General features: G+C 72.9%; 46 protein-coding genes and 2 tRNA genes (1 of these 48 running past the window's edge). 18 read left to right on the top strand and 30 right to left on the bottom strand.

The window, feature by feature from the left end:
* On the top strand, positions 1 to 1597 hold the 3' portion of the coding sequence (locus tag ACFZDL_RS25520) for a ribonucleoside-diphosphate reductase subunit alpha (RefSeq protein WP_353592471.1). 797 nt of this gene lie to the left of the window's left edge; the window shows 1597 of its 2394 coding nt (coding positions 798-2394); its start codon lies beyond the left edge, outside the window; it ends in the stop codon at positions 1595 to 1597.
* Complete coding sequence (locus ACFZDL_RS25515) at positions 1597 to 2619, top strand: ribonucleotide-diphosphate reductase subunit beta (RefSeq protein ID WP_353592470.1); 1023 nt, start codon at positions 1597 to 1599, stop codon at positions 2617 to 2619. Before ACFZDL_RS25520 ends, ACFZDL_RS25515 begins: the two co-directional genes overlap by 1 nt.
* 87 nt (positions 2620 to 2706) lie before the next feature.
* Here ACFZDL_RS25515 and def read toward each other — a convergent pair whose 3' ends face one another.
* From def to ACFZDL_RS25475, 8 genes are all read right to left on the bottom strand, one after another.
* Entirely contained in the window at positions 2707 to 3336 is a 630-nt protein-coding gene (def, locus tag ACFZDL_RS25510) for a peptide deformylase (RefSeq protein ID WP_353592469.1), read from the bottom strand.
* 140 nt (positions 3337 to 3476) lie between these two features.
* Entirely contained in the window at positions 3477 to 4463 is a 987-nt protein-coding gene (locus ACFZDL_RS25505; protein WP_043486837.1) for a tetratricopeptide repeat domain-containing protein, read from the bottom strand.
* Positions 4464 to 4696: 233 nt separating this feature from the next.
* Positions 4697 to 6082, bottom strand: a complete 1386-nt coding sequence (locus ACFZDL_RS25500; RefSeq protein ID WP_353592468.1) for an HD domain-containing protein — start codon at positions 6080 to 6082, stop codon at positions 4697 to 4699.
* A gap of 218 nt (positions 6083 to 6300) precedes the next feature.
* Entirely contained in the window at positions 6301 to 7947 is a 1647-nt protein-coding gene (locus ACFZDL_RS25495; protein WP_353592467.1) for an HD-GYP domain-containing protein, read from the bottom strand.
* 233 nt (positions 7948 to 8180) lie between these two features.
* Positions 8181 to 8498 (bottom strand): mycothiol system anti-sigma-R factor, encoded by a 318-nt coding sequence (gene rsrA, locus ACFZDL_RS25490; protein ID WP_353592466.1) that lies wholly within the window; start codon positions 8496 to 8498, stop codon positions 8181 to 8183.
* Complete coding sequence (locus ACFZDL_RS25485; RefSeq protein ID WP_014176604.1) at positions 8495 to 9184, bottom strand: sigma-70 family RNA polymerase sigma factor; 690 nt, start codon at positions 9182 to 9184, stop codon at positions 8495 to 8497. The genes rsrA and ACFZDL_RS25485 overlap by 4 nt, the downstream gene beginning before the upstream one ends.
* A gap of 306 nt (positions 9185 to 9490) precedes the next feature.
* The gene (locus ACFZDL_RS25480; RefSeq protein WP_353592465.1) at positions 9491 to 10171 is read right to left on the bottom strand and encodes an alpha/beta family hydrolase; all 681 of its coding nucleotides are present in this window, start codon (positions 10169 to 10171) and stop codon (positions 9491 to 9493) included.
* A 44-nt stretch (positions 10172 to 10215) separates the two neighbouring features.
* A complete protein-coding gene (locus ACFZDL_RS25475) occupies positions 10216 to 11055 on the bottom strand; it encodes an SOS response-associated peptidase (protein ID WP_353592464.1) in 840 nt (279 codons plus the stop codon).
* Positions 11056 to 11175: 120 nt separating this feature from the next.
* Between ACFZDL_RS25475 and ACFZDL_RS25470 the strand changes: the two genes are divergently transcribed.
* The 4 genes from ACFZDL_RS25470 to ACFZDL_RS25455 all read left to right on the top strand — a co-directional run bounded on the left by ACFZDL_RS25470 (position 11176) and on the right by ACFZDL_RS25455 (position 15065).
* Positions 11176 to 11889 carry a M50 family metallopeptidase gene (locus ACFZDL_RS25470; protein WP_353592463.1) on the top strand — a complete coding sequence of 238 codons (714 nt, stop codon included), beginning with the start codon at positions 11176 to 11178 and terminating at the stop codon, positions 11887 to 11889.
* A gap of 179 nt (positions 11890 to 12068) precedes the next feature.
* A complete protein-coding gene (gene aroA / locus ACFZDL_RS25465; protein ID WP_353592462.1) occupies positions 12069 to 13445 on the top strand; it encodes a 3-phosphoshikimate 1-carboxyvinyltransferase in 1377 nt (458 codons plus the stop codon).
* A 12-nt stretch (positions 13446 to 13457) separates the two neighbouring features.
* Positions 13458 to 14465 (top strand): ribosome small subunit-dependent GTPase A, encoded by a 1008-nt coding sequence (rsgA, locus tag ACFZDL_RS25460; RefSeq protein ID WP_353592461.1) that lies wholly within the window; start codon positions 13458 to 13460, stop codon positions 14463 to 14465.
* A 276-nt stretch (positions 14466 to 14741) separates the two neighbouring features.
* Positions 14742 to 15065: a multidrug efflux SMR transporter gene (locus ACFZDL_RS25455; protein ID WP_138913911.1), complete on the top strand. Its 324-nt coding sequence runs from the start codon at positions 14742 to 14744 to the stop codon at positions 15063 to 15065.
* Between the two features lie 18 nt (positions 15066 to 15083).
* On the opposite strand, the gene ACFZDL_RS25450 is transcribed toward ACFZDL_RS25455, so the two are convergent.
* Entirely contained in the window at positions 15084 to 15671 is a 588-nt protein-coding gene (locus ACFZDL_RS25450; RefSeq protein WP_353592460.1) for a TetR family transcriptional regulator, read from the bottom strand.
* A gap of 155 nt (positions 15672 to 15826) precedes the next feature.
* Between ACFZDL_RS25450 and hisN the strand changes: the two genes are divergently transcribed.
* From hisN to ACFZDL_RS25435, 3 genes are all read left to right on the top strand, one after another.
* The gene (gene hisN, locus ACFZDL_RS25445) at positions 15827 to 16621 is read left to right on the top strand and encodes a histidinol-phosphatase (RefSeq protein WP_353592459.1); all 795 of its coding nucleotides are present in this window, start codon (positions 15827 to 15829) and stop codon (positions 16619 to 16621) included.
* Between the two features lie 288 nt (positions 16622 to 16909).
* On the top strand, positions 16910 to 17311 hold the full coding sequence (locus tag ACFZDL_RS25440) for a CBS domain-containing protein (protein WP_353592665.1): 402 nt from the start codon (positions 16910 to 16912) through the stop codon (positions 17309 to 17311).
* Between the two features lie 118 nt (positions 17312 to 17429).
* Positions 17430 to 17846: a Fur family transcriptional regulator gene (locus ACFZDL_RS25435; RefSeq protein WP_353592458.1), complete on the top strand. Its 417-nt coding sequence runs from the start codon at positions 17430 to 17432 to the stop codon at positions 17844 to 17846.
* An 80-nt stretch (positions 17847 to 17926) separates the two neighbouring features.
* Here ACFZDL_RS25435 and ACFZDL_RS25430 read toward each other — a convergent pair.
* From ACFZDL_RS25430 to ACFZDL_RS25415, 4 genes are all read right to left on the bottom strand, one after another.
* Positions 17927 to 18003, bottom strand: a tRNA-Met gene (locus ACFZDL_RS25430).
* Between the two features lie 68 nt (positions 18004 to 18071).
* Positions 18072 to 19877, bottom strand: a complete 1806-nt coding sequence (locus tag ACFZDL_RS25425) for a tetratricopeptide repeat protein (RefSeq protein ID WP_353592457.1) — start codon at positions 19875 to 19877, stop codon at positions 18072 to 18074.
* Positions 19878 to 20060: 183 nt separating this feature from the next.
* Positions 20061 to 20134: transfer RNA gene (locus ACFZDL_RS25420), tRNA-Met, on the bottom strand.
* 75 nt (positions 20135 to 20209) lie between these two features.
* Positions 20210 to 23206: a UPF0182 family protein gene (locus tag ACFZDL_RS25415; RefSeq protein ID WP_353592664.1), complete on the bottom strand. Its 2997-nt coding sequence runs from the start codon at positions 23204 to 23206 to the stop codon at positions 20210 to 20212.
* A 133-nt stretch (positions 23207 to 23339) separates the two neighbouring features.
* Between ACFZDL_RS25415 and ACFZDL_RS25410 the strand changes: the two genes are divergently transcribed.
* Positions 23340 to 23906 carry a PPA1309 family protein gene (locus ACFZDL_RS25410; protein ID WP_353592456.1) on the top strand — a complete coding sequence of 189 codons (567 nt, stop codon included), beginning with the start codon at positions 23340 to 23342 and terminating at the stop codon, positions 23904 to 23906.
* 222 nt (positions 23907 to 24128) lie between these two features.
* On the opposite strand, the gene ACFZDL_RS25405 is transcribed toward ACFZDL_RS25410, so the two are convergent.
* The 4 genes from ACFZDL_RS25405 to ACFZDL_RS25390 all read right to left on the bottom strand — a co-directional run bounded on the left by ACFZDL_RS25405 (position 24129) and on the right by ACFZDL_RS25390 (position 27356).
* Positions 24129 to 25217, bottom strand: coding sequence for a PDZ domain-containing protein (locus ACFZDL_RS25405; RefSeq protein WP_353592455.1), 1089 nt, complete (start codon positions 25215 to 25217; stop codon positions 24129 to 24131).
* 65 nt (positions 25218 to 25282) lie between these two features.
* The gene (locus ACFZDL_RS25400; RefSeq protein ID WP_179284916.1) at positions 25283 to 25453 is read right to left on the bottom strand and encodes a hypothetical protein; all 171 of its coding nucleotides are present in this window, start codon (positions 25451 to 25453) and stop codon (positions 25283 to 25285) included.
* 271 nt (positions 25454 to 25724) lie between these two features.
* Positions 25725 to 26183, bottom strand: a complete 459-nt coding sequence (locus tag ACFZDL_RS25395) for a molybdenum cofactor biosynthesis protein MoaE (protein ID WP_353592454.1) — start codon at positions 26181 to 26183, stop codon at positions 25725 to 25727.
* Between the two features lie 63 nt (positions 26184 to 26246).
* Positions 26247 to 27356 (bottom strand): SDR family oxidoreductase, encoded by a 1110-nt coding sequence (locus tag ACFZDL_RS25390; RefSeq protein WP_353592453.1) that lies wholly within the window; start codon positions 27354 to 27356, stop codon positions 26247 to 26249.
* A gap of 190 nt (positions 27357 to 27546) precedes the next feature.
* Here ACFZDL_RS25390 and ACFZDL_RS25385 point away from each other — a divergent pair, with 190 nt between their 5' ends.
* A complete protein-coding gene (locus ACFZDL_RS25385) occupies positions 27547 to 29007 on the top strand; it encodes a zinc-dependent metalloprotease (RefSeq protein WP_353592452.1) in 1461 nt (486 codons plus the stop codon).
* Entirely contained in the window at positions 29004 to 29531 is a 528-nt protein-coding gene (locus tag ACFZDL_RS25380; protein ID WP_353592451.1) for an NUDIX hydrolase, read from the top strand. The genes ACFZDL_RS25385 and ACFZDL_RS25380 overlap by 4 nt, the downstream gene beginning before the upstream one ends.
* A gap of 118 nt (positions 29532 to 29649) precedes the next feature.
* Here ACFZDL_RS25380 and ACFZDL_RS25375 read toward each other — a convergent pair whose 3' ends face one another.
* The 4 genes from ACFZDL_RS25375 to ACFZDL_RS25360 all read right to left on the bottom strand — a co-directional run bounded on the left by ACFZDL_RS25375 (position 29650) and on the right by ACFZDL_RS25360 (position 33473).
* Positions 29650 to 30408, bottom strand: a complete 759-nt coding sequence (locus ACFZDL_RS25375; RefSeq protein ID WP_353592450.1) for an AIM24 family protein — start codon at positions 30406 to 30408, stop codon at positions 29650 to 29652.
* 17 nt (positions 30409 to 30425) lie between these two features.
* On the bottom strand, positions 30426 to 31109 hold the full coding sequence (locus ACFZDL_RS25370) for an AIM24 family protein (protein WP_353592449.1): 684 nt from the start codon (positions 31107 to 31109) through the stop codon (positions 30426 to 30428).
* A 10-nt stretch (positions 31110 to 31119) separates the two neighbouring features.
* Positions 31120 to 32748, bottom strand: coding sequence for a TerD family protein (locus ACFZDL_RS25365; protein ID WP_353592448.1), 1629 nt, complete (start codon positions 32746 to 32748; stop codon positions 31120 to 31122).
* Between the two features lie 107 nt (positions 32749 to 32855).
* Positions 32856 to 33473 (bottom strand): M48 family metallopeptidase, encoded by a 618-nt coding sequence (locus tag ACFZDL_RS25360; RefSeq protein ID WP_353592447.1) that lies wholly within the window; start codon positions 33471 to 33473, stop codon positions 32856 to 32858.
* Positions 33474 to 33774: 301 nt separating this feature from the next.
* On the opposite strand from ACFZDL_RS25360, the gene ACFZDL_RS25355 reads away from it, so the two are divergent.
* Together ACFZDL_RS25355 and ACFZDL_RS25350 are read left to right on the top strand one after the other, a co-directional pair.
* Positions 33775 to 34926, top strand: a complete 1152-nt coding sequence (locus ACFZDL_RS25355; RefSeq protein WP_353592663.1) for a ThiF family adenylyltransferase — start codon at positions 33775 to 33777, stop codon at positions 34924 to 34926.
* A 75-nt stretch (positions 34927 to 35001) separates the two neighbouring features.
* A complete protein-coding gene (locus tag ACFZDL_RS25350; protein WP_353592446.1) occupies positions 35002 to 36528 on the top strand; it encodes an AarF/ABC1/UbiB kinase family protein in 1527 nt (508 codons plus the stop codon).
* 117 nt (positions 36529 to 36645) lie between these two features.
* On the opposite strand, the gene ACFZDL_RS25345 is transcribed toward ACFZDL_RS25350, so the two are convergent.
* From ACFZDL_RS25345 to ACFZDL_RS25330, 4 genes are all read right to left on the bottom strand, one after another.
* Positions 36646 to 36957 carry a hypothetical protein gene (locus ACFZDL_RS25345; protein ID WP_353592445.1) on the bottom strand — a complete coding sequence of 104 codons (312 nt, stop codon included), beginning with the start codon at positions 36955 to 36957 and terminating at the stop codon, positions 36646 to 36648.
* Positions 36954 to 37316 carry a WhiB family transcriptional regulator gene (locus ACFZDL_RS25340; RefSeq protein ID WP_043486847.1) on the bottom strand — a complete coding sequence of 121 codons (363 nt, stop codon included), beginning with the start codon at positions 37314 to 37316 and terminating at the stop codon, positions 36954 to 36956. Before ACFZDL_RS25340 ends, ACFZDL_RS25345 begins: the two co-directional genes overlap by 4 nt.
* Positions 37317 to 37432: 116 nt before the next feature.
* Positions 37433 to 37702, bottom strand: coding sequence for a hypothetical protein (locus tag ACFZDL_RS25335; RefSeq protein WP_353592444.1), 270 nt, complete (start codon positions 37700 to 37702; stop codon positions 37433 to 37435).
* 141 nt (positions 37703 to 37843) lie between these two features.
* Positions 37844 to 40132 carry an ATP-dependent DNA helicase UvrD2 gene (locus ACFZDL_RS25330; RefSeq protein ID WP_353592443.1) on the bottom strand — a complete coding sequence of 763 codons (2289 nt, stop codon included), beginning with the start codon at positions 40130 to 40132 and terminating at the stop codon, positions 37844 to 37846.
* Between the two features lie 164 nt (positions 40133 to 40296).
* Between ACFZDL_RS25330 and ACFZDL_RS25325 the strand changes: the two genes are divergently transcribed.
* On the top strand, positions 40297 to 40539 hold the full coding sequence (locus tag ACFZDL_RS25325; RefSeq protein ID WP_311729737.1) for a mycoredoxin: 243 nt from the start codon (positions 40297 to 40299) through the stop codon (positions 40537 to 40539).
* 15 nt (positions 40540 to 40554) lie between these two features.
* Here the strand turns inward: ACFZDL_RS25325 and nudC are convergent, their stop codons facing one another.
* From nudC to ACFZDL_RS25300, 5 genes are all read right to left on the bottom strand, one after another.
* Positions 40555 to 41490 (bottom strand): NAD(+) diphosphatase, encoded by a 936-nt coding sequence (gene nudC, locus ACFZDL_RS25320; RefSeq protein WP_353592442.1) that lies wholly within the window; start codon positions 41488 to 41490, stop codon positions 40555 to 40557.
* 49 nt (positions 41491 to 41539) lie between these two features.
* Entirely contained in the window at positions 41540 to 42943 is a 1404-nt protein-coding gene (locus ACFZDL_RS25315; RefSeq protein WP_353592441.1) for a dipeptidase, read from the bottom strand.
* Positions 42944 to 43005: 62 nt separating this feature from the next.
* A complete protein-coding gene (locus ACFZDL_RS25310) occupies positions 43006 to 46737 on the bottom strand; it encodes an ATP-dependent DNA helicase (protein ID WP_353592440.1) in 3732 nt (1243 codons plus the stop codon).
* 142 nt (positions 46738 to 46879) lie between these two features.
* Entirely contained in the window at positions 46880 to 50329 is a 3450-nt protein-coding gene (locus tag ACFZDL_RS25305; protein WP_353592439.1) for an ATP-dependent DNA helicase, read from the bottom strand.
* Positions 50330 to 50485: 156 nt separating this feature from the next.
* Positions 50486 to 50923, bottom strand: coding sequence for an MGMT family protein (locus ACFZDL_RS25300; protein WP_353592438.1), 438 nt, complete (start codon positions 50921 to 50923; stop codon positions 50486 to 50488).
* A gap of 185 nt (positions 50924 to 51108) precedes the next feature.
* Between ACFZDL_RS25300 and ACFZDL_RS25295 the strand changes: the two genes are divergently transcribed.
* From ACFZDL_RS25295 to ACFZDL_RS25285, 3 genes are all read left to right on the top strand, one after another.
* A complete protein-coding gene (locus ACFZDL_RS25295; protein ID WP_353592437.1) occupies positions 51109 to 53982 on the top strand; it encodes a lysylphosphatidylglycerol synthase transmembrane domain-containing protein in 2874 nt (957 codons plus the stop codon).
* Between the two features lie 119 nt (positions 53983 to 54101).
* Positions 54102 to 55646 carry an alpha/beta fold hydrolase gene (locus tag ACFZDL_RS25290; protein ID WP_391192395.1) on the top strand — a complete coding sequence of 515 codons (1545 nt, stop codon included), beginning with the start codon at positions 54102 to 54104 and terminating at the stop codon, positions 55644 to 55646.
* 114 nt (positions 55647 to 55760) lie between these two features.
* Positions 55761 to 57356: an alpha/beta hydrolase gene (locus ACFZDL_RS25285; RefSeq protein WP_353592435.1), complete on the top strand. Its 1596-nt coding sequence runs from the start codon at positions 55761 to 55763 to the stop codon at positions 57354 to 57356.
* Positions 57357 to 57503 lie beyond the last annotated feature (147 nt).

The raw sequence follows: 57503 nt of genomic DNA, 5'->3' as shown, positions 1-57503 counted from the left end.
CCGCGCCCGCGGTTCGCTGATCCGCGGCACCAACGGGCACTCCAACGGCATCGTGCCGTTCCTGCGCACGCTCGACGCCTCCGTCGCCGCCGTCAACCAGGGCGGCCGGCGCAAGGGCGCGGCGTGTGTGTACCTGGAGACCTGGCACGCGGACATCGAGGAGTTCCTGGAGCTGCGGGACAACACGGGCGAAGAGGCCCGCCGCACCCACAACCTCAACATCGCGCACTGGATCCCGGACGAGTTCATGCGCCGGGTCGAGGCCGACGCCGACTGGTCGCTGTTCTCGCCGGTCGACGCGCCCGCGCTGGTCGACCTGTGGGGCGAGGAGTTCGACGCCGCGTACAAGAAGGCCGAGGCGGAGGGTCTCGCCGTCAAGACCGTCCCGGCGCGCCAGCTGTACGCCCGGATGATGCGGACCCTCGCGCAGACCGGCAACGGCTGGATGACCTTCAAGGACGCCGCCAACCGCACCGCCAACCAGACCGCCGAGCCCGGCCGGGTCGTGCACTCCTCCAACCTGTGCACCGAGATCCTGGAGGTCACGGACGACGGCGAGACGGCCGTGTGCAACCTGGGGTCGGTCAACCTGGCCGCGCACCTGGGTGAGGACGGACAGATGGACTGGGAGCGGCTGGACGCGACCGTCCGTACCGCCGTCACCTTCCTCGACCGTGTGGTGGACATCAACTTCTACCCCACCCAGGAGGCCGGGGCGTCCAACTCCCGCTGGCGGCCCGTGGGGCTCGGCCTGATGGGCCTGCAGGACGTCTTCTTCCGGCTGCGGCTGCCCTTCGACTCGCCCGAGGCGCAGAAGCTGTCCACCCAGATCTCCGAGCGCATCATGCTCGCGGCGTACGAGGCGTCCTGCGCGCTCGCCGAGCGCCACGGCCCGCACCCGGCCTGGTCCGCCACCCGCACCGCGCGCGGCGTGCTGCACCCGGACCACTACACGGACGCGGTGGCGACCTGGCCCGAGCGGTGGCAGGCGCTGCGCGAGCGGATGGCCAAGTCCGGCATGCGCAACTCGCTGCTCCTGGCCATCGCCCCGACCGCGACGATCGCCTCGATCGCGGGCGTGTACGAGTGCATCGAGCCGCAGGTCTCCAACCTCTTCAAGCGCGAGACGCTCAGCGGTGAATTCCTCCAGGTCAACTCGTACCTGGTGAACGACCTGAAGAAGCTCGGCGTATGGGACGCCCAGAGCCGTGAGGCGCTGCGCGAGTCCAACGGCTCGGTCCAGGACTTCTCCTGGGTGCCCGAGGACGTGCGGCAGCTGTACCGGACCGCGTGGGAGGTCCCGCAGCGCGCCCTGATCGACATGGCCGCCGCCCGCACCCCGTACCTCGACCAGAGCCAGTCGCTGAACCTCTTCATGGCCTCGCCGACCATCGGCAAGCTCAGCTCGATGTACGCGTACGCCTGGAAGCGCGGCATCAAGACCACGTACTACCTGCGCTCGCGCCCGGCGACCCGGATCGCTCAGTCGGCGCGCGCGGCCGCCCCCGCCACCATCCCCGTGCAGCAGGCGCCCACCGACCCCGAGGTCATCGCCTGCTCCCTGGAAAACCCCGAGTCCTGCGAGGCCTGCCAGTAATGACCACCGCACCCGAACGCGCCAAGAACCTCCTGGATCCCGGGTTCGAGCTCACCCTGCGGCCGATGCGGTACCCGGACTTCTACGACCGCTACCGCGACGCGATCAAGAACACCTGGACCGTGGAGGAGGTCGACCTCCACTCGGACGTCGCCGACCTCGCCAAGCTCTCCCCCGGCGAGCAGCACCTGATCGGCCGTCTGGTCGCCTTCTTCGCGACCGGCGACTCGATCGTCGCGAACAACCTGGTGCTGACCCTCTACAAGCACATCAACTCGCCCGAGGCGCGGCTGTACCTGTCCCGGCAGCTCTTCGAGGAGGCCGTGCACGTCCAGTTCTATCTGACGCTGCTGGACACCTACCTCCCCGACCCGGACGACCGGGCCGCCGCGTTCGCCGCGGTGGAGAACATCCCGTCCATCAGGGAGAAGGCGGAATTCTGCTTCCGCTGGATCGACTCGGTCGACAAGATCGACCGGCTGGAGACCAAGGACGACCGCCGCCGGTTCCTCCTCAACCTGATCTGCTTCGCGGCGTGCATCGAGGGCCTGTTCTTCTACGGCGCCTTCGCCTACGTCTACTGGTTCCGCTCCCGCGGCCTGCTGCACGGCCTGGCGACGGGCACCAACTGGGTCTTCCGCGACGAGACCATGCACATGAACTTCGCGTTCCAGGTGGTGGACACGGTCCGCGAGGAGGAGCCCGACCTCTTCGACGACAAACTCCAGGAGCAGGTCACCGACATGCTGCGGGAGGCCGTCGAGGCCGAGCTGCAGTTCGCCCGCGACCTGTGCGGCGACGGGCTGCCCGGCATGAACACCGAGTCGATGCGCCAGTACCTGGAGTGCGTCGCCGACCAGCGGCTCGCCCGCCTGGGCTTCGCCCCGGTCTACGGCTCGGAGAACCCGTTCTCCTTCATGGAGCTGCAGAACGTCCAGGAGCTGACCAACTTCTTCGAGCGCCGCGCCTCCGCGTACCAGGTGGCGGTCGAGGGCTCGGTCTCCTTCGACGACGACTTCTGAGCCGCTTCTGATTCAAACCCCGCATACGGCGCGGCGCCCCTGGGATCTCCCGGGGGCGCCGCGCCGCGCTTCGTTACGTGGCAGGCGTCAGTCGTTGGGCACCGTCTCGTAGCGCGGCGTGCCCTCCGCCATCTGCCGCAGCACGTCCTTGCGGTCGCGCTTGGAGAGGCGGTCGATGTAGAGACGGCCGTAGAGGTGGTCGGTCTCGTGCTGCAGACAGCGGGCGAAGTAGCCGGTGCCGCGGACCGCGATCGGCTTGCCCTCGGCGTCCTGGCCGCGCACCACCGCGTAGTCGGGGCGGGCCAGCGAGGCGTAGGCGGTGGGCACCGACAGACAGCCCTCATTCGAGTCGTCCAGCACCCGGCGGTCGGCCGGCAGCTCGTCCAGCACCGGGTTGCACACCACGCCGACGTGGCGGACGCCGTCGTCGTCCGGGCAGTCGTAGACGAAGACCTTCAGGTCGACGCCGATCTGGTTGGCGGCCAGGCCCACGCCCTCGGCCGCCTTCTGGCTGGCGAACATGTCGTCGATCAGCGCGGCGAGCTTGTCGTCGAACTCCGTGACGGCCTGGCACTCCTTGTGCAGCACCGGATTGCCGACGACCGTGATCGGACGGGCCGTGCCGCGCTCGCGGTACGCCCGCTCGCGCGCCTCGCAGTCCTCCGTGTCCACGATGAACTCGTCGTCCACCTGCTGCTCAGTTCCTTGCTGCGCCATCGTCCGCCGCACGCCTTCCTCAAAACCCGACTCGTCGCCCTACAGAGTAAGGCCCACGCCGGGTGTGCGGGCATGTCAGCCGGGATCGGGGGATGCCGACCGGAATCGGCAGCGCCGCCGGACGGGCGGCGGCGCGCCCGTCAGCAGACCTCTTCCAGGTCCCGCCACTCGCGGGTGTCCGGGCTGTCGGCGACCCAGCCGTCCAGCAGCCCGCGCACCAGCCCGCTCGGCGCGGCGATCCCGCACTCCCGCTCCGCCACCCACAGCGAGCCCGAGCCCGCCATGCGGTGCCCCAGCGGGCCGGGCTGGCCGGGCTCACTGTGGTCGTGCGGGTCCAGGTGCTCGCCCTCGCCCTCGTCGCTCGGCATCCGGGACTCGGAACAGGAGCGGCACAGCAGCCGCACCGAGGACGACCAGTCCTCGGCGGCGAAGCCCGCGTCCGCCGCGAGCCGCTCCAGCGCGTCCCGGTCGGCCTCCGTCGCGGCCTCCAGCAGCACCACCCAGGTCGGCACCGGGGACGGCGCCCACAGCTCGATCTCGTCGAAGACCGGGTAGGCGGGGCCGGCGGAGGTGACGCGCTCGCCGTGCGGAACGCCGTCGTGCAGCACCACCTCGCCCCAGCGCCGCCCGGAGGACGGCAGCGGAATGGACAGCACCTCGATCCGGGCCGGGTCCAGGCGGCGGCCCCAGACGACCTCGGACTCGCCCTCCGGCGACAGCCGCACCGCCGCGCTGCCCAGCTCCATGCCGAGCGGCTCCCCGGACGCGGACGCCTCGCCTGGCACCTTCAGGCCGTACGCCTGCCAGGCGCGGCGCGCCAGCGGCCAGTCCTGCAGGGCGGTCGCGGCGATCCCCACGTTCCACCAGTCAGGGGCGCCGGTCTCGCGGTCCAGCAGCGCGACCGCGCGCAGCCCGGCCGCGCGCGCCTGCTCCCAGTCGTGCCGGAACTTGTGCAGCAGCGCCAGGTTGAACCAGGACTCCGACAGCCACGGCTCCAGGTCGGCGGCGCGGGTCAGCAGTGCGCCCGCGTCCTCGTACCGGCCGTCTCCGATGAGCGTGAACGCGCGGTCCGTGGCCTGCCGCCATGAGGCGGACGGCCGGTGCCGCACCTTGCCGAAGATCTTCACGATTCCCGCCTGCCGGTATCGAAGTAGTACCGCACCAGATGCCGTCGCGGACGGCCTGGCCCTCCCTCGACGACAACCTGCCACACATTCGCGGACATCTCAGCCCGGCCCCTCATGGTTCGGCCCGGGGACGATGCCCACCACTCCTCCTTGCCGCCGGCCATAGGCCCGACACCCCCTCTCTTCGCATCCAACCATGCCCCTCGGGGCAGCCGCTCATTACCCGCGAGTTCTCACTTCGGGTGACCACGGGCCTCGACATCGCCCCGGCCGTGGACCCGGTCGTGGGCCGGGTCGTGGGCCCGGTCGTGTAACCGGGTCACGGGGTCGTGCGCCGGCCGCGACACGACCCTGGCCAGGGCCTCCACCACCGCCGGGTCGAAGTCGCGGGCCGTGCCCCGCCGCAGTCGCTCCAGCGCCCCGGGCCCGGCCGCGCCCCGGCCCTTCTGAGGGTTTCCCGGTGAACCGCCCGAGGAACCTCCCACCAATTCGGTGTAGGCGTTCACCGCCCGCACGATACGGGCCTCCAGCGGCTGCTCCCGGTACGGGTCCGCCTGCCGCTCCACGATCCTCGCCACCTCTTCCGGCACCCCTGCCTGCCGTACGACGCCGCCGCCCAGCAGCGCGATCCGCCGCCGCTCGGCTTCCGGCAGCGGCTCGGTGGCCCCGTCCGGCACCGGGTCGAGCAGCGACAGCTGCCCGATGTCGTGCATCAGCGCCGCGTACTCCAGCACGGTCAGCGACGGAGCCGGCAGCCGCAGCTCACGGCCGACGGCACGGCTGAGACCGGCGACCCGGCGGGCATGGCCCGCGGGGGTGTACCCCGCCGTCTCCGTCGTCCTGGCCAGCGAGGCGACCGTCTGGCGGCAGGTGGCCCGTATCGCGGCACAGCGGCGGAAGGAGTGCTGTACCAGCAGCAGCGGCACACAGAGCACCGGCAGCGCCCACAGCCCGGCCACGGCGACCGCCGGTGCCGTCACCGCCGCCGTCGCGCAGATCGCGGTCCCCACGCCGGGCAGCGCGCGCAGCTCATCGCGCAGCAGGGGCGTGAAGGGGCGGTCCGTACGGGCCCGGGCCAGGGCCGCGGCCAGCGCGGCGTCGCCGAGCGCGGCCAGCGCCAGGACGAGCAGCGAGGCGGCGACGAGCCAAGCGGGCGAGGCGGACAACCGGCCGGTGGGGTGAAGCGGTTGGCAGCAGATGGCGACGAAAGCGACGGTGAGCACCCGGCGCGCGGCGCGGTCGAGCTCGGCCGGGTACCCGAGGGCCGCGCGCGTCCCCAGGGCCAGGAGGGAGGCGGCCCCGACGACGGCCACGGTCTGGAGGACGCCGTACGTGACCGGCCTGCCGTCCAGCCGCCCCAGCACGGCATAGCCGAGGGCGGCCGCGGCGGCGACGGGCGCGGGCTCGCGCTCCCCGCCCTCCGGCTCGCCCGGCCGCTCGTGCGCCCCGCCCGCACCCCCGCCCGCGCCCGCGCGCGCGACCGGGCGCCCGTCCCACCGCACGGCCTCCCCCAGAGCGACGACCACCCCAAACGCAAGCGCCGCCCCCGGCTCCCGCACGCCCAGCCACCGCGTCCCCCAGAAGGCGGCCACGACCAGCACTCCCGCCGCCCCGTACACCGCGCCGAACGTGAGCCGCCCCCGCCCACCCAGCCCCCCTGAGCGTGCCCGGCGCCGTACCCCCACCCAGCGCGCAGCCCCGGGGCCACGCATTGCCCCCGGCCAGCGCATCGCCTTCACCCAACGCTTTGCCCGTGCCCAGCGCGCGTCCGCTGGCGGGCGCCCCGCTTCCGCCGGGCGCCCGGTCCCCGGCCCCGGCACGGCGCACCGCCACGGGCTCATGTCCCACCACCCCGGCGGGCGGGCCGCGGGGCGCTCAGCCCCTGGGACCGGGGGCCGTCCGGGCCCGGCTGCGGCACCGCCGCGCCAGGCACCGCGTCCGGCGCCGACGCGGCCTCGGGCAGTGGCGCGGGGGCGGGCGCAGGCGGGACGTTTCCGCGCCGGTCCGGTAGACGGGCCGGGCCACGGTCCGGTGCATGGGCAGGTGCGCGGCCCAGTGCATGGCCCCGCCCGCCCGGTCCGGGCAGCGGGCCCGCCGCGCCCGGCACACCCGACGCGCCCCGCACCACGTGGCGGGCGTCCTCCGGGAACGCGACGGACCAGCCGTGCCGGGTCAGGGCACGGGTCAGGGCGTTCACGATCCGGGGGTCGAACTGGGACCCCGCGCACCGCTTGAGCTCCTCCAGCGCCGCGGGCACCGGCCGTGCCCGCCGGTAGCTCCGGGTCGAGGTCATCGCGTCGAAGGCGTCCGCGACCGCCACCACCCTCGCCGCCTCCGGGATGTCCGCTCCGGCGAGCCCATAGGGGTAGCCGCTTCCGTCCAGGCGCTCATGGTGGTGGAGAACGGCTTCCCGCGCCTCTCCGAGGAAGCGGATGCCGCGCACCATCTCGTGCCCGTACTCGGGGTGGAGCTCGATCACGCGGCGCTCCTCGGGGGTCAGCGGACCGTTTTTGCGCAGCAGCCGGGTGGGGACGCCGAGCTTGCCCACGTCGTGCAGGACGCCCGCGACGCGCAGCGCCTCAATCCGGTCCCCGCTCATCCCCAGCTCGCGGGCGATCATGACGGAGGCTCGGCCGACCCGTTCGCTGTGGCCGCGGGTGTACCGGTCCTTGATGTCGACGGCCTGGACGAGGGCGCGGACGGTGGCCTGGTGGGCGGCGCGCTCCTGGTGGTGCAGCGCGAAGACGCGGGCGCAGACGTACATCGGCGGCAGCACGAGTAGTGCGGCGGGCGGCCCGTACGGGCTGCGCCAGAGGACCGCCATGGTCAGCCCGGCCAGGCCGTGCACCAGGTGGGGCAGGAGGGAGCACAGCACCCGGCCGCGCCAGGCGGCGCGCGGCGAGCGGCCCTCGGCCGTCACCAGCACGCCGCCTTCGAGGGCGGCGGCGGTCAGGGCCAGGGCGCACGCGGCTGCCGCCGCGGGCGCGAGGGCGCACGGAAAAACACCCTGCGCGAAGACACCCTGCGCACCGGCGTACGCGGCGAGGGGGGCGGCCAGGGCCTCCCTGCCGCCGCAGAGCCCGAAGACGAGCGAGGCGGCGTACGCGGCGAGGGCCAGCCGCGCGGCGCGCCACAGCCGCCGCACCCCGGCGGGGCGCCGCTCCACGGCGCCGAGCAGCGCGCCGGGCACCGCCACGAGCGCCGCGGCGGGCGCGGGCAGCAGAAAAGCCCCGGCCAGAAGCGCGGGGCCGCACCAGTCCGGCGACGCCGTCACGGCAGGCGTGACGACGGTCGGCGGGGGTGACAGAGGTGGGCGGGGGCGCGAAGGCGGTCGGCGGGCCCCCGCCGCGTAGAGCGCGGCGAGCAGCGCGGCCGTGGCCCACGGGACGTCCGCCGCGGGCCTCAGGGCCGGGGCGGCGCAGACCGCCGCCAGGAGCGCAGCGCTCACGACGTAGACGCGCGCCGCCAGAGGAACCGCCCGCATGCCCCCTCCTCCCCGTCCGTCGAACGGCTCCGGTCGGGGCCGTCAGATTGGGGAGGATAGAGCCGGACGCGCGGGGTTGGTCCGTATGGTCCGCCCGATTGCACACCTTCGGGTGACGATCGGGCGGGTTCAGCTGCTTCGGCGGGTTCAGCGGTCTCGGCGGATGCAGCCGCCTCGCTGACGCCCGCGCCAGAGCGAGCGGCCGGGCCGCGTGAGCGACGCGAGCGAGGCGACTAGTCCTGCGCGGGCGTCGGCGCGTTCGCCTCCGCGGTGACCTCCCGCTCCGGCACTCCCTCGCCGGAGCGGATCAGCTCGATGCGGCTCATGACCTTCGAGCGCAGGTCGCTGGGCACGTCGTCATGGCCGCAGCACCGCTTGACCAGCTTCTTCACGGCCTGCTCCAGGCCGTACTTCTCCAGGCAGGGGGAGCACTCGTGGAAGTGCACCTCGAGCTTGGCGCGGTCGACGTCGGGCATCTCGCGATCGAGGAACTCGTAGAGGTGGTCGAGGACCTCGGAGCAATCCGTCTCGTGCGGGTCTCCGCAGCTCATGAGTCCGCGCCTTTCCGATCGTTCGACTCGTCCGCCGCGGCGGGCGCGCCGGCCGGGACCAGCCCGCGCCCCCGGGCGTAGTCCTCGAGCAGACCGCGCAGCTGGCGGCGCCCACGGTGCAGCCGCGACATCACGGTACCGATGGGTGTCCCCATGATGTCGGCGATCTCCTTGTAGGCAAACCCCTCGACATCCGCGAGATAGACCGCGATGCGGAACTCCTCGGGGATGGCCTGGAGCGCTTCCTTGACGTCCGAGTCGGGGAGGTGGTCGAGCGCCTGCGACTCCGCGGAGCGCAGTCCGGTCGACATATGCGACTCGGCGCGGGCGAGCTGCCAGTCCTCAATCTCCTCGGCCGCGCTGCGCTGGGGTTCCCGCTGCTTCTTGCGGTACGAGTTGATGAAGGTGTTGGTCAGGATGCGGTACAGCCACGCCTTGAGGTTGGTGCCCTCACGGAACTGGTGGAAGGACCCGTACGCCTTCGCGTACGTCTCCTGCACCAGGTCCTCCGCGTCGGCCGGATTGCGCGTCATACGCAATGCGGCGGAGTACATCTGGTCGAGGAAGGTAAGGGCATCCCGTTCGAAGCGCGCGTTGCGCTCGACGTCCGTCTCCTGCGGCTGCCCGACCGGCCGGCCCTCGGTCACGCCGTCGGTCCCCGCGTCGGTGCCAGTGACCTGACCCACCTCCTCCGCCTTCGTGGCGAGGCCGCCGACTGCGGACCCGCTCGAATCGGAGAATAGACGACGATCCGGTCCGCCCGCCGCTTCGTTCCGGGCGGTCCACCCCGACTGCGGCTGCGACCAGTCCAGGTCGGCGGCGCGAGGGCGGGCCGGGCAAACGAGCGAACCCATACCGGGGACTCCTTCTGCTGGTGCGTGTACCTGAGCCTGCGTCTTGTCCTGATTCATATCGACGCCCCGTACAACACATGACCCCCCGGGCGCATTCCCAGGCCGCCCCCGCCGCCCCATTCGGCGCGTCCGCGCAGCTCAGAGCGGTACGCGGGCCAGCCATTCGGCCACGGCGCCGGTGATCCGGGCCAGCGCCTCCTCCTGGCCGATGTCCGCCTTCTTGGGCACGGCGAAGCCGTGGTCGCCGTGGGGGATCCCGACCAGCTCCGTCCCGGCGGGCAGCTCGGGGAACTCCTCGGGGCGGCCGAACGGATCGCGGTCGCCCTGGACCACCAGCGTCGGCAGCCCGGCGCCCAGCAGCTCCGCGGCCCGGGACCGCTCCGGCTTGCCCGGCGGGTGCAGCGGGAAGGACAGCGCCAGCACGGCGCTCGCGCCCAGCTCGCGCGCCGTACGGCAGGCCACCCGCGCCCCGGCGCTGCGACCGCCCGCGACGACCGGGAGCCCGGGCTTCTCCAGCGCGGGCCACAGCGCGCGCCACCCGGTGTCCAGGGTCTTCGGCGCGGGCGCGACCTTCTTGCCCGCCACCCGCCACGGCTGCTCGACCAGCGCGACGCTGACGCCCAGCGGCGGCAGCGCGGCGGCCAGGGCCCGCAGGTCACGCGCCTCGATCCCGCCCCCGGCGCCGTGGCTCACGGCCAGTACGGCGCGGGCTTGGGGGGCGTGGTGCCAGGTGACGCGGGCGTCCCCGGCGGGGGTCGGCACGGTCTCGGCCGTGGTCGTTTCGCTCTGGGCTGATTGCTCGGTCTGTTCGGCGCTCACATGCCCATCCTGCCGCGTCCGGGCGGCCGCGCCCGGAAGGCCGGTCAGAAGAGCGTGCCCGCCTCGGGGGCCTCCAGCTCGGCCACCAGCTCCGGGCCGTTGTTGCGTACGTCACTGACGGCCGTGGCGACCGGGTAGGCGCGCAGCAGCCCCGCGGGCGGCGGGGCGAGCAGCGGGCGCAGCTCCTCGGGGTCGGTGCGGGAGGGGTCCAGCCACTGTGCCCAGCGGTCCTCGGTGAGCACCAGCGGCATCCGCGGATGGATGTCGGCCAGCGACCGCGGCCCCCCGCCGGTGTCGTCCCTGCCCTCGCCCACCAGGGGGAACGGCTCCTTCTCCGCCTCGGTCGTGATGACCGCGCAGGTCACCCACCAGGCCCGCGGGTGGTCGTCCGGCAGGGTCCGGTCCCGCCAGAACTCGTACAGCCCCGCCATGGCCATCACCGAGCCGTCCACCGGGGTCACGAAGTAGGGCTGCTTGCGCGGCCGCTTCCGCTTCCCCTGCTCCTCCAGCTGCCGCTCCCCCGAGCCGGTGACCCACTCGTAGTAGCCGTCGGCGGGCAGCAGACAGCGGCGCGAGGCGAAGGGGCGGCGGTAGGAGGGCTTCTCGTGCACCGTCTCGGCCCGCGCGTTGATCATCTTCACGCCGGTGTCCGGCGATTTGGCCCAGGACGGCACCAGCCCCCACTTGAGCGCCCTCAGCTGGCGGACCGGGCTCGGATCGTCGGCGGCGGAGTCTTTGAGGGGGCGTTCCAGCACCGCGTACACGCCCTTGGTGGGCGCGACGTTCCAGTCAGGGGCCAGCGTCTCCTCCGGCTCCCACTTCTGCACCCCGAAGATACCGACGAGGTCCTCGGGCTTCCGGCTCGCTGCGTATCGACCGCACATAGGTGCCACACTGCCACGACGCCCACGGCCGGTGACGCCGGGCCGCCGAAACCGAGCGGCCACGAAAGCACGTACTGAAGAGCAGAAGCAGCGAAGACGGACGCGAGGAGTCTCCCGCACATGGACAGCACGAACGCCGCCGATCTGTGGGACCGCGTCGTCGGCACCCAGCCGGACCCCACCACCTGGCTGGTCGCCGCCACCGGGATCGTCGCGCTCTCGGTGGTCGTCTCCCAGGTCGCCTGGCGGATCGCCCGCAACGCCATCACCATCGCCCACGAGGGCGGCCACGGTCTGGTCGCGCTGCTCAGCGGGCGGCGGCTGGACGGCATACGTCTGCATTCGGACACCTCGGGGCTGACCGTCTCGCGCGGCAAGCCCACCGGTCTCGGCATGATCCTCACCGCCGCCGCCGGCTACACCGCGCCCTCCCTGCTCGGCCTGGCGGGCGCGTGGCTGCTGGCCGCGGGCCACATCACCGCGCTGCTGTGGGGGACGACGGCGCTGCTGGCGCTGATGCTCGTCATGATCCGCAACGCGTACGGCGTGCTCACCGTGGTCGTCTCCGGGGCCGCCTTCTTCCTCGTCTCCTGGCTGACCGGGCCGGACGTGCAGGCGGCCTTCGCCTACGTCGTGGTGTGGTTCCTGCTGCTGGGCGGCGTCCGCCCGCCGTTCGAGCTGCAGCGCAAGCGCCGCTACTCGGGGGCGTACGACTCGGACCCCGACCAGCTGGCGCGGCTGACCAACGTCCCGGCCGCGGTCTGGCTGCTGCTCTTCCACGTGGTCTCGCTGAGCTCGCTGATCGGCGGCGGCCGCTGGCTGCTGGGGGTGTGACCCGCGGCGCCGCTGCGCCGTGAGCCGCCTCCTGGGCTGTCGGTGAGCCGCCTCCTCGGCTGTCCGTAAGCCGCCTCCTCGGCTGTCCGTAAGCTGTCCCTACCAGCGGCGTGTTTCGACTGGGTTTCGCCGTTTTTGATCAGGAATCCCACTCTCGGCGAGCCACTAAAGTGAGAGCCATGACCGGCATTGAGACCCCCTCGGGCGCGTACGCCGCCCACTGGCCCGCTCCGCTCGCCGACGGAGCGGTCGACGCGACCGTCACCGTGCCCGGATCCAAGTCGGTCACCAACCGCGGCCTGATCCTGGCCGCGCTCGCCGCCGAGCCTGGCTGGCTGCGCCGCCCGCTGCGCTCCCGCGACACCCTTTTGATGGCCGAGGCGCTGCGCGCCCTGGGCGTGGGCATCGAGGAGACCGTGTCCGACGGCTCTCAGGGCGCGCCGGGCTCCGAGGGCGGCGGAGAGGCCTGGCGGGTCATCCCGGCGGGCCTGCACGGCCCGGCCACGGTCGACGTCGGCAACGCCGGCACGGTGATGCGCTTCCTGCCGCCGGTCGCGGCGCTGGCCGACGGCCCGGTGCGGTTCGACGGCGACCCGCGCTCGCACGAGCGCCCGCTGCACGGTGTGATCGACGCCCTGCGCGCGCTCGGCGCCCGGATCGACGACGACGGCCGCGGCGCGCTGCCGATGACCGTGCACGGCGGCGGGGCGCTGGACGGCGGCCCGGTGCGCATCGACGCCTCCTCCTCGTCGCAGTTCGTCAGCGCGCTGCTGCTGTCCGCGCCGCGCTTCAACCAGGGCGTCGAGGTGCGCCACGTGGGCGCCGCGCTGCCCTCGCTGCCGCACATCCGGATGACGGTCGACATGCTGCGGGCCGCGGGCGCGGCCGTGGACGCCCCGGAGGCGGGCGGCGAGCCGAACGTGTGGCGGGTGTCGCCCAGCGCCCTGCTGGGCCGCGACCTGGTGGTCGAGCCCGACCTGTCCAACGCGGCGCCGTTCCTGGCGGCGGCCCTGGTCACCGGCGGCCGGGTGACGATCCCTGACTGGCCGGAGCGCACCACCCAGCCCGGCGACTCGCTGCGCCGGATCTTCACCGACATGGGCGGCTCCTGCGAGCTCACCGACGCCGGACTGACCTTCACCGGCAGCGGCCGGATCACCGGCATCGACGCCGATCTGCACGAGGTGGGCGAGCTCACCCCGGTGATCGCGGCGGTGGCGGCGCTGGCCGACTCCGAGTCCTCGCTGCACGGCATCGCGCATCTGCGGCTGCACGAGACCGACCGGCTCGCGGCCCTGGCCAAGGAGATCAACGAGCTCGGCGGCGATGTCACCGAGACCGCCGACGGGCTGCGCATCCGCCCACGCCCGCTGCACGGCGGGGTCTTCCACACCTACGAGGACCACCGGCTGGCCACCGCGGGCGCGGTCATCGGCCTGGTCGTTACGGGCGTACAGATCGAGAACGTGGGCACCACGGCCAAGACCCTGCCCGACTTCCCCGGGCTGTGGACCGGCATGCTCGACGCGGCGACGGCCCCCGCGCGGAGAGCCTGAGGCGCCCCCGCCATGCGCCGCTACGGCAAGCACACCGACGAGGACGACGTCCGGGTCCGCCCCAACCGCAGGGGCAACCGCCCCCGCACCAGCATCCGCCCCAAGCACGAGGACGCCGCCGAGGGCTTTGTGCTGACCGTCGACCGCGGCCGGCTGACGGTCCTGGTCGAGGACCGCACGATCATCGCCATGAAGGCCCGCGAGCTGGGCCGCAAGGGCGTGGTGGTCGGGGACCGGGTCGCGGTGGTCGGGGACCTGTCGGGCGCCAAGGACACCCTCGCGCGGATCGTACGGGTCGAGGAGCGCTCGTCGGTGCTGCGCCGTACCGCGGATGACGACGACCCGTTCGAGCGGGTGGTCGTCGCCAACGCCGACCAACTGGCCATCGTCACCGCGCTCGCCGACCCCGAGCCGCGCCCGCGGCTGATCGACCGCTGTCTGGTCGCCGCCTTCGACGCCGGGCTGTCCCCGCTGCTGGTCCTGACCAAGTCCGACCTCGCCCCGGCGGCCCCCCTCCTGGAGGCCTACGGGCCGCTCGGCGTCCCCTACGTCGTCACCAACCGCGAGGAACTCGCCGACGGAGACGCGGCCGACCGGGTGCGCGAGCTGCTCACGGACAAGGTCACGGTCTTCTTCGGGCATTCGGGCGTCGGCAAGACGACCCTGGTCAACGCCCTGGTGCCGGAGCACAAACGGGCCACCGGCCGGGTCAACGCGGTCACCGGCCGCGGCCGTCACACCACCACCTCCGCGCTCGCGCTGCCGCTGCCCGGCGGCGACGGCTGGGTGATCGACACTCCGGGCGTACGGTCCTTCGGGCTGCACCATGTGGACCCCGCGCGGGTCATCCACGCCTTCCCGGACCTGGAGCCGGGCACCGAGGGCTGTCCGCGCGCCTGCAGCCACGACGAGCCGGACTGCGCGCTGGACCAGTGGGTCGCCGACGGCCACGCCGATCCGGCCCGGCTCTACTCCCTGCGGCGGCTGCTGGCCACGCGGGAGCGGCGGGAAGGGGACTGACCCCGCCCGCCGATCCGACGTTTACCGCCCGCCACGGAAGGTAAATGGATATTCACACCGGGGCTACCCGGGGCAACTCCAGGCGAGCGGAACAACAGTCCTCGACAACAGCACGGGAGGACTCAGTGTGACTCCTCCCCCTCCCGCAGGAGGGGGCTTCTCACTCGGCCGCCACGGCAGCCTCATGACGGCCAAGCCCTGACCGGCACCTTTTGACGGTGCGATACACAGTGTAGCCAAGTGGTGGCGCTCCGCGCCAAGCGTAGAGGAGATTCGATGGCGTGGCTGCTGGTCGTGGTCGCCGGGCTTCTCGAAACGGGCTTCGCCGTCTGTCTCAAGCTCTCGCACGGCTTCACCAGACTCTGGCCCACCATCGCCTTCTGCGCCTTCGCGCTGGGCAGCTTCGGCCTGCTGACGCTCTCTTTGAAGAAGCTGGACGTGGGCCCGGCGTACGCGGTGTGGACGGGCATCGGCGCGGCCGGGACCGCGATCTACGGCATGGTCTTCCTCGGCGACCTGGTCTCCACGCTCAAGATCATCTCCATCACGCTGGTGATCGTCGGCGTGATCGGGCTCCAGCTCTCCGGTTCGGCGCACTAGGCCCGCTCCGGGCCTCGTTCAGGCCAACGCCCCGCGCACCAGGCTCTCCACCTCCTCCTCCGACACGGGCGCGACCACGTACGACAGCGCCAGGCGCACGGCCGTCTCGCAGGCCCGGGTCAGTTCCGCGGCCCCGCCCTGCGGCCAGACGCCCGCCAGCAGGCGCACCGCGCGGTCCCTGATCTGCCCCAGGAGCTCGACGGGCGAGGGCGGCGGGTCCAGGGTGCCCGGGCGCCGCGCCGAGAGGACTCCGGCGCGGGCCGGCGAGGGCAGCCGTTCGTCCCAGCAGCCGGTGAGCACCGCTCGCACCAGGGGGTTCGCGGCCGCCGCCCGTACGGTCCAGCCGGCCGCGGCGGCCAGCCGCTCGTTCGGGCCGGCGGCGCCGGTCGCTCCGGACAGCGCCCGTTCCACGCCGGTCAGATACGCCTCGGCCTCGCGGCGCACCAGAGCGCGCGCGAGCCCGTCCTTGCTGCCGAACTCGTTGTAGAGCGTCTGCCGCGAGACCCCGGCCGCCACGGCCACATCGACCATGCGGACCACCGCCCAGGGGCGGTCGGCGAGCGCGGTGAAGGCCGCGTCGAGTAAGGATTCACGTGCTGCGGGCATCGTCGCCTCCCAGGCCATCCGTCCCATCGGGCGGCACGTGCGGACAGAATTGACGCACCGCCAGGTGGTGTCAATAGCCACGGCGTACGCCCCCGGCGCCCCCGTCCGGCCGTGGTCGTGTGGATCGGCCGATTCCCTGTCGATACTGTTCGGCCATGCCCGACTACCACGATGACCTGCGTTTCGCCCATGTACTCGCCGATACCGCCGACGCCACCACCATGGAGCGATTCAAGGCGCTCGACCTCAAGGTCGAGACGAAACCCGATATGACGCCGGTCAGCGAGGCCGACAAGGCGGCCGAGGAGCTGATCCGCACCTCCCTGCAGCGCGCCCGGCCGCGGGACGCGGTGCTGGGCGAGGAGTTCGGCAGCGAGGGCAGCGGTCCGCGCCGCTGGGTCGTGGACCCGATCGACGGCACCAAGAACTATGTGCGCGGGGTGCCGGTCTGGGCCACCCTGATCGCGCTCATGGAGCGCGGCGAGGGCGGCGACCGGCCGGTGGTCGGGGTGGTGTCGGCGCCGGCGCTCGGCCGCCGCTGGTGGGCGGCCGAGGGGCTGGGGGCGTACACGGGCCGGAGCCTGTCGTCCGCGAGCCGGCTGGCGGTGTCGCGGGTGGCGCGGCTGGAGGACGCGTCGTTCGCGTACTCCTCGCTCAGCGGCTGGGAGGAGCGCGGCAGGCTGGACGGCTTCCTCGAGCTGACCCGGGCCTGCTGGCGGACGCGTGGCTACGGCGACTTCTGGCCGTACATGATGGTCGCCGAGGGGTCGGTGGACCTGTGCGCCGAACCGGAGCTGTCGCTGTGGGACATGGCGGCGAACGCGATCATCGTCCAGGAGGCGGGCGGCCGCTTCACGGGGCTCGACGGGGTGCCGGGGCCGCTCAGCGGGGACGCGGCGGCGTCGAACGGGCTGCTGCACGGCGAACTGCTGAACTACCTGGGCGGCTAGGGGCCGTCGGGGCCCCGGACCGGCTCGTGCGTCAGGGGGTACGGGGGCGCGTCAAGCGGCAGATCGGCTTCCGCACGCCTCTTGTAGTCACCCGCACCCCCATGTGAACATGTGAATCCGCGCGCTTGTGAACTTGTGCAGCTCCGCATCCCCGCGCGGCGCCACGGTGTTCGCAGCGCACGCAGTTCCCGCAGCGCCCCCAGTCCCGCAGCGCACGCAGTTCCCGCAGTGCACGCGGCCCCCGCAGTAAGGATTCACCAAGGAGGTGGCACGACCATGTCCCCACCCATGCTCGTCCGCGACGCCATGAGCCCACTGGTCCTCACCATCGGCCCCGCCCACACCCTCCGCCAGGCCGCCCGGCTGATGTCCGCGCGACGCGTCGGCTCGGCGGTCGTGCTGGACCCCGATACCAGCGGGCTCGGCATCCTGACCGAGCGCGACGTCCTCAACTCGCTGGGCGCGGGCCAGGACCCGGACCGCGAACGAGCCCATGCCCACACCACCTCCGACGTCGTCTTCGCCGCCCCGGGGTGGACGCTCGACGAGGCGGCGCGCGCGATGTCCCACGGCGGCTTCCGCCATCTGATCGTCCTGGAGGCGGGCGATCCGGTGGGCGTGGTGTCGGTGCGCGACATCATCCGCTGCTGGACCGGCGCACGACAGCCGGCTCCCGCCCTGGCGGGGTGACTCCGGCCCTCCCGGCTTGGACGGTGTCTAAGTCGAGAACCACTGGAGAGTGATACGAGATCTGGCCATGGACCGGTCCGCTGCTACTCTTGCCTTATCTGACTGATAGGTGAATGGCATGAGTGACCTGCTGGAACGGCTCCGGGGACGCGGCTGGCGGCTGACGGCCCAGCGACGTGTCGTCGCCGAGGTCCTCGACGGGGAGCATGTGCACTACACCGCCGATGAGGTACACGCCCTCGCGGCCGCCCGTCTGCCGGAGATCTCGCGCGCGACGGTGTACAACACCCTCGGGGAGCTGGTCTCGCTCGGCGAGGTGCTCGAGGTCAGCACGGACGGCCGGGCCAAGCGCTACGACCCGAACGCCCACCACGCGCATCAGCACCTGATCTGCGCGCGGTGCGGCACCATCCGCGATGTCCACCCCTCCGGCGATCCGCTGGCCGACCTCCCGGCGGAGGAGCGCTTCGGTTTCACGGTCTCGGAGGTCGAGGTCACCTACCGCGGACTGTGCCCCGACTGCGCGGCCGCATAAGCCCTCGGGCGGCCGCCCGGTCCCGGCACACGGGCGCGACACGAAGGGCCCGGATCCTTGAGGATCCGGGCCCTTCGCCTTGGTAGCGGGGACAGGATTTGAACCTGCGACCTCTGGGTTATGAGCCCAGCGAGCTACCGAGCTGCTCCACCCCGCGTCGATGTGACGCAATAGTAGCCACACGGCGACGGCTGGGGCAAATCGCGGGGAGAGGGGCCGGCGGGGTTACGCCGTGAGCTCCTGCTGCAGGGCGTCGCGCAGCCGGGCCGCGCGCTCGGCCACCTCCGCGGGGCCCAGCTCGACCGCGCGGGCGCACCAGCGCTGGCCCTCGGACAGGGCGCCGCGGCGGGCCGCGAGCAGGGCCAGGCGCAGCGCGGCGCGGCCGTGGCCGGCCTCGGCGGCGCGGGTCCACCACAGGGCCGCCTCCGGCTCGCTGCCCTCACGGGCGAGCAGCAGACCCAGGTTGAAGGCGCCGTTGCTGCTGCCCGCCTCGGCGGCCTCGCGGTACCAGCGGGCGGCCTCCACCACATCGCCCCGTGCGGCCGCGAGCATGCCCATGCGCACCTGGGCGCGGCGGTGGCCCTGGCGGGCGGCGCGCTCGTACCACTCTTCGTATTCGGGGTATTCGGGCACGGCCGGCTCCGTCTCGGCGCGCCCCAGGGACCCGCGCGGCGCTCCCCCGTCGGCGGACGGCCGGTCCAGCAGCGCGCCCAGCCGGAAGGCGGCCTCCGCGCTGCCGCCCCCGGCAGCGCAGCGCAGATGGCGCTCGGCCTCGCGGCCGTCGCCCTCGCGCAGCAGGGCAATGCCGACCTGGAGCGCCGCCTCGGTGTGCCCGGCGGCGGCGGCCCGCTCGTACCACTGCTGGGCGGCCCGCTCCTCGCCCCGGCCGGCGTGCAGGATGCCCAGGTTGAACGCGGCGTCCACGCTGCCGGCCTCGGCGGCCTTGGAGAACCACGGCTCGGCGCCGGCCGCGTCGCCGCGCTGCAGCAGCATCACGGCCACGGCGTTGGCGGCCTCGCGGTGCCCGGCGTAGGCGGCGCGGCGGTACCACTGCTCGGCCTGGGCGGCGCGGCCCTGCTCGGCGCAGAGCAGCCCCAGGTTGTAGGCGCCGTTGATGTCCCCGGCGTCCAGGGCGGCGCGGTACCAGCGCTCGGCGGTCTGTGTCTCGCCGCGGTCGGCGTGCAGGGCGCCCAGCGCGTTGGCCGCGTTGCCGTCGCCGTCCTGGGCGGCGCGGTGCCACCAGACAGCGGCGCTGTCGGTGTCGCCCGCGTCACGCAGCAGGAAGCCGAGCGCGCAGGCGGCGCGGGCCTCGCCGTCCTTGGCGGACGTCAGGTACCAGCGGCCCGCTTCCTTGATCTCGCCGCGCTTCTCCAGGAGCGTGCCGAGGTGGAGGGCGGCCCGGCGGTGGCCGCGCGCGGCGGCCTGCCGGTACCACTGCTCGGCCTCCGACTCGGCGCCGGGACCGGCGCGCCCTCTGGCGGCCTCGTCCTCGCGCTTGTCGAGGATGCGGGCGAGGCGGTACGAGGCCTCGCGGTGGCCGCGCTCGGCGGCGGACCGGAACCAGCGCTCGGCGCCGATGTCGCTGCGGTGCTCGAGCAGGTCCGCGAGGGCGTACGCGCCCAGGGCGTGCCCGGACTCGGCGGACTGGCGCAGCCAGTACTCGGCGGCCGGCTCGTCGCCGCGCTCGCGGTGGTGGCGGCCGAGGGCGTGGGCCGCGGCGGCGGACCCGGCGACTGCGGCGACGCGCCACCAGCCGGCCGCCTCGTCCGCGTAGCCGCGCTGGTGGAGGAGGACACCGAGGTTGTTGGCCGCGGCGCGGTCCCCCGCCGCGGTGGCCGCGCGCAGATGCGGCTCGGCACCGTCGAGATCGCCGCGGCGCAGCAGCAGCGAGCCCAGGGCGCTCATCGACGCGATGTCGCCGGACTCGGCGGCCCGGCGGTGCCGGGTCTCTTCCTCGTCCTCGGCACCGTCGTGCGGATGCGCAAAACGCCCTGTCTCCAACAGACTGACCCTGTCCCCCATAAATTCCATCGTGGCATCACCTGCAACCCGGGTACACCTTGGTATACCGCAGCCGGTGAGGTCACTTCAGCGTTTTGTCGACATGCCCACAGAGAGACAACCCAAACGCTTGTATCGCGATTCTTTGGGTGGACATCCCGCTGGACACACGACGAGGCCCGGATCCTTTCGGATCCGGGCCTCGTCTGTCAGTAGCGGGGACAGGATTTGAACCTGCGACCTCTGGGTTATGAGCCCAGCGAGCTACCGAGCTGCTCCACCCCGCGTCGTTGTGCCTCTACGTTACCACGGCGCGGAGTGGCCGCCGCTCGGGTGTTCGCCCGAGCGGCGCCCCGGCTTCCTCAGGTGTCCTCTCTTCTCGCCTTGTCGTCGGCCTTGTCGGCGGATTGACCCTGCTTCTGGTCCTGCTGCCCGGCGCCCTGGCTCTGGCCCTGCTTCTTGGCGGCCTCCGCCTCGGCCTTGGCGGCCCGGTCCAGCGCGTCCTTCAGGGCCTTCTGGGCCTTGCCGTAGGCCGTCCAGTCCTGCGGGTCCTTCTTGAGCGCGTCCTGGGCGTCCTGGTAGGCCTTCGCGGCATCCTTCAGGGCCTGCTCGACCGTGGCGTCACCGGCCGGTGGCTTGGCCGTGTCGTCACCGCCACCGCCACCGCCGCCGTTGTCCTGGCCGTCGTCCGTCGAGTCCGATGGTTCGCTCTGATCGAAGACCACGTCCAGCGCCTTGCTGAGCGAGCTCTCAAGGGCGGTCTTGTTCCCGTAGCTGACCAGCACCTGCCGCAGCAGCGGCAGGTCCGTACTGGCGCCGCGCAGATAGACCGGCTCGACGTACAGCAGGCCGCCCCCGAGGGGGACCGTCAGCAGATTGCCGTACTCGATCTCCGAATCGCCCCTCTTGAGGATGTTGAGCGTATTGGCGATCTTGTCATCGGAGTTGAAGTTGGCCTGCACCAACTGTGGACCTGGCACACCGGTGTCGGACGGCAGCTTCAGGATTCTGATCTTGCCGTAGCTGTCGCTCTCCGAGTCCGCGTCCACCGCCACGAACGCGCCGAGGTTGTCCCGGCCCTTGGGGGTGAGCGTCGTCGTCAGCGAGAACGTCTGCTTCTTCTGGTCCGGCATCTTCATGCTCAGGTAGTACGGCGGGACCGAGTTGCCCTTGTTGGTCGGGTCGTCCGGCACCTGCCACACCTCACTGCCGCTGTAGAACGTCACCGGGTTGGTGACGTGGTAGCGGGTGAGCAGTTCGCGCTGCACCTTGAACAGGTCCTGCGGATAGCGCAGATGCTCCATCAGGCTGTCGCTGATCGCGCTCTTGGGCTTGACCGTGCCCGGAAACGCCTTCTTCCAGGTCTTCAGCACCGGGTCCTTGGTGTCCCACTCGTAGAGCGTGACCTTGCCGTCGTAGGCGTCGACGGTCGCCTTGACCGAGTTCCGGATGTAGTTGACGTTGTTCTGCTGGGCGACGACCGACCGCTCGCCGTCTTGGTCGTTGAGCGAGTCCGCGGTCGTGTCGCCCAACGTCGTACGCGACGCGTACGGATACCCGTTCGTCGTCGTGTAGGCGTCGACTATCCACTTGATCCGGCCGTCGACCACCGCCGGATAGGCGTCGCCGTCGATGGTCAGCCACGGGGCGACCGCCTCGACGCGCTCCTTGGGCGTGCGGTTGTAGAGGATCCGCGAACCGTCCCCTATGGCCCCGGAGTACAGGATCTGGGGCTCACTGAAGGTCAGCGCGTACGCGGCACGGGTGATCGGGTTGGACAGCTTGACGCCGCTGTCGCCCTGGTACCGGTAGGTCTTCTCACCCTTGCGGCTGGAGTAGTCCAGCTCCTTCTGCGGACCGCCGACGATCGAGTACTGGGTGGTCTTCTCGCCGTAGTAGATCCGCTGCTCGTACTCCGGGAGCTGGCCCCTGGCGGGCAGGTCCTCCTCGATGAAGTCCGGGGCGCCGCGCCGCGTCGTGGACGTCGTGGTGCCCTTGGCCGCGACCGCGCCGTACCCGTGGGTGTACTTGAAGTGGTCGTTGATCCAGTTGTGTTCGGGGATGCCGCTCGCGTTCAGCTCGCGCAGACCGATGACGGTGTCCTGTTCCTTGCCGTCCGGGGTCTTGTAGCGGTCCACGTCCAGGGTGTGGGGGAAGCTGTAGTAGTCCTTGACCTTCTGGAGCTGCTGGAAGGTCGGGGAGACCACGTTCGGATCGAGCAGCCGCAGGCTCGCCGTGGTGTCGGCCTCGGCACGCAGCTGCTTGCGGTCCGCGTTCTTGGACGCCTCGCCCTCGTAGTCCGTCACCTCGGAGTCGTCGAGGCCGTACGCCTTGCGCGTGGCCTCGATGTTCTTCTCGATGTACGGCGCTTCCTTGGCCTGCTCGTTGGGCTGGACCTGGAACTTCTGCACGATCGCCGGGTAGAGCCCGCCGATCAGGATCGCCGAGAGCACCATCAGGCCGAAGCCGATGACGGGCAGCTGCCAGGTGCGCCGCCACAGCGTCGCGAAGAACAGCACCGCGCAGATCGCCGCGATGCAGAAGAGGATCGTCTTCGCGGGCAGATAGGCGTGGGCGTCCACATAGCGCAGACCCGTCCAGTTGCTCGTCGCCTTGAAATCGCTCGACTTCACCGCCAGGCCGTACCGGTCGAGCCAGTACGCCACGGCCTTGAGGGAGACGAAAACGCCCAGCAGCACCGACAGATGGCCGGTGGCCGCGCCGGTCGCGCGGGCGCCCGGGCTGGTGACGCGCAGCCCCCCGTAGAGGTAGTGCACCAGCGCGGCGGCGACCAGCGAGAGCACCGTCGCCGCGAAGCCGAAGCTCAGCAGGAAGCGGTACCAGGGCAGATCGAAGGCGTAGAACGCGACGTCCTTGTGGAACTGCGGATCGTACTGGTGGAACGGCACCCCGTTGACCCACAGCAGCCACGTCCGCCACTGGCCGGACGCGGACGCGCCCGCGATCAGCCCGACCAGCACGGTGACCGCCAGCAGCACCCACTTCTTGTAGGGGGCGATGCCCATGCGGTAACGGTCCAGGCTCTGCTGCTCCAGCGACATCGCGCTCAGCGGCGGCCGCAGCCGGTGCGCCAGCCAGATGTTGATCCCGACGGCCAGGGCCATCAGGAAGCCGAAGACGAAGAACAGCCCGATCTTGGTCCACAGGGTGGTGGTGAAGACCGAGGAGTAGTGGACCGAGCGGTACCAGAGCCAGTCGGTCCAGTACCCGGCGAACATGACGAAGAGCATGGCCAGCACGGCCAGCACACCCAGGGTCATGAGCAGGGTCCGGACTCGCCGGGACGGTCGGCCGACTCTGATCCGCGGCCCTGTCGGGCCTCCGCCGCGGTCCGGCATCTGGAAAGCCAAGGTGCGCACCTCGAAGTTCGCTGTCGACTGAGCGGGTCCGGGCAGTAGGACCCAATGGAGCAACTTACTCAGGCTTTACTCAGTTCCCGTTTCCGGGTCCGATCAGGGCACGATATGACCCATGTCGAACGTTCCCCCCGCCTCCGGGCCGCTGGCCGCCAATCCGCTGACCCGTGCCGTCCTCGAGATCGACGAGTACGCCGCCGGGCTCGGCTGGGACCGCCCGGCCCGCCTCTTCGCCCTCGTCGACACCGCGCGGCTGCGCGCCCAGGAGCCGGGCCTCGCCGCCCAGCTCGGGCTCGACGAGGAGACCGAAAGCGCCCCCGCCGCCTCGCTCACCCCCATCGAACAGGACGAGCTGCCCGCCGACACCCCCCTGGACGAGTTCCTGGCCACCATCGCCTGGCCCGACGCGGTGGCCGGCTGCGCGCTGACCGTCGAGCGGCTGATGCTCCCGCCGTCCGCCGAGGGCTCCATGCCCGAGGGCCTGGACGAGAAGCAGCTGACGGCATGGGTCGCGGCCCATCCCGAGCGCCAGGAGGTCCGTATGACGGTCGCGGTGCTGCGGGACGGGGGGCGCGAGGCGGCGGTGCGGCTGCGCGAGAAGGACTCGCCCACCGACGTGCTCACCGGCGCCGATCTGGTGCCGGGGCTGGCCGAGGCGCTGGCCGCCACCTTCGCCGACTGAGGTCCGCGCCCGGCGCCTGGCCTGCGCGCCCGGCAGGCGACGGCCGCGCCTGGCCGGTGGTGGCCGCGCCCGGCGCCTGGCCTGCGCGTCCAGCGGTGACCGCCCGCGGGGCGGCGGCCCCGCGGCATCGCCCCGACGGCGGCTCCCTGGCGGCGCGCGGTCGCCGGGGCCGGTCCGCCGGGGGCCGGTCCGCGGGGGCCGCCGCTCAGCTCCTGGTGCGGTTCAGCTCTTCGTGCACTTGGGCAGCGCGGCGGTGTCCCCCTCGCGGATCTGCTTCAGGGCCTTCACCGCCCCCTTGAGGGTGTGCACCTTGACCAGCGTGAGGCCGTCGGGCGTGTCCTCCGCGGCCGCCGCACAGTTCTCCTGGGGCGTGAGGAAGTACTCCGCGCCCGCGTCCCGCGCCCCGATGGTCTTCATCTGGATCCCGCCGATCGGACCGACGACGCCCCTGTCGTCGATGGTGCCCGTGCCCGCGATGAACTTCCCGCCGGTCAGGTCGCCCGGCGACAGCCTGTCCACGATCCCCAGCGCGAACATCAGCCCGGCGCTCGGCCCGCCCACGTCGGCCAGCTTGATGTCGATCTTCAGCGGGAAGGTGTAGTCGACCCCGGCCTGGATGCCGACGATCGCCCGGCCGTCCTCCGCCTTCTCGGTGGTGACGGTGACCGACTTCCGCGCCGTGGGCTGCTGGTTCTTCTTCTCCGCGGCGGCCGCGTCCTTGGCCGGGACGATCGAGAAGGTCACCTTCTCGCCGGGCTTGTGCTTGGTGATCAGCTTGGCGACGTCCTCAGGGGCGCGCACCGCCGAGCCGTCCACCTCCTTGATCACATCGCCCGCGTGCAGCCGGCCCTGGGCCGGCTTGTCCCGCTGCACGACACCCACGATGACGTGGGAGTCGACCCGCTTGCCCAACTGCCTGAGCGCCGCCACCTTGGCGCTCTCCTGGGACTGGGTGAACTCCTCGGCGTTCTCCTGGTTCACCTCGTCCGGCGTCTTGTCGTCCGGGTAGAGGGTGCTGTGCGGCACCACCACGTCGTCGTGTGCCAGCCAGCCGTAGACGGCCTCGACGAGGTTCATCTTGTACTCGGAGCCGGTGACGCGCACCGTCGTCATGTTCAGGTGCCCGCCGGTGGTCGCGCACCCCTTGTGCCCGGAGATCTGCAGCACGCACTCGCCCTTGTGGGAGCCCAGGGTGTTGTAGGTCGGGCCAGGCGACATCTCCGCGTACGGCACCGGGATCAGCGCCCCGGCGCAGAGCAGCGCGATCAGCGTCAGAAGGGAGGCGAGCATCGTCGCGGTGCGGCGTGGCATGGAACGACAGTACGGGACACGCCCGTCAGTCCACCGCCCGGGCCGTCCGTACGAGCCGACGACGACTAGGCAGCATCCGAATCGGAATGCGCGCGCTCCATCGCCTCACGAAACCGCGCATACCCGGCGAGCTCGGCGACATCCCCGGTCTTGCGGGTACGCGAGGCCCAGGCGGTATAGAGCACGGCGGCCAACGCGGCCAGAACCGGAATGAGCAACCACAGAAGCACACCCACGGCGGCCTCCCATCCCCTGACACAACCGCGACTGACAGATGAGCAGATTAATCCTCCGCCAGGTCAACGCTCAGGGCAGGGTGCGGGTTACGCAATCGGAGTACACCCTTCCGGGGTACATATCCCCCCGCCCGCCCCGCTCCCCTTGCGCTACGCGCCCATCTGCCCTAGGCGCCCACCCGCCCTCCCGTCGCCCGACCGCCACCCCTCAACGAGGCGCTACGCGCCCACCCGCCCTCCCGTCGCCCGACCGCCACCCCTCAACGAGGCGCTACGCGCCCACCCATTCTTCTGTCCCGTCCGCGAAGGTCTGGTGCTTCCAGATCGGGACCTCGCTCTTGAGGTCGTCGATCAGGCGGCGGCAGGCCGCGAAGGCCTCGGCGCGGTGCGGGCAGGCCACGGCCACGACCACGGCCAGGTCCCCGACCGCGAGGTCCCCGACCCGGTGCACCGCGGCGAGCGCCCGCACCGGGAAGTCCGCCGCCACCTTCTCGGCCACACGGCGCAGCTCCGCCTCCGCGGTGGGGTGGGCGGAGTAGCCGAGGGCACCCACGTCGGCGCCCCCGTCGTGGTCGCGCACGGTGCCGACGAACAGCGCGGTGCCCCCCGCGGCGGGGTCGCCGACCGCCCCGAACACCTCGTCGACGGACAGGGGGGTGTCACGGATCGCGAGCAGGCGGATCGGATCGGCGGCCGCCAGCTCGCCCGGATGGTCGTACCTACGTCCCATGCGCCCCATCGTGCCCCACGCGCCCACGCCATGGAATGCCGGATCCCGGAACACGGTTTCCGCTCACGCCCTGCGGCGCGCCTTACGGGCGCGGCGGACGATCGCCGCGGTGCCCACCAGAGCCACCGTCGCGCCCGCGGCGCCCAGCGTCGTGGCGTCCTTGCGTCCGAGCCGCCGCCCGGCGACCGTGTGGCGGCCGGAGACCTCCTCCAGCAGCTCGGCGAGGACCTCCTCGTTCGTCCAGCGCGGACGCCAGCCCGCCTCGTGCAGCCTGCTGCCGCTGACCGCCCAGGGGTGCATCGTGTACGCCAGGTCGCCCGCCGGGGAGGGGGTCAGGCCCAGCCGGTGCAGCCGGGACGCCGCGCCGAGCGCGACCGCCGAGGGCAGCTCCATGCGCCGGATGCCGGACAGCTCCTCGACCTCCTCCTGCTCCAGCCAGCCGTCGCAGCCGACGGCCAGCTCGCCCTCGACCTTCTCCAGGGCGGCGTACTCCAGCGCGCCGACCAGGTCCTCGACATGGCAGAACTGCCAGGTGGGCCGGGAGCCGGCGACCACCAGGAGGCGCGGCGACTCGAAGTAGCGGGTGAGCGCGGTGTCCGTGCCGCCGACCAGGATGGCGGGGCGTACGACGGTGACGTTCAGGCCGGGGTGTGCCCTCGGCGCGCGCTGGGCGAGCCGTTCGATCTCCAGCAGGTCCCCGACGCCTGTGGCCTCCGCCGTGGCGCGCAGCTCCGCGTCCTCGGCGAGCGGCACATCGTTGTCGGGCAGCGCCCCGTAGACCATCGCAGAGGTGCACAGCACCACGCGGCGCACCCCGGCGGCCGCGGCGGCGGTCAGGACGGTCTGGGTGCCGCGCACGTTGTAGGCCGTACGGGCGGCCGGGTCGGTGCCCAGGTCGAGGTCGACGGCGAGGTGGACGACGACGTCGGCCCCCCGCAGCTTGTCGGCGATGGCAGGGTCGCGCACGTCCAGGACGTGCCACTGCGCCTCGGTCACATCGCCGCGGCGCTCGTCGATGGCCAGGACGTGCTTGGTCTCGTCGGATTCGGCGAGCCGCTGCGTGAGCAGGGCTCCGGCGCCCGACGCGGCGCCGGTGACCGCGACGACAGGGCGTCGTGCGGTGCGCGGCGGATCGTTTCGCGCTGCGCGAACTTCTCGGTCTGGGGAACTCACCGGGCGTCTCCAGCGGTTGTCTTCAGTACGCAGCGCACTGACGCATACGTACCAGGTGACGTCCATCCTGCCGCAGGCCCGCTATCAGCGAAGCACTGAGCCCGCAAACCGGCGAGGTGTCTAGGCTGGGTGGTGATGCAAGGGCATTCGCCGCCGGCCCGGCCGGCGGCCCTACGAGCCGAGGGAACCCGTGAGTGACACCCCATTCGGATTCGGCCTCCCGCCGGAGGAGCCGGAGGACGGCGACGACGGCAAGCAGAAGGGCGGCCACGGCGGCAGTCAGGGCCCCGCGAATCCGTTCGGGTTCGGCGCGGGCGGTGGCGGCGGGGAGAACCCGTTCGCCGCGATGTTCGGGTCACTGAACCCGAGCGACCTGGGCGCGGCCTTCCAGCAGCTGGGCCAGATGCTCTCGTACGAGGGCGGCCCGGTGAACTGGGACATGGCCAAGGACATCGCCCGGCAGACGGTGGCGCGCGGCACCGCGGACGGCACCAAGGACGCGAGCGTGGGCCCGGCCGAGCGCGCGGCGGTCCAGGAGGCCCTGCGCCTGGCCGACCTGTGGCTGGACGGCGTCACCTCGCTGCCCTCGGGCTCGGGCACCGCCGTGGCCTGGAGCCGCGCCGAATGGGTCGAGGCCACGCTGCCGGTGTGGAAGGACCTGGTGGACCCGGTCGCCGAGCGGGTCGGCGCGGCCATGGGCGACGTGCTCCCCGAGGAGATGCAGGCCATGGCGGGCCCGCTGCTCGGGATGATGCGCTCCATGGGCGGCGCGATGTTCGGCACCCAGATCGGGCAGGCGGTGGGCGTGCTGGCCGGCGAGGTCGTCGGCTCCACGGACATCGGGCTGCCGCTGGGGCCCGCGGGCAAGGCGGCGCTGCTCCCGGTCAACATCGCGGCGTTCGGCTCCGGGCTCGGCGTCCCCGAGGACGAGGTCCGGCTGTACCTGGCGCTGCGCGAGGCCGCCCATCAGCGGCTGTTCTCGCATGTGCCGTGGCTGCGCTCGCATCTGTTCGGCGCGGTCGAGGGGTACGCCCGGGGCATCAAGGTCGACACCGCGAAGCTGGAGGACGCGGTCGGCCAGCTCGACCCGACCCACCCCGAGCAGCTGCAGGAGGCCCTGCAGCAGGGCATGTTCCAGCCGGAGGACACCCCGGCCCAGAAGGCCGCGCTGGCCCGTCTGGAGACCGCTCTGGCGCTCGTCGAGGGCTGGGTGGACGCGGTGGTGCACGCCGCCGCGGCGCCCCATCTGCCGTCGGCCGACGCGCTGCGCGAGACGCTGCGGCGCCGCCGGGCGAGCGGCGGCCCCGCCGAACAGACCTTCGCCACGCTGATCGGCCTGGAGCTGCGGCCGCGGCGGCTGCGCGACGCCTCGCGGCTGTGGGCCTCGCTGACCGACGCCCGCGGCCTTGACGGGCGCGACGGGCTGTGGGCCCACCCCGACATGCTGCCGACGGCCGAGGACCTGGACGACCCGGACGGCTTCGTCCACCGCGAGCAGCTGGACTTCTCCGAGCTGGACAAGATGCTCGGCGAGGCCGCGGGCGGCGAAAAGGGCACCGGCGGCGAGAAGGGCACCGGCGGCGCTCAGGACGGCGAGGACGACGGCAAGGGCGGCGGGGAAGACGGCGGCAAGGGCGAGAGCGGCCGGTGAGCCTGCACGAGGACGCGGCGCGGGTGCTGCGCGAGTGGTCCGCGCCCGACGACGGGCAGGAGCGGCTGCGGCTGGCGTACGGCGACCATCTGGCCGCGTATCCGGACGGGATGTGGAAGGCCTGCCAGGACGGCCACATCACCGCCAGCGCGCTGGTGATCGACCCGTCCCGGGGGCGCGTCCTGCTGACGCTCCACCGCAAGCTGAAGATGTGGCTCCAGATGGGCGGCCACTGCGAGCCCGGGGACGCCACCCTGGCGGACGCGGCGCTGCGCGAGGCCACCGAGGAGTCAGGCATCGAGGGGCTGACGCTGCTGCCGGCCGGCCCGGTGAAGCTCGACCGCCATCTGACGCCGTGCGCCTGGCACCTGGATGTGCAGTACGCGGCGCTGGCCCCGCGGGACGCGGTGGCGGCGATCAGCGAGGAGTCGCTGGACCTGCGCTGGTTCGGCTATGACGAGGTGGCGGGCGTGGCCGACGAGTCGGTGCGCCGCCTGGTGACCCGTACCCGCGCGCTGATGTGAGGGAGGCGCGCGGGTACGGCAAGCCCCACGGGTAACGGCGAGCCCCGGGCCGCCGTGCCCGGGGCGTCAGCCGCCGCCGTCCGGCACTGCCGTCCGGCACCGCCGTTGGCCGCTGCCGTCAGTTGCTGAAGATGTTGCCCTGGTTCTGCCCGCGGGCACCCTGCTGGCCCATGCCGAACTGAGCGGCCGCCCCGCTGCCGATCACCGCGTTCTGCGGCGGCAGCAGCTCGCTGGGCTGCACCAGCGCATAGCCCTGGCCGAGGAAGCTGAGCTCCCAGCCCTCCCCCGTGTTGCCGCGGCGCCGCCACACTCCGCTGGAGTGCGTCTGCGCCTGCATCTGGACCCGCAGCGAGGTGGACCAGGCGACGATGGCGTCCGCGTCCACGTTGACGTACTTGTCGGGGGTGACCTGCAGCATGAGCGGCTGGCCCGAGGTCATCAGGGCCACCTTGCCCCGGCCGGAGATGTTGAGGTTGTACTTCCCCGAGCCGGAGATGCCGTACTGGCTGTCCACCGCGATCGACTCCCAGTGCAGGGTGGAGTCGAGCGCGAGCACATAGGCGCTGTCGACGGTCAGCCCCTCGTGGTCCACGTCCACGACGTGGACGTGCTGGGCGAGGTTGGCCAGGTAGACCGTGCCCTGACCGGAGCAGCGCATCAGGTCCAGCGCCTCCCCGGTGCGGGCCCGGGCGCGCCGCTGCCCCTGCGTCTGGTATTCGCCGTCGAACTCGATCAGCCCCTGGTAGGCGACCATCGTGCCCTTGCGGGCCAGTACGTCCTGGTGGCCTTCGAGGGAGACCCGCAGCAGCTGCGGGTTCTGCAGCGCGTAGCGGTCCTGGGTCTGGTTCTCGGTGAGGCCGAAAAGCGGGCTCTGCATGATGTCTTCGCTCCCCCTCAGCCCCGCGCCCGGAGCCGGTCAGTGCTGTCCTCGCTGGGCTGGACGACGACGAAGCCCTGCCCGGAGAAGCCGAGCTGGTAGGCCTCGCCGCTGCCCCGGCCGATCAGGGACGACGCTTTGAAGCTGCGCTTCCCCTTCACCTTGAGGTTGGTGGACCAGGCGACGAGCGCGTCCGGGTCCACGTACGTCTCGTCCTCGCCGCGGCCGCAGTCGACGACGATGGGGGTGCCCCGGGAGGTCAGGGCGACCCAGCCGGTGCCGGAGACGCCCACGTTGAACAGGCCCTGCCCGGCGAACTTGGCGATGCCCTTGACCCGCTCGACGCCCCACTGGAGGTGGGCGTCGAAGGCGAGCAGATTGGTCCCGTTGACCGACAGCGAGTCGCCGTTGAGGTTGACGCAGACGACGTCCGCGCCGTAGTCGGCGAGATAGAGCAGGCCGTCGCCGCTGCACTTCATGAGCGGGGCGCCCTCCCCGGTGAGCCACTGGGAGGCCATCTGACGCACCGCGGGCGGGTTGGGCTCGTACTGGACGAAGCCCTCGTACGCGACCATCGAGCCGGTGCGGGCGTAGAGGTCCTGGCCGCTCTGCATGGCGACCTTGAGCATGCTGCTGCCGTGGTTCTCCATGCGGGCGGAGACCGGGGCCGGGGCGTAACCGGTGATCAGTTGCTGGTCCATGGCGGTCCCTTTAGACCTCGTAGGGCTGGACGACGATGAAGTTGCCGGGCGCACCGCGGAACTGGAGGTTCACGGTCTCCCCGCTGTGGCCGGGGTAGGCGTTGCGGCGCAGCCGCACCTGGCTGGAGATGATCACCTGCGAGGCGGCGGACCAGGCGACAATGGCATTGGCGTCGGCGAAGGTCGTGGGGGTGACCGGCAGTACGACGGGCGTGCCCAGGGTCTTCACGATCACGGTTCCGGTGCCCTGGAACTGCATGGTGAACAGCGCGCCGCCGGGAATCCCGTGGCCCTCGATCCGGCGCACCTCATGGTGCAGCCCCTCGTCGAAGGCGAGCACGCTCTCGGCGGACACACAGATGGCGTCGCCCTGGAGCTCGATCGGGTGAAGTTCGGCGGCGTTCTCCGCGAGGAAGACCTGGCCCTGGCCGGAGCAGCGCATCAGCTGCATCTCCTGGCCGGTCGCGTTGCCGACGATCCGGCCGCGGAAACCGGCGCCCTTGTAGCTGAAGTCGACCTTGCCCTGGTAGAGCACCATCGTGCCCTGGCGGGCCAGGATCGGCTGACCGCCGACGCCCAGGTCGGCCCGGATGAGCCGCGGGTTCTGCGGCGTCCAGCGCTGGCCGGTGGGCGCCTCGCGGTACTTGGCGAGCGCGGCCTGGACACCGGGGGCGGCGGCGCCCTGCGGCTGACCGTACGGACCGGGCTGGCCGGGCTGGGCTCCTGGATACGGGGCGGGCTGGCCGTACGGGGCCGGGGGCGCCTGGCCCGGGGCCTGGCCGAACTGCGGCTGCTGGCCAGGGAACTGGCCGGGCTGGCCCGGGGGCGGCACCTGACCGGGGGGCGTGATCGGCGCGGCGATGGTCGGCGCCGCGTGCACCTGCGGCGGGGCCGCCGGAGGGGGCGTGCTGCCGGGCGGCGGCGCGAAGCCCTGCGCGGGCGCGGGCTGCGGGGCCTGGGGCGCGGGCTGCGGCGGGCCGAAGTCCGGGGCGGGCTGCGGCGCGGCGGGGGCCCCGCCCGCCGGGGGCGCGAACCCCGGGGCGGGGGCGGCCTGGCCGGGCGGCGCGAAGCCGGGGGCCGCGCCCTGGGCGGGGGCGGGTGCGGGCTCCTCCTCCGCGACCTCGCCGCCGAAGTTCTTGAGCAGCGCGTCGAGGCCGCCGTCGAAGCCCTGGCCGACCGCGGCGAACCGCCACACGTCCTTGAGGTAGAAGTCGCCCAGCATCACGGCGCGCTCGGTGCTGAACTCCGCCCCGGTGAAGGAGTACCGGACGACCTCCTCGCCGCCCGCGACGACCCGGATGTAGCCGGGGCCGACCTGGGACATCTGGCCCGCGCCGTCGATGGTCGCGGTGAAGGAGAGCTTGTGGATGTGGGACGGGATGCCGTCGAGGGTGACGCGGAACGACTCGGTGTCCCCGGCCTGCGGCCCGAGCTGCTGAATCGCTTCCTCGGGGGACTTGGGCTGGTTGAAGAAGATGAAGTAGCGGTCGTCGGAGAGCCGCTCGTCCGCGTCGAGGCCGAAGCAACTGATGTCGAAGGTCAGACCGGGACCGGCGATCTGCACGCCGACGTACAGGTCCCTCCCCGCCGTCAGATCACTGAGCTTGGCCTTGTGGCCGCGTTGGAATTCCCTGGCCATACGTAACGACCGTCCCCCATCCCGATAGCGGAGAATGCATTGCGCGCCAGGCTAACCGCTGCCGCTGAGAAGGAGCGACGCCGGGGAGCGGGGTGTGGTTCCGGGGACTACTCCTGCGGGGCCGAGGAGAGGTGCGGCAGCCTTCCCGCGGCCACCACGCCCTCCAGGTACCCGCGCGCCCGCTCGGTCCGCGGATACGCCTCCAGCAGCCGCCAGAAGCGCTGGCCGTGACCGGGCACCAGCAGATGCGCGAGCTCGTGGACGAGGACGTAGTCCACCACGTACTCCGGCATGCCCTGCAGACGGTGTGAGAGCCGGATGCTGCCCTCGGACGGGGTGCACGACCCCCAGCGGGTGTTCTGGTTGGTGACCCAGCGGACGCTGGCGGGGCGGGCCCGCCCGCCGAGGTACTGCTCGGACAGCCACTCGGCGCGGGCCGCGAGCTCCGCGTCGCCGAGCATCCGCTTGCTCTCCTGCGCGGCGAGCTTGTCGAGCATGACCCTCACCCAGCGCTGCTCCTCGGCCTCGGACATCCGGGCGGGGAGCAGGACGATCGTGCGGTCGCCCTCGCGGTAGGCCGAGACCGTTCTGCGCCGCCGTGTGCTCCGGCGGACCTCGACCGCGCCCGGGCCCCGGCTCTGTGGGCCCTGGGCGCCGCGTGAGGTTCTGGCGGCGCTGTGCGAGGGGGTCTCCCCGGCGAAGCGGGGGGAACGGTCGGCGGACACCCCTTGACGTTACCCGCTGGCAGCCGGGGAAGTCCCGCCGCGCACCGGGTTGCGGGGCGAACCACTCCACGGTGGTCACCGCTTGTACGACTATCGCGCGGGGCTGTGGATAACTTTCGGCGGCGGCGCGGCGGGGCCGCGCATGCTGGGGGCAGTCCGACGGCGACGAGGGGGATCGATGACGGGGGCGGAGATGACGAGGACGGCGACGACCAGGACGGGGACCACGAGGACAGGGACAGCGGGAACAGGGGCAGCGGGGACAGGGGCGGCGGTGACGGCGGCAAGCACGGCGCATCCGATGCTCAAGCCCGCGCTGCGGCGCGGCTGGCGGAGCCGGGACACCGTGCAGTTCGGGGTGGCCCGGGCCCATGCGGTGGTGCTGGGTCCGGTGGACACGGCGACGGGCAGCTTTCTGGAGCTGCTGGACGGGACGCGCGGGCTGCCGCTGCTGCGGCAGGAGGCCAGGGCCTTGGGATTGCCGGAGGGGCAGGCCGACGCGCTGGTGGAGCGGCTGACAGCGGCCGGTCTGCTCGACGATCCGATGGAGGGCGGCGGGCGGGCGGCCACGGCCTGGCGCCGCGGCGCCGCGCTCGACCGGCTGCGGCCCGATCTGGCGGCGCTGTCGGTGCTGTGTCCCGAGCCGGGGGCGGCGGCACGGCTGTTGGCGGCGCGGGGCGCGATGCGGGTGCAGGTCAGGGGCGCGGGCCGGGTCGGGGCGGCCGTGGCGGCGCTGTTGTCGGCCTCCGGGGTCGGGCAGGTCGATGTGGTGGACGGCGGCTGTGTCGAGCCATGGGATGTGACGCCCGGCGGGCTGCCGGCCGAGCGGATCGGGGAGCGGCGGGACGCGGCAGCGCGCGGCTTGGTGCGGCAGGCGGCGCCGGGCCCGCGGCCGCGGAGGCCGGCGGCGGGGTCGGTGCCGAGGGCAGGAGCGGCGCCTTCCGGCGAGCCGGGGCTGACCCTCGTGGTGATCGCCCCGCGCGACGGGCTCGCGGCATACGCACCGGATCCCGCGGAGGCCGAGCCGCTGCTGGCGTCGGGGACGCCCCATCTGTATGCGGGGGTCCTGGAGGCGACGGGGGTGGTGGGGCCTCTCGTATTGCCGGGGATCACGCCGTGCGCCGGATGTGCCGCCATGGGGCGCACCGAGCGGGAGCCGACCTGGCCGAGGATGCTGGCGCAGTGGCGGTCCGGCCGCCGCCGGCCCACATGGGCCTGCGACACCGCGTTGGCCACAGTGGTCGCGGGGGTCACTGCCGTGCATGCGCTGGGGTTCCTGGACGGGCGGCTGCCGGCCAGCGCCGGAGGGCGGCTGGAGGCGGCGCTTCCGGCTCTCACCTGGGACACCCGGCGGATCGAGCCGCATGCGGAGTGCGGCTGTGGTGCGGTCGACCGGACTGATGCGGTATATGCCTCGGTTGTCGAAGCGCCGCACGCGACAATGTCCGGGTGACCGACGTCCGCCAAGTGGGCGACGGGGGTCCGGGGGGCCACCCCCGGGAATGGCTCAGCTGTAGTTGGAGGGCGCATGTCCGATCTGCCGCGCAAGGCGATCACCCGTACCGCCAAACTGGCGACGCTGCCCTTGGGATTCGCCGGGCGCGCCACGTGGGGGCTCGGGAAGCGGATAGGGGGGCGGCCGGCGGAGATCGTCGCGCGCGAGGTGCAGCAGCGCACGGCCGAGCAGATGTTCAAGGTGCTCGGGGAGCTCAAGGGCGGGGCCATGAAGCTCGGCCAGGCGATGTCGGTCTTCGAGTCGGCGCTGCCGGAAGAGATCGCCAGGCCCTACCGGGCGGCGCTCACCAAGCTCCAGGAGGCGGCGCCGCCCATGCCGACCCGCACGGTCCACACGGCGCTGGAGCAGCGGCTGGGGGCCGAGTGGCGCGAGCTGTTCACCGAGTTCGACGACAAGCCCGCGGCGGCCGCCTCGATCGGGCAGGTGCACCGGGCGGTGTGGCACGACGGGCGCACGGTCGCGGTCAAGGTGCAGTACCCGGGCGCGGGCGAGGCACTGCTCTCCGATCTGAACCAATTGAGCCGGTTTGCCCGAGTATTGGGGCCGCTGGTGCCGGGCCTGGACATCAAACCGCTCATCGCCGAGCTGCGCGACCGGGTGTCGGAGGAGCTTGACTACGAGCTGGAGGCCGAGGCCCAGCGCATCCATGCGGAGGAGTACGCCGGCGATCCGGATGTGATGGTCCCCCAGGTGGTGCACCACAGCGACCAGGTGCTGATCACGGAGTGGCTGGAGGGCACACCGCTCTCCGAGGTGATAGCCGACGGCACCCCCGAGGAGCGGGACCGGGCCGGACAGCTGCTCGCGCGCTTCCTGTTCTCGGGCGCCGCCCGCACCGGTCTGCTCCACGCCGATCCGCACCCGGGCAACTTCCGGCTGCTGACCGGTGACGCCCCGGAAGGCCCTCCGGAGAAGTGGAAGCTGGGGGTCTTGGACTTCGGCTCGGTGGACCGGCTCCCGGAGGGGCTTCCCGAGCCGATCGGGATCGCGCTGCGGATGGCGCTGGAGGGCGACGCCCAGGGGGTGTACGAGCTGATGCGGGGCGAGGGATTCGTCAAGCCGACGATCGAGCTCGACCCGGACGCGCTGCTGGACTTCCTGCTGCCGATGCTGGAGCCGGCCCAGGTGGACGAGTTCACCTTCGACCGGCAGTGGCTGCGCCGCCAGGCGGCGCGGGTGGCGGACCGCCGCTCGCCGGTCTACGAGCTGGGCAATCAGCTCAATCTGCCGCCCGCCTATCTGCTGATCCACCGGGTGACCCTGAGCACCATCGGGGTGCTGTGTCAGCTGGGCGCGGAGGTGCGGCTGCGGCAGGAGCTCGAGGACTGGGTGCCCGGCTTCGCCGAGCAGTACGAAGAGGTGGAAGCGGAAGAGGCAGAGGGGCCGGGAGAGATGGCAGAGGGGGAAGAGACGGCGGCGGAGTTCGTGGAAGACGCGTCCGAGAACGGGGCTGAGCACAGGGCTGAGCACGGGGCTGAGAGCGCGGCCGGGAAGCCGGCACCCCAGTCCGCGGAGAAGGCGGCGGAGGCATCCGCCTGAGGCGCCCGCCCCTGAGGCGCCCGCCTCCTCCGGGCCGGTCTTTCGAAGGAGCGGGCAGCAGCAGGGGCCGGCCCGACCGGACCGGCCCCTGCTGCCCCCCGTTACCGCACAGCGGCGTTACTGCATGACCGCCATGGCCAGAGCGCGGCGGGCGCGGAGCGAGGCCCGCTCCGCACGGCGCTGCATCCGCCGGGCGGCGGCCAGCCTGACGGCGCTGCGTTGGGACTCGGCCTCGTGCAGTCGTTCCTGCATATGCGCACGGGCCAGGGCTTCTGGGATGAGTTGCATCTCGCGGGTCCTTTTCTGGCGCGACTCGGTCGCACCCGAGGTGTTACGGGCGGGGGTGTCAAAGACGGATGGGGTCATCGTCGGGACCTGTTTCATCGGGTCGTGCGTCGCGGGACGATCGATCGTTCCGGTGGTGTTCATGCCATGACCGGGTTCTTGCGCGGGCGACCACGCGGCCGCTTCCGGGCGACGACGACGCCCTGGACGAAGAGCTCGCCACCCCACACGCCCCAGGGCTCACGGCGGTCCTTGGCACCGGCGAGGCAGGCCTCCCGCAGCGGACAGGTCTGGCAGAGCGACTTGGCGTACTCGACGTCGGCCGGCGACTCGGCGAAGAAGACCTCCGGGTCGTAGGAGCGGCACGGAACGGCGACACCGAGGTTCTCGATGGCCTCATCCAACTCGGTGAGGGCGGTGAGCGGCGTCAAGGAGTCCTCCGAAGGGTCGGGCGGGGGGATCAGGTCGGTTGCTACGGACGGCGTGTGTGCCTTGAGTTGCACGGTCGTCTGTTCCTCGTCTTTTCGGTCCGGCTGGTGGCCGGGCGCTGGCAAATCAAAAGGGCCGCGGATCCCGGTGTGGGTTCCGCGGCCCTGGAGGGTGCCGACCTGATCGTGGATCAGGCTGGATAACTCCAGGGTCCGAGCCCGCGGAGGGCCCACTTCTCGTGGTGCTGCTGCGTCGTCCGGGATCCGGCACCATTGGCCGCAAAGGCATAGGCAATGGCCTGTGCCGTCGCTGCTACCGCAGGTGCCTGGATCGGTCGCTCGCTGAGACGCGCTTCACTGGCGCCGGCGGACACACCGGTGCCAGGCAGCTCGGAGCCGAGCAGGCAGGTGGCGACGACCGAACGATCGGTCATTTTGGTGGTGTTCATGAAGCTGATCATTGGGCTCGCCTCCTCTCGGCGTCTCAGGGACCGTCTCGAAACCGGTCCGGCTTGTTCAGTACAACACGGATTCCTCGGATCCCGGAAGGGCCGTTGTCTCCGTGCTCGGAAGGCTATGGGTATGCGCTCCACGCGCGCAAACTATTTTTCCGTCGAGTTTTGCGCGGGATCTTCGGAACCGCTTCCACCGGTCCCGTCGACACCCTCCGCCCGGGTGAGTTCCCGCCCGGAGCAGAGCGCGAGGACGTCGGCGCCGAACTTGTCGAGCTTCCGCCTCCCCACTCCAGGGATGCCCGACAGCTCCGCTTCGGTTCCCGGCACGGCCTCGGCGATCGCCAGCAGCGTCTTGTCGGTGAAGACGCAGTAGGCGGGCTGGCCCAGCTGCCCGGCCTGTTCGCCCCGCCACTCCCGCAGCCGCTCGTACAGCGCCTCGTCCAGCTCCGAGGGGCAGTCCTCACAGCGCCTCAGCTTCATCTCGCCCGCGTCCGTGAGCGTCCTGCCGCACACCCGACAGTGGACCGGGCCACGCACCTTGCGGACCTGGCCATATGACGCGCCGCCGCGCTCGATGCCGCCGGCCCCGCTCGGCGTGCGGGGGGCGGGGGCCGCGGAGCCCGGCCGCAGCCCGTTCAGAAAACGGCTGGGGCGGCGGTTCGCACGGCCTCCGGGAGAGCGCGAGAGGGCCCAGGAGAGGGTCAGATGGCGGCGGGCGCGGGTGACCCCCACATAGAGCAGCCGACGCTCCTCCTCCACCTGCGGATCGGTCTTGGCATAGGTGATGGGCACCATGCCCTCGGTCAGCCCGACCAGGAAGACCGCGTCCCACTCCAGGCCCTTGGCGGCGTGCAGTGAGGCGAGCGTCACACCTTCGACCGTCGGGGCGTGCTGGGCCGCCGCCCGCTCGTCGAGCTCCGCCACCAGATCGGCCAGGGTGGCCTCCCGGCCCGCCGCCAGGCGGCTCGCACAGAACTGCTCGGCGAGCCGCACCAGCGCCGCCAGGGACTCCCAGCGGTCGCGCACCGCGCCCGACCCGGCCGGGGGCTCCGGCGTCCAGCCGCGGGTGCCGAGCACGGCCCGCACCTGGGAGGGGACATCCGCGTCCGTCAGCGCGGGGTCGGCGTTTCCCGCGCGGGCCGCGCCGCGCAGCAGCAGCCCCGCCTCGCGCACCTCAGGGCGCTCGAAGAACCGCTCGGCGCCACGCAGCTGGTAGGGCACCTGGGCATCGGCCAGCGCCTGCTCGTACACCTCCGACTGCGCGTTGACCCGGTAGAGGATCGCGACCTCGCTCGCCGGGACCCCACCGCCGCCCTGCCCCACGGGGGTGATCAGCTCGCGGATCCGGCGGGCCACCCCCTCGGCCTCGGCCGGCTCGTCCGCGTATGCCGTGTAGACCGGGTCGGGCCCCGGCTCGCGCTGCGAGACCAGCTCCAGGCGGTGGTCGGCCGCCCGGCCCCGGGCCTGGGCCAGCACCCCGTTGGCCAAGTGGACGACCTGGGGGGTGGAGCGATAGTCGCGGACCAGCTTGACGACCGTCGCGCCCGGGTGCCGGGTGCGGAAGTTCAGCAGGTGGTCAGGGGTGGCGCCGGTGAAGGAGTAAATGGTCTGGCTGGCGTCGCCGACCACGCACAGGCTCTCCCGGTCGCCGAGCCACAGCTCGAGCAGCCGCTGCTGCAGCGGGCTGACGTCCTGGTACTCGTCGACCACGAAGTGCTGGTACTGGCGGCGCACCTGGTCGGCGATGTCATGCCGCTCCTCGAGCACTCCGACCGTCAGCAGCAGCACATCCTCGAAGTCGATCACTCCGCGGTCGCGCTTGAGCTGCTCGTACATCGCGTAGATCCGGGCGATCTCGGCGGCGTCGCGCGGGGCCTCCCGGCCGGACTTGGCGGCCACGGCCGGATAGTCCTCGGGCACGGTCTGGGTGACCTTCGACCACTCGATCTCCCCCGTCACATCCCGCAACTCATTGCGGTCCAGCCGGACCCGGCAGCGCGCCGCGGCCTCCGCGACCAGCTGCACCTTCCGCTCGACCAGGCGCGGCACCTCGCCGCCCACCGCCTTGGGCCAGAAGTACTGCAGCTGGCGCAGCGCGGCCGAGTGGAAGGTGCGCGCCTGCACCCCGCCCGCCCCCAGCTGCCGCAGCCGCCCGCGCATCTCCCCGGCCGCCCGGTTGGTGAAGGTGACGGCGAGCACACTCGCGGGCTGGAAGACGCCCGCCCGCACCCCATAGGCGATCCGGTGGGTGATGGCACGGGTCTTGCCGGTCCCGGCCCCGGCCAGCACACAGACCGGGCCCTGCAGGGCCGTGGCCACCTCGCGCTGCTCCGGGTCGAGCCCTTCGAGCACCGCGTCGGCGTCGGGCGGAACCGCCGCGTACTCGGCCGGCGCGGAGACCCGCGGGAAGAGAGGGGAGGGCGTTGCTGCTGTCACCCCGCCATGCTGCCAGGTCCGCTGAGACCGCCGGGACGGTTGTCCACAGCCCTGCCCGTCCGGTCATCCCATCCGCTTGTCGTACGGATGTGGTGGGAATGCGATGACGACTGCGGACGTTCCACCACTGCCATCACACCGAGCCCCAAGGAGAGTAAAGACCGATGTCCGGCACTGTGACGATGTACAGCACCACCTGGTGCGGCTACTGCCGCCGCCTGAAGAGCCAGATGGACCGCGAGGGAATCGCGTACACCGAGGTCAACATCGAGCAGGACCCGGAGTCGGCGGCCTTCGTCGAGAAGGCCAACGGCGGCAACCAGACCGTGCCGACCGTGCTCTTCGCCGACGGTTCGACCCTGACCAACCCCTCCCTCGCCCAGGTCAAGGCGAAGGTCGGGGTCTGAGCCGCGCACCGGGGCTCAGGCCCGGGGCAGCGGTTCCCCGTACCAGAGCTCGATCAGACGGGCCGCGATCGAGATTCCCGAGGGGGGAAGCACCTCCCCGGACTTGAACGCGGCCCGCAGCTCGTCCCGCGAGAACCAGCGCGCCTCGTGGATCTCCTCCCCGTCCACCTGGATCCGGGAGGAGGTCGCGCGCGCCATGAAGCCCAGCATCAGGCTGGAGGGGAACGGCCACGGCTGGCTGGCCACGTACTCGACCTCGCCGACCGTGACGCCCGCCTCCTCCGCGACCTCGCGGACCACGGCGTGCTCGATGGACTCGCCCGGCTCGACGAACCCCGCCAGCGTCGAGAATCGCCCCTCGGGCCAGTGCATCTGGCGGCCCAGCAGCGCCCGGTCCTGATCGTCGGTCACCAGCATGATCACGGCCGGGTCGGTCCGCGGGTAGTGCTCGGCCCCGCAGGCCGGGCAGCGGCGGATGTGTCCCGCCGCCGCGATCACCGTGCGCTCGCCGCAGCGCGAGCAGAAGCGGTGCAGCCGCTGCCAGTTCTCCAGCGCGACCGCGTGCACCAGCAGCCCGGCGTCCCGCGCCGACAGCAGGGCGCCCGCCTCCCGCAGCCCCGCGGGGCGCGCCGACTGGTCCATCCGGCCCGGCAGCGCGTCCTTCTGCAGCGCGAAGTAGCGCACCCCGTCCTTGTCGGTGCCCAGGAAGTAGCGGTGGTTCTCGGTGGGCGGGGCCTCGAAGGACGGGGTCATGACGAGTTCGGTGCGGCCGTCCGGCGCGTCGTCGACCAGCGCCTGACCGCCGGAGACCACGAAGACCCGGGTCGTCGGGTGGCTCCACGCCGCGGCCAGCCACGCCTCGTCCAGGCGGTGGTGCGCGGCACGGTCGATGCCGCTCGCGCCGCTGAGCGTGATCGGTTGGGCGGCGGTGCGATCGGTCCAGGTGGTCACGGCTGCTTCCAACTCCCCCTGAGAAACGGGTGCTTTACATACATAAGCGCTAGACGGCCCGGTTTTCCGCGAGTTCGCCCCACAGATAGGCGGCCGTCTCGGCGCCCTTCAGGAGCAGGTCGAGCTCGACCTTCTCGTTCGGCGCGTGCCAGCCGTCGGAGGGCACCGAGATGCCCAGGAACAGCACCGGCGCGCCGAGCACGTCCTGGAGATCGGCGGCCGGGCCCGAGCCGCCCTCCCGGGTGAAGCGGATCTCCGCGCCGAAGGCCCGCCCCATGGCCCGCGCCAGCGCCTGGAGCGCGGGGTGGTCCAGGGGGGTCAGACAGGGGCGGGTGGCGTTCCCGAAGGTGATCTCGTGGCGGATCCCGGCCGGGAGCCGGGTCGCGACCCACTCCCGCACCGCCAGTTCGACCTTGTCCGCGTCCTGGCCGGCGACCAGCCGGAACGAGAGCTTCAGCTGGGCGTACGACGGCACGATCGTCTTGCCGCCCGGCCCCTGGTAGCCCCCGCCGATCCCGTTGACCTCCGCGGTCGGGCGGGCCCAGATCCGCTCCAGGGTGGTGTGGCCGGCCTCGCCGAGCGCGGCGTGCGAATGCGCGGAGCGCAGCCAGGCGCGCTCGTCGAAGGGCAGCTCGGCGAACAGTTCGCGCTCGCGGTCGGTCAGCTCCACGACCCCGTCGTAGAAGCCGGGGATCGCCACGCGGCGGTCGGCGTCGTGCAGGGCGGCGGCCAGCCGGGCCGCCTCGGTCGCCGGGTTCGGGACCGCGCCGCCGAACGAGCCGGAGTGGATGTCCTGGTCAGGCCCGTGGAGATCGATCTGGCAGTCCACGAGCCCGCGCATGCCGGTGCAGACGGTCGGGGTGTCCTCGGACCACATCCCGGTGTCGGAGACGATCACGGTGTCACAGGCGAGCCGGTCGGCGTGCGCCCGGATCAGGTCGGCGAAGTGCGGCGAGCCGGACTCCTCCTCGCCCTCGACGATCAGCTTGAGGTTGACCGCGGGGGCGGTACGGCCGGTCGCCGCGAGGTGGGCCCGTACGCCCAGGGTGTGGAAGAAGACCTGTCCCTTGTCGTCGGCCGCACCGCGCGCGTACAGCCGACCGTCCCTGACCGTGGGCTCGAAGGGCTCGGTGTGCCAGCCGTCCTCGCGGGCGGCGGGCTGGACATCGTGGTGCCCGTAGACCAGGACGGTCGGGGCGCCCGGGTCGCCGGAGGGCCACTCGGCGAAGACGGCCGGCGCCCCGGCCGTCGGCCAGGTCTCGACCACCGGAAACCCCGTGGCGGTCAGGCTCGCCGCCAGCCACTCCGCGCTGCGCCGGACGTCCTCGGCGCGGGCGGGGTCGGCCGACACGGACGGGATGCGCAGCCACTCGGCGAGGTCGTCGAGGAACGCGGCGCGGTGAGCGTCCACGTAGGCGCGGACGGCGATGTCCGTGTCCGGGGTATTACTCATGCACTTGAGCCTATCCGGCCCGGAACGGTGCCAGGGCCGGGGTCCGCGCGCGGCCGCTGCCGCTAGGTGTTCTCCGTCACGTGGCCGTCGCCAGGTTCCCGGGGTTGGTCGTGGGGTTGGTCGTGGGGCTCGTGCGGCTGGGTGGGCTCGTGCGCCTCCTGCGGCTCGCCCAGCAGGATGCGCTCCAGCTCCGCCCGGCCCGGCAGGGCGGCGGGGCGGATGATCTCGCCGCTGCGCACATGGAGGAACGCCGCGGAGACCGCCGACAGGGGCAGGCCCCGCTGTTCCGCCCAGGCCAGGCGGTAGACCGCCAGCTGGAGCGGATCGGCGTCCTGCGACCTGCCGGTCTTCCAGTCGACGATCTCGTACCGCACCCCCGGCCCGGCCCCCACCGCCCGCGGCACGCGGTACACGGCGTCGATCCGGCCCCGGATCGTCCGGCCCGCCAGCGAGAGCTGGAACGGCGCCTCGACGCGATAGGGGGTGCGATGCGCGTACGGGGTGCGCGCGAACGCCTCCTTGAGCCCCGCCAGGTCCCGCTCGTCCACGATCTCCGGATCGTCGTCCTCGCCGCCCGGCAGCTCGTCCGGGCCGAGGAACGGGAGCGGCAGCGCCTCGAAGCGCGACTCCACCCACGCGTGGAAGCGGGTGCCGCGGCGCGCGGCGGGGCGCGGCGGGCGCGGCATGGGGCGGGCCAGCTCCCGCGCGAAACCGTCGGGGTCGGCGGCCAGGCGCAGCAGCTGGGAGGCGCTGAGCGTGTACGGCATGGGCACGTCCCGCACCGTGGCGCGGGCCCGCCGCAGCTCGCCCGCGAGCGCGTCCAGGTCCCGGTCCCAGGAGGCGACCAGCCGCGCCTCCTCGGGCGGCAGGCCGCCGCCGGGCGATGCGGCCGCCCCCTCGCCGGGGGCGGGGTGGGGGCGGTTGGCTCCGGCGGGCCAGCCCGCCCAGAGGTCGCCGCCTGGGTCGGCGGCGTCATCCCCGGGCTCCATGACGTCCTCGGCGTCCACGACGTCGTCGGGCTCCAGGACGTCGTCGGCGTACGGATCGTCGTCGGCGTACGGGTCCTCCGGGTACGGCTCCGGCGCGTACGGGTCGTCGTACGCGTCGTCGGCCGGGCCGAGCAGTGGGCCGGGCGGAGGCCCTGCGGCCGACGGGTGGTGCGTGTCGTGTGCCGACGGGCCGTCCGCCGCGCGCGGCTCGCTCTCCGCCGTCGTGAGGCGGTCCAGGTGGGCGAGGACCACGTCCGCGGCGCGGCGGCGGCGGGCCAGGGCTTGTGGGTCGAGCGGCAGCGGCCAGGCGCGGTCGGCGGCCGCGGCCTTGAGGGCCGGGTTCTCCTCGTCCTCCTCCGGGGGCGGCGCCCACGCCTCGATCTCGCCGTGGCCCGCCTCACAGTGCTCGCGCAGGGCCTCCAGGAAGGCCGAGGGGCCGCGCGGCTTCTTCTGCGTGGGCCCCCACCAGTGGCCGGAGCCGAGCAGCAGGGAGCGGGGGCGGGTGAAGGTCACATAGCCGAGCCGCAGCTCCTCGGTCCTCTGGTGCGCCTTCATGGACTCCTTGAAGGCGGTCAGCCCCTTCGCGCTCCAGGCGGCGACCTCCGGAAGCGTCTCCGCGTCGCCGCGCAGGGCGTGCGGCAGGACCCGCGCGTTCGCCGTCCAGGACTCTCGGGCCTGGTCGCTGGGGAACTGCTTGGCGACAAGACCCGGCACCGCCACCACGTCCCACTCCAGCCCCTTGGACTTGTGCGCGGTGAGGACCTTGACCGTGTTCTCCCCGCCGGGGAGGGAGTTGTCGAGCCCCTTCTCGTACTGCGCCGCCGTGCGCAGGAAGCCGAGGAACGCCAGCAGCGTGGCCTCGCCGTCCAGGGCCGCGAAGCCCGCGGCGACGTCGAGGAAGTTGCCCAGCGTCTCCCGGCGGCGGGCGGCCAGGGCCTGGGGCGAGGCGGACAGCTCGACCTCCAGGCCGGTGGTGGCCAGCACCCGGTGGAGCACGTCCATGAGCGGGTCGGCCAGCGAGCGGCGCAGCTCGCGCAGCTCGGCGGCCAGGCGCGCGAAGCGGACCCGGGCGTCGGCCGAGAACGGCAGTCCGTCGTCCGGGCCGTCGGGGGTGAGGAAGGTGTCCAGGGCGTCGGCGAGCGACACGATCTCGGCGGGGTCGACGCCCTCGACGGCCTCGGCGAGGCGGCGGTCGGAGTCCTCGCCCCCGTCCGGCCCGGGCCCCGCCGCCTCGTACCGTACGAGGGCGCGGGCGCGGCGGCCGAGCAGCGCCAGGTCGCGGGGGCCGATCCGCCAGCGCGGGCCGGTCAGCAGGCGCACCAGGGCGGCGTTGGCGCCCGGGTCCTGCAGCACCTCGCAGACGGCCACCAGGTCGGCGACCTCAGGCAGGTGCAGCAGCCCGGAGAGGCCGACGACCTCCACCGGGACCTCCCGCTCCACCAGCGCGCCCTGGATCCGGGCGAAGTCGCCGGCCGTACGGCACAGCACCGCGATCTCGCCGGGCGGAGTGCCCGTGCGCACCAGGTGGGCGATGGAGTCGGCGAGCCAGGCCAGCTCCTCGGCGTGGGTGGGCAGCAGCGCGCAGCGCACCACACCGTCCCGCTCCGCCCCCGGGGCGGGGCGCAGCGCCTCGACGCCCTCGTGCATGGCGCGCAGGGGCGCGGCGAGCCCGTTGGCGAGGTCCAGGAGGCGGCCGCCGCTGCGCCGGTTCTCGCTGAGCGCGAAACGGCGCGCCGGGCTGCCGTCGGCGTGCGGGAAGTGCTCGGGGAAGTCGTCGAGGTTGGCCACGGACGCGCCGCGCCAGCCGTAGATGGCCTGGCAGGGGTCGCCGACGGCGGTGACGGCATGGCCCGTGCCGCCGCCGAAGAGGCCGGAGAGCAGCAGGCGCTGGGCGACCGAGGTGTCCTGGTACTCGTCCAGGAGCACCACCGCGAACTGCTCGCGCAGAATCCGGCCGACCTCCGGGCGGGTGCGGGCCAAGGTGGCCGAGAGCGCGATCTGGTCGCCGAAATCGAGCAGGTCACGGCCGCGCTTGTCCGCGCGGTACGCCTCGACGAGGCCCAGGAGTTCCAGGCGGGCGCGGGCGGCCTCGGGCACCTTGCGCAGCTCGGCGTTGGTCAGCTTCACCCCGTCGAGGGTGTGCAGCAGCTCGCTGTCGTACGCGCGCAGCCGCTCGGCGGGGACCAGGTGCTCGGCCAGCTCGGCGTCGAGCGCGAGCAGGTCCGTGACCAGGTCGGCGAAGGGGCGGGTGAGCGCCGGGAACGGCCCGGGGGCGGTGCGCAGCACGCGCGCGGCGAGCTGGAAGCGGGTGGCGTCGGCGAGCAGCCGGGCGCCCGGCTCGAGGCCGATGCGCAGGCCGTGCTCCTTGAGCAGCTGCCCGGCGAAGGCGTGGTACGTGGAGATGTGCGGCTCGCCCGCGGCGGTCTCCCAGGCCCCCGCGGGCTCCCCGGCGCCCGCGGCCCCCGTGGCCTGCGCGGGCTGCGCTCCGGCCGGCGGCGGCACCGGGCCCGGCACCGGGTCGGGGTCCGTCACCCCCGCCTTGACCAGCGCCTTCCGTACCCGCTCGGACAGCTCCCCGGCCGCCTTGTTGGTGAAGGTGAGGCCGAGCACCTGCTCGGGGGCGACCTGGCCGGTGCCCACCAGCCACACCACCCGCGCCGCCATCACCGTGGTCTTGCCCGAGCCCGCTCCGGCCACGATCACCTGCGGAGCGGGCGGCGCGGTGATGCACGCGATCTGCTCCGGGGTGAACGGAATGCCGAGGAGCTCCTTGAGCTGCTCGGGGTCGGTGATGCGGGCGGACATTCCAGTGAGGCTATCGGGGCCCGCTGACACCGGCGTCAACACCGAGGTCGGCGCGGGTCCGTACGCGGACCCCACCGGAGGGAACCGATCGGTATCAATCAACACCAATCAGAACTGGTGTAGCGAACGCCACATCGCTCGCTCACTCCACGACGTGCCGCCCCTCGGCCCGCGCGCTGCACGCCCCGCGGAACGAGCAGCGGTTGCAGTGCTCTCCCGCGCTCGGGGAGAAGCGCTCGTCGAGGACGCGCCCGGCCGCCGTGGCCAACAGCTCGCCCACCCACTCCCCCTGTCGCGGCGGCTGCAGGGGCTCCTGCGCCTGCACCTTGGGGACGGCGTCCCCGCCGTCCTTCTGGGCGGCGCCCTGGCGCAGCTGTACGAGCTCCGCGCCGCCCGGCTCGGGGTGGCCGTCCGCGAAGAGGCCGTCCACCGCGCCCTCGCGCACCGCGAGCTGGTACACGGCCAGCTGGGGGTGGTGGGCGACGGCGTCCCGCGTCACCGCCTGCTTGCCGGTCTTGAAGTCGACGACGTAGGCGCGGCCTTCCCCGTCCGCCTCGACCCGGTCCATGCTGCCGCGGATCCGCACCAGATAGGCGTCCGCCTCCAAGGTGACGTCGAATTCGTGCTCGGTGGCCACCGGGACGCGGCCGCCGCGCTCCATCACATGCCAGCGCAGGAAGCGTTCGAGCGCCGCCCGCGCGTGCTCCTTCTCCTGCCGCGACTTCCAGGGCGCGTCGAAGGCCAGCGCGTCCCATACGGAGTCCAGCCGCTCCATGAGGACCGCGAGGTCGGCCGGGGTGCGGCCGGAGGCCACCTCGTCGGCCAGGACGTGGACGACATTGCCGAAGCCCTGGGCGGCCGTCGACGGCGTGTCGGCCTTCACCTCCCGCCCCAGGAACCACTGCAGCGAGCAGGTGTTGACGAGCTGGTCGAGCGCGCTCCCGGAGAGCGCCACGGGGCGCTCTCGGTCCCGCAGCGGGACCGCGCTGTGCGTCGGCTCGTACAGGCCCCACCAGCGGTAGGGGTGCGCCGCCGGGACGAGCGGCTGTCCGTCGTCGTCGCGCAGCGCCGCCAGCCGCGCCAGGCGGCGCGCGGCGGCGTCCCGCAGGGCGTCGGAGGCCGCCGGGTCGACGGTGGTGGCGCGCAACTCGGCGACCAGCGCCGCGACCGACAGCGGGCGGCGCGGGCGCTGGGTGACGTCCACCGGCTCGACGCCCAGCTCGGTCAGGAAGCGGGAGGGCTGGTCCCCGTCGTCCGCGGCGGCCTTGACGGCCGTGACCACCAGCCGCTCCCTGGCCCGCGTCGCCGCGACGTAGAACAGCCGGCGCTCCTCGGCCAGCAGCGCCCCCGGGGACAGCGGCTCGGCCAGCCCGTCGCGGCCGATCCGGTCCGCCTCCAGCAGCGAGCCACGGCGCCGCAGATCGGGCCACAGCCCCTCCTGCACCCCCGCGACCACGACGAGCCGCCACTCGAGCCCCTTGGAGCGGTGCGCGGTCATCAGCCGTACGGCGTCGGGGCGGACCAGGCGGCGCGAGAGGGTGTCGGCCGCGATGTCCTGCGCGTCGATCTCGTCGAGGAAGTTGAGCGCGCCGCGGCCGCCGACGCGCTCCTCCGCGCGCGCGGCGGTCTCGAACAGCGCGCACACCGCGTCCAGGTCGCGGTCCGCGTTGCGCCCGGCGGCCCCGCCGCGCTGGGCGGCCCGCTCCAGCCGCTGCGGCCAGGACGTGCCGTCCCACAGCTCCCACAGCGCCTGCTCCGCCGTGCCGCCGGCCGCGAGCAGTTCGCGTGCCTTGCGCAGCAGCAGCCCGAGGCGCTGCGCGCCGCGCGCGTACGCCGGGTCGTGTGCGACCAGGCGCTCGGGCTCGGCGAGCGCTTCGGCGAGCAGCACGTCGGAGGGGCGCGGCACGCCCCGCCCCGCCGCCCGCTCCTCCTCCCGCAGCGCCCGCCCCAGCCGCCGCAGATCAGCGGCGTCCATGCCCCCGAGGGGCGATGCCAGCAGGGTCAGCGCGGTCTCGACGTCGAGCGCGGCGGCCTTCCCGGCGGCGGCCGGGGCCCCTGGGGCGCCATCGGCGCCCGGCCCCCCGACAGGCAGCGCGCCCGCGTCGGCGGGGGCGGGGTCGCCAGGCGCGGAGCCGCGCGCGGGGGCGGGGGCCGTCTGAGGGGCTCCCGGCCCGGAGGGCTCCCGCAGGGCGGCCGTCGCGGCGGCGCGCAGGGCGGTCAGGAGGGGGGCGACCGCGGGCTCGTGGCGCAGGGGGATGTCGTCGCCGTCGACCTCCACGGGCACGCCCGCCGAGGTCAGCGCGCGGCGCACACCGGGCAGCGAGCGGCCTCCCGCGCGCACCAGTACGGCCATCTCCTGCCACGGAACGCCGTCCTCCAGGTGGGCGCGGCGCAGGATGTCGGCGATGTTGTCGAGCTCGGAGCCCGCGGTCGGGTAGGTGTACGCCTCGACGCGGCCGCCCGGGCGGGCGGCCGACAGCTCGCGGTGGGCGCGCACCGCGTCCGCCGGGAGGCGGGTGAGCGGCATCCGGTGGGTGATCAGGCGGGTGGCCGCGAGCAGCGCGGCGCCGGAGCGGCGGGAGGTGGTCAGGACCTTGACGGGCGCCGGTCTGCCGTCCCGGCGCGGGAAGCCGTACGGGAATTCGAGGATGCCGCCCACATCGGCGCCGCGGAAGGCGTAGATCGACTGGTCCGGGTCGCCGAAGGCGACCAGCGTCCTGCCGCCGCCCGCCAGCGCGCGCAGCAGCCGCAGCTGGGCCACGTCCGTGTCCTGGTACTCGTCGACGAAGACGGCGTCGTAGCGCGCCGCCAGCTCCGCCGCCGTGTCGGGCCGCTCGGCGAGCAGCACCGCCCGGTGCACCAGCTCCGCGTAGTCCAGCACCCCCTGGGCGTCCAGTACGTCCAGGTACTCCGCGAGGAAGGCCGCCGCCGCGCGCCAGTCCGGCCGGCCCTGGCGCGCCGCGAAGTCCCCCAGCGCGCGCGGGTCGAGACCCAGCTCCCGGCTGCGCGCGAGCACCGCGCGCACCTCGTCGGCGAAGCCGCGGGTGGTCAGGCAGGCGCGCAGCTCGTCCGGCCAGCGGACCGCGGCGCGCCCCTCCCGCTCCAGCTCCGCCTGTCCGGCCAGCAGGTCACGGACGACGACATCCTGCTCGGGGCCCGACAGCAAACGCACCGGATCGGCGAAAATGTCCATGTCCTGGTGTGCACGGACCAGGGCATAACAGAAGGAGTGGAAGGTCGTGGCCTGCGGGCCGCGGGCGCCCCCCAGGCGCCCCGCCATCCGATCGCGCAGCTCGACCGCCGCCTTGCGGCTGAAGGTGAGCACGAGGATCCGCTCGGGGTCCGCACCGCCCCGCACCCGCTCGGTCACCGCCTCCACGAGTGTCGTGGTCTTGCCCGTGCCCGGGCCCGCGAGCACCAGCAGCGGCCCGCCCGGGTGGTCAACCACGGCACGCTGCGCTGCGTCCAGGGCAGGAGGAGCCACCGGGTCCGGCCGGGTGCGGACCAGCCGGTACGTGCCCGGGGTCGGCTGCCGCGAGGACGGCTGTCGAGCCTGCCGCTGGCGCGGAAGGGACGAGGAGGAGGAGCTCACGTGGATCGCCGGTCCTGGTGGGTGTGCTGGGTGCGGCTCAGCCTCTCATGTGACGCGGGGCGTCACCCGAATGGCTGTGGATACGGCCGCGGGCGCGCCGCGGCGCTTCGGCACGGCTCCGGCCGGCCGGGGTACCGGCGGGCCCGCGGCCCGACGTCAGTCGGCACCGGCCCCGCCGTCCCCGCCATCACCATCGGCACCATCGGCACCACCGTCACCGCCGTCCCAGCGGGCCCGGACCATGTCGAGCCGCGGCAGATGGCCCTCGGCCGACCGCGCCGCCTCGCGCAGCGGCGTGCCCTCCTCCCGGTAGTGGTCCAGCGCCCGCAGCTCATGGCCGGACAGCAGCACGCCGTCCGCGCGCACCACGCGCCACCAGGGCACGGCGCCCCCGTAGAGCGCCATGACGCGGCCCACCTGCCGCGGGCCGCCCTCGCCCAGCCATTCGGCAACATCGCCATACGTCATCACCCGGCCGGGCGGAATCAGCTCGGCGACCTCCAGCACTCGCTCCGCGTACTCAGGCAGCTCGTGGGCGGCCCCCGTCCGCTCGCCCTCGGCGCGCCCACCGCTCTGATCGGGAATCCGGCTCATCCGGCACATCCTGCCGCACCCCACCGACAGCCCCGCCGGCCTCCCACCGACCCCTCCCCCGGTCCCCTCACCGAGAGTGCACCGATCCCGTACACGACGTACGATCCGAATTTCACGTCCCCGAAATGCACCCTGATGCCCACCTCCTCAGCCCGGGCATGCCACCATCTTCCGGGCGGTGACTGGTGATACGAGATCAAGAAGAAACGGCCGAGCAGCAGGGTGCGCAGCCTCCTGAAGGAGAGGCCCGCGCCCCCGAGGCGCTGCCCCGTGCCCAGGAGCGGGAGCCGTCCCCCGCCGCCGCGGATTCCCCCGGTTCTCCCGACTGTGACGACCCCCATCCGCACGTCGACCGGGTGTCAGGCGACGAGCCGCTGCTCCCTGCCCGCGTCCACCGCCCCTTCGACCTGCTGCGGCTGCTGCTCGGCATCCTGGGCATCGCCACGGTGCTGGCCATCGCCGCCTTCGCGCACGGGACCACCGCCGGCTTGGAGAAGGACATCGGCCAGGGCGCCAACCAGGCGCCGACGCTGCTGATCGACTTCGCGGGCCTGGCGGCCAGCGTCGCGGTGCTCCTGCTCCCGATGGCGTTCGCCATCGAGCGGCTGATCAAACGGGACGGGCTGCGGATCGCCGACGGCGTGCTGGCCGCCGTCCTCGCCCACGGCGTGTCCCTGGCCACCGACCTGTGGGTGGCCCGCGGCGCCCCCGAGTCGATCCGGGAGGCGCTCACCCAGACGGCGCCCGGCGGCACCCTCAGCGACCCCGTACACGGCTATCTCGCGCCCGTCATCGCCTATATGACGGCCGTCGGCATGGCCCGCCGCCCGCGCTGGCGGGTGGCCATGTGGTTCGTGCTGCTGCTCGACGCCTTCGCGGTGCTCGTGGGCGGCTACACCACCCCCTTCTCGATCATCATCACCGTGCTGATCGGCTGGACCGTGGCCTACGGCACGCTGTACGCCGTCGGCTCGCCGAACGTGCGGCCCACCGGCCAGCACCTGCTCGCCGGGCTGCGCCGCGTGGGCTTCGCGCCGGTCAGCGCGCTGCGATTCGACGACTCCGACTCCGACTCCGACTCCGCGGACAGCGACCACGGCGACCGGACCGGCCAGACGGGACAGACGGGACAGGCAGGCCATTCCGACCGGGGCCGCCGCTATCTGGTCACCCTTGAGGACGGCCCGCCCCTGGACGTCACCGTCGTGGACCGCGAACAGCAGGCCCAGGGCTTCTTCTACGGCGTCTGGCAGCGGCTGACGCTGCGCACCATCACCCCGCCGCGCAGCCTCCAGTCGCTGCGCCAGGCCCTCGAACAGGAGGCGCTGCTGGCGTACGCGGCCATCGCGGCCGGCGCCAACGCGCCGAAGCTGATCGCCACCTCCGAGCTCGGCCCGGACGCCGTGATGCTGGTCTACGAACACCTCGGCGGCCGCCCGCTCAACGCGCTGCCCGACGAGGCGATCACCGACGAGCTGCTGGCCGGGGCCTGGCGCCAGGTCCAGGCGCTCCAGTCGCGCCGTATCGCCCACCGCCGGCTGGACGGCGACGCGCTGCTGGTGGACCGCTCGGGCAAGGTCGTGCTGACCGAGCTGCGCGGCGGTGAGATCGCGGCCGGTGACGTGGTGTTGCGGATGGACGTCGCGCAGCTGCTCACCACGCTCGGGCTGCGGGTCGGCGCGGAGCGGTCCGTCGCCGCCGCGGCCCGGGTCCTCGGCCCGGACGCGGTCGCCGACAGCCTCCCGCTGCTGCAGCCCCTCGCCCTCAACCGCAGCACGCGGGCGACGCTGCGCCAGCTGGCGCGCGAGCGCGCGCAGCGGCAGCGGGAAGCCGTCCTCGAGGCCTCGCGCGTCGCCAAGGAAGCCCGGGAGGCCAGGGAGGCCAAAGAGGCCGAGGCGGCCCGGGAGGCGGCGGATCAGACCGAGGCGGCGGACGAGACCGCGGAGAAGGCCAGGGTCCGGCCGGTCACGGCCGCGGCGGCGGTCGACCGCAAGGTGCTCAAGGCCGAGAAGCAGGCGGAGAAGCGGGCGCTCGACGAGGCCCTGGAGGGGGCCCGGGAGGAGGACCTGCTCTCCCAGATCCGTCAACAGGTGCTGCTGATCAGGCCGCAGGCGCCGATAGAGCCGGTGCGCCTGGAGCGCATCAAGCCGCGCACGCTGGTCAGCTTCTGCGCCGGCGCCTTCGCCGCGTACTTCCTGCTGTCCCAGTTCACCCACATCAAGCTGGGCACGGTGGTCGGCGAGGCCAACTGGATCTGGGTGGTGGGCGCGCTGGTCTTCTCGGCGCTGACCTACGTCGCGGCGGCGCTGAGCCTGCTGGGCTTCGTACCGGAGAAGGTGCCGTTCGGGCGCACCGTGCTGGCGCAGGTCGCCGCGTCGTTCGTGAAGCTGGTGGCCCCCGCCGCGGTCGGCGGCGTCGCGCTCAACGCCCGCTTCCTGCAGCGCCAGGGGGTGCGCCCGGGGCTCGCGGTGGCCAGCGTCGGCGCGTCCCAGCTGTTCGGCCTCGCCAGCCACATCCTGCTGCTGCTGACCTTCGGCTACATCACCGGGACCGAGCGCACCCCGACCCTCTCGCCGTCCCGCACGGTGATCGCCGGGCTGCTGACGGCCGCGGTGCTCGCGCTCGTGGTGGCCGCGATCCCGGTGCTGCGGAAGTTCGTGTCCACGCGTCTGCGGTCCCTGTTCGCGGGCGTCGTCCCGCGCATGCTGGACGTGCTGCAGCGACCCAAGAAGCTGCTCGCCGGCATCGGCGGGATGCTGCTGCTGACGGCGGCCAACGTGCTGTGCCTCGACGCCTCGATCCGGGCGTTCGGCGGCGACATGAGCTACGCGAGCATCGCGGTCGTCTTCCTCGCGGGCAACGCCCTGGGGTCCGCGGCGCCCACCCCGGGCGGCGTGGGAGCCGTGGAGGCGGCGCTGATCGCGGGTCTGACGCTGACCGGACTGCCGTACGAGACGGCCGCGCCCGCGGTGCTCCTGTTCCGGCTCATGGTCTTCTGGCTGCCGGTGCTGCCGGGCTGGCTGGCCTTCACCCACCTCACCCGCAAAGAGGCCCTGTAGCGGCCCGGGCGGCCCGGTGGAGGGCCGGGCGCGGCGCGGGACTCACTCCGTACACGGGCACGGCCCGGGACTCACCCGTACGCCCGCACCGCGCGCGCCGGGCCCGCCCGGGGCCGAGGATGGCACCACGCCCCCACTCCCGGAGAGCCTCCGTGTCCCGACCCGTACGCGCCGGTGCCCTGGCCGCCGTCGCCCTGCTGCTGACCGCCGCCGTGGGCTGCGGCGAAAGCGGTGGCGGGCGGCCGGACACCTCGGCTCACCAGAAACTGAAGTGGTCCACCTGCCCCGCCCCCGAGGACAGCGAGGACGGGGCGACCAAGGCCCCCGGCAAACAGTGGGAGTGCGCGACGCTCCACGTCCCGCTCGACTACCGCAAGCCGCACGGGGAGACCATCGGCATCGCCATGATCCGCGCCAAGGCCACCGACCGGCGCCATCGCATCGGTTCGCTCATCTTCAACTTCGGCGGCCCCGGCGGCTCGGGCGTCGCGACCCTGCCCGCCCTCGCGAGCGGCTACAAGGAGCTGCGCACCCGCTATGACCTGGTCAGCTTCGATCCGCGCGGGGTCGGCCGCAGCAGCGGGGTGAGATGCCTGGGGAACAGGCAGCTCGACGCCTTCTACGCGGCCGACTCGACCCCGGACGACTCCGCGGAAGTGAAGTCCCTGGTGGGCCGCGTCAAGCGGTACGCCGCCGCCTGTGAGGAGAACTCCGGGAAGGTGCTTCCGTATGTCGGCACCACCAACGCCGCCCGGGACATGGATCTCATGCGCGGCGTCCTCGGCGACGACAGGCTCTACTACTTCGGCGTCTCCTACGGCACCGAACTGGGCGGCGTCTACGCCCATCTGTTCCCCAAGAAGGTGGGGCGCGCGCTCTTCGACGGCGTCGTCGACCCGGCGCAGGACCCCGCGCAGGGCTCCCTCGGCCAGGCGAAGGGCTTTCAGCTGGCGCTGAACGACTACATGAAAGCGTGCGACGCCACTGGCAACGGCTACAGCTGCCCCACGCAGAGGGAGATCCGCGCGCTGCTGAAGAGGCTCGACCGGCGCCCGGTGCCCGGCATCGGCAGCCGCGACCTGACCGAGGCCCTGGCCAACGGGGGCATCGCGCAATCCCTGTACTCGCAGGACTTCTGGCAGTACCTCACCCAGGGCATCGCGGACGCAGAAAAGGACGACGGCAAGATCCTCCTGGCCCTCGGCGACGCCATGAACGGCCGCAACCCGGACGGCCACTACAGCACCCTGCAGTCCTCCCTCACCGCCATCTCCTGCGCCGACTTCAAGCAGCGCTACACCGTCCACGACATCGAGGCGAAGCTGCCCGAGTTCCGCAAGGCGTCCCCGGTCTTCGGCGACTATCTGGCCTGGAGCCTCACCCAGTGCACCGACTGGCCGGTGCGCGGCGCCTGGCGCACCCCGGACGTCAGCGCCCCGGGCGCCGCGCCGATCCTGGTCGTCGGCAACACCGGCGACCCGGCCACCCCGTATGCGGGCGCCCGGAAGATGGTGGAGGAGCTGGGCCCGGGTGTCGGCGTGGAGCTGACGTACCGGGGCGAGGGGCACGGCGCGTACGACAGCGGCAACGCCTGTGTGCGCCGTACGGTCAACGACTATCTGCTGCGCGGCAAGGTGCCGCCGAGCGGAAAGGCCTGCGGCTAGTTTCGTCCAGTGGGGCCTGCGGTGAGCAGGCACCCTTACATTCCGTAATCTGTGACCGAACTGAGAAGAGAACTGAACCTTCCAGGTCATACGGTGCTCATAGGATCCTCGGCTATGTCGAGTTCCATACGCACCATACGGGCCAGGGCGCTGGTCTCCGCGGCTGTCGTGGTCGCACTCACCGCCGTCGCGGGCTGTAACGACGACGGCGGCTCCAACAAGGGCAAGGGCGGCCAGGACAAGGCGTCCGAGGCGCCGTCGGCCTCCGGCCTGCCCACCTCCCTCACCGGACAGAAGCTCAGCTGGAAGTCCTGCCCGGCGCCCAGCGCCATCCAGGGCGCCGGCGAGGCCCCGGGCAGCGAATGGCAGTGCTCGACCATGCGCGTTCCGCTGGACTACGCCAAGCCGGACGGCGAGACGATCGACCTCGCCCTGATCCGTTCCAAGGCCACCAGCCCGAACAAGCGGATCGGCTCGCTCATCTTCAACTTCGGTGGCCCCGGCGGCTCCGGGGTCTCCACCCTCCCCGGCTTCGGCGCGGACTACCAGCGGCTGCGCGCCCGCTACGACCTGGTGAGCTTCGACCCGCGCGGGGTCGGGGAGAGCGCGGGCGTGAAGTGCCTGAGCGACAAGGAAGCCGACGCATCCGACGCCGTGGACGGCTCGCCTGACGACCCTTCCGAGATCGCGGCGGCGACGGCGGACCAGAAGAAGTTCGTCGACGCGTGCGAGAAGAACTCCGCCAAGGTGCTCCCGCACGTGGACACCGTCAGCGCCGCCCGCGACCTGGACCTGATGCGGGAGGTGCTCGGCGACAAGAAGCTGCACTACTTCGGCATCTCGTACGGCACCGAACTGGGCGGCGTCTACGCCCACCTCTACCCCAAGAACGTGGGGCGCGCCGTCTTCGACGCCGTCGTCGACCCGACCGAGGACCCCGAGCGGGGCAACTTCGGCCAGGCGAAGGGGTTCCAGCTCGCCCTGGACAACTACCTCAAGGACTGTGCCACCAAGGGTCTGACCTGCCCGCTCGGCAGCGACCCCGACAAGGCCGAGCAGACGATCATCTCGCTGCTGGACAAGCTCGACAAGAACCCGCTGCCCACCGAGAGCGGCCGCAAGCTCACCCAGGACCAGGCCGTGGGCGGCATCGCCGCCGCGCTGTACAGCAAGGACAGTTGGCAGTACCTGACGATGGGACTGACCGAGGCCCTGCACGCCAAGCGCGGCAACATGCTGCTCCTGCTGGCGGACTCCATGGCCGGCCGCGACGAGAAGGGCCACTACAGCAACATCGGGCCCGCCAACGTCGCGATCAACTGCGCGGACGACAAGCAGCGCTACACGGTCGCCAATGTGAAGGCGAAGCTGCCCGAGTACCGCAAGGCGTCGCCGGTCTTCGGCGAGTTCCTGGCCTGGGGCATGCTCTCGTGCCAGGACTGGCCGGTGGCGGGCAAGACCGAGCACCCCGAGGTCAGCGCCCCGGGCTCGGCGCCGATCCTGGTCGTCGGCAACACCGGTGACCCGGCCACGCCGTACGAGGGCGCGCGGAAGATGGCCAAGGGGCTGGGCGAGGGCGTCGGGGTGGAGCTCACCAACAAGGGTGAGGGCCACGGCGCGTACAACGGCGGCAGCAAGTGCACGACGAAGGTCGTGGACGACTACCTGCTGAACGGGAAGGTGCCGGCGGACGGCAAGGTCTGCTCGTAACCCTGTCTCCCGTTCTCCCGCATACGAAGGGGCCCCGCACCGTCAAGGAACGGCTTGGGTTCAAGGGGTCGTCGCAACACCACTTGGTTTCAGGTGGTGAGTAGATCACGTAGACGCTCGGCTGGGGTATCCCAGCCGAGCGTCTTG

Source organism: Streptomyces sp. NPDC007917, assembly GCF_042959105.1.
Classification (GTDB): Bacteria; Actinomycetota; Actinomycetes; order Streptomycetales; family Streptomycetaceae; genus Streptomyces.
This window is presented reverse-complemented; position numbering and strand designations above follow the sequence as displayed.

Coding starts and splice junctions, on each gene's coding strand:
- aroA (WP_353592462.1), top strand. CDS start 12,069: ATGACCGGCATTGAGACCCCCTCGGGCGCGTACGCCGCCCACTGGCCC.
- ACFZDL_RS25470 (WP_353592463.1), top strand. CDS start 11,176: ATGGACAGCACGAACGCCGCCGATCTGTGGGACCGCGTCGTCGGCACC.
- hisN (WP_353592459.1), top strand. CDS start 15,827: ATGCCCGACTACCACGATGACCTGCGTTTCGCCCATGTACTCGCCGAT.
- ACFZDL_RS25350 (WP_353592446.1), top strand. CDS start 35,002: ATGTCCGATCTGCCGCGCAAGGCGATCACCCGTACCGCCAAACTGGCG.
- ACFZDL_RS25310 (WP_353592440.1), bottom strand. CDS start 46,737: ATGTCCGCCCGCATCACCGACCCCGAGCAGCTCAAGGAGCTCCTCGGC.
- ACFZDL_RS25435 (WP_353592458.1), top strand. CDS start 17,430: ATGAGTGACCTGCTGGAACGGCTCCGGGGACGCGGCTGGCGGCTGACG.
- ACFZDL_RS25355 (WP_353592663.1), top strand. CDS start 33,775: ATGCTCAAGCCCGCGCTGCGGCGCGGCTGGCGGAGCCGGGACACCGTG.
- rsgA (WP_353592461.1), top strand. CDS start 13,458: ATGCGCCGCTACGGCAAGCACACCGACGAGGACGACGTCCGGGTCCGC.
- ACFZDL_RS25475 (WP_353592464.1), bottom strand. CDS start 11,055: ATGTGCGGTCGATACGCAGCGAGCCGGAAGCCCGAGGACCTCGTCGGT.
- ACFZDL_RS25410 (WP_353592456.1), top strand. CDS start 23,340: ATGTCGAACGTTCCCCCCGCCTCCGGGCCGCTGGCCGCCAATCCGCTG.
- ACFZDL_RS25515 (WP_353592470.1), top strand. CDS start 1,597: ATGACCACCGCACCCGAACGCGCCAAGAACCTCCTGGATCCCGGGTTC.
- ACFZDL_RS25325 (WP_311729737.1), top strand. CDS start 40,297: ATGTCCGGCACTGTGACGATGTACAGCACCACCTGGTGCGGCTACTGC.
- def (WP_353592469.1), bottom strand. CDS start 3,336: ATGGCGCAGCAAGGAACTGAGCAGCAGGTGGACGACGAGTTCATCGTG.
- ACFZDL_RS25365 (WP_353592448.1), bottom strand. CDS start 32,748: ATGGCCAGGGAATTCCAACGCGGCCACAAGGCCAAGCTCAGTGATCTG.
- ACFZDL_RS25425 (WP_353592457.1), bottom strand. CDS start 19,877: ATGGAATTTATGGGGGACAGGGTCAGTCTGTTGGAGACAGGGCGTTTT.
- ACFZDL_RS25450 (WP_353592460.1), bottom strand. CDS start 15,671: ATGCCCGCAGCACGTGAATCCTTACTCGACGCGGCCTTCACCGCGCTC.
- ACFZDL_RS25370 (WP_353592449.1), bottom strand. CDS start 31,109: ATGGACCAGCAACTGATCACCGGTTACGCCCCGGCCCCGGTCTCCGCC.
- ACFZDL_RS25415 (WP_353592664.1), bottom strand. CDS start 23,206: ATGCCGGACCGCGGCGGAGGCCCGACAGGGCCGCGGATCAGAGTCGGC.
- ACFZDL_RS25395 (WP_353592454.1), bottom strand. CDS start 26,183: ATGGGACGTAGGTACGACCATCCGGGCGAGCTGGCGGCCGCCGATCCG.
- ACFZDL_RS25495 (WP_353592467.1), bottom strand. CDS start 7,947: ATGCGGGCGGTTCCTCTGGCGGCGCGCGTCTACGTCGTGAGCGCTGCG.
- ACFZDL_RS25285 (WP_353592435.1), top strand. CDS start 55,761: ATGTCGAGTTCCATACGCACCATACGGGCCAGGGCGCTGGTCTCCGCG.
- ACFZDL_RS25345 (WP_353592445.1), bottom strand. CDS start 36,957: ATGAACACCACCGGAACGATCGATCGTCCCGCGACGCACGACCCGATG.
- ACFZDL_RS25455 (WP_138913911.1), top strand. CDS start 14,742: ATGGCGTGGCTGCTGGTCGTGGTCGCCGGGCTTCTCGAAACGGGCTTC.
- rsrA (WP_353592466.1), bottom strand. CDS start 8,498: ATGAGCTGCGGAGACCCGCACGAGACGGATTGCTCCGAGGTCCTCGAC.
- ACFZDL_RS25290 (WP_391192395.1), top strand. CDS start 54,102: ATGGCACCACGCCCCCACTCCCGGAGAGCCTCCGTGTCCCGACCCGTA.
- ACFZDL_RS25440 (WP_353592665.1), top strand. CDS start 16,910: ATGCTCGTCCGCGACGCCATGAGCCCACTGGTCCTCACCATCGGCCCC.
- ACFZDL_RS25375 (WP_353592450.1), bottom strand. CDS start 30,408: ATGCAGAGCCCGCTTTTCGGCCTCACCGAGAACCAGACCCAGGACCGC.
- ACFZDL_RS25315 (WP_353592441.1), bottom strand. CDS start 42,943: ATGAGTAATACCCCGGACACGGACATCGCCGTCCGCGCCTACGTGGAC.
- ACFZDL_RS25300 (WP_353592438.1), bottom strand. CDS start 50,923: ATGAGCCGGATTCCCGATCAGAGCGGTGGGCGCGCCGAGGGCGAGCGG.
- ACFZDL_RS25335 (WP_353592444.1), bottom strand. CDS start 37,702: ATGATCAGCTTCATGAACACCACCAAAATGACCGATCGTTCGGTCGTC.
- ACFZDL_RS25405 (WP_353592455.1), bottom strand. CDS start 25,217: ATGCCACGCCGCACCGCGACGATGCTCGCCTCCCTTCTGACGCTGATC.